This window comes from Rhodopseudomonas sp. RCAM05734, from assembly GCF_052658035.1.
Genome location: NZ_CP199742.1, coordinates 4,531,591 through 4,587,442 on the forward strand (window position 1 = coordinate 4,531,591; position 55,852 = coordinate 4,587,442).

The window sequence follows — 55,852 nt, forward strand, 5'->3', positions numbered from 1 at the left end:
AGGCCATTCGAGGAGCCAGGCTGCATCTGGAAACCAAGGCATTGTTGCCGGCCAACGTGGGCAATGCTCTGAATTGCACCAGCTGCCATCTCAATGCAGGCACCGTCGCTGACGGATCGCCCTTCATCGGCGTCTCCGCCTTTTTCCCCAGCTATGCGCCTCGAGCGGGGCGTATCATCACACTCGCGGATCGGATCAACGGCTGCTTCGTGCGCTCCATGAACGGCAAGCCGTTGCCGACCGATTCCGCAGACATGGCGGCCATGGTGGCCTACTTCGACTGGATGAAGCGCGAGACCAAACCGGACGACAAGGTTGCCGGCCGCGGCGTCGGTAAGATCGACGCGTCTCTCAAGCCTAATATGGAGAGCGGCAAACAGGTCTACGCTGCTCAATGTGCTGTCTGTCATGGCGAAAACGGCGAAGGGCTGAAGAAGGCTGATGGCCGCTACGTCTATCCGCCGCTTTGGGGCGAGGAGTCTTTCAACATCGGCGCTGGCATGGCTCGTACCTACACTGCTGCGGCCTTTGTCAAACGCAACATGCCAGTCGGCTTCCATGAGAATTTTCCGTTGGGGCAGGGCGGGCTTTCCGATCAGGAAGCTCTCGACGTCGCGGAGTATTTCACCCACCAGCCGCGTCCCGATTTCGCACCGAAGCTGAACGACTGGCCGAAAGACAAGAAGCCGGCGGATGCGCGCTACTGAGCGGAAGTCGACCCGGACACATATTCATTGAGCCTGAGTGGCCAGCCAAGTCGCGTCTGGACGCGGCTCGGCTGGTCAATGGTCAGGAGCAATTGCAACCGCATCCGCCTTCTTCGCCATGTTCGTGGGGTGCCGACGGAGCAAGCGTACCAGCCAGGAAACGCTCGACGGCGATAGTCGGGTCGGTCTCTGCGGTAGTGACCGCCTGAACGCCGCGCGCGGCCATGCGGTTGATGAAGCCGGCGCCGGCGCTGCCTGCGATCACGACCTTGACGGCATCGAGCGCGTGAGGACCATCTCCGCGGAATTCGTGAATGGACTGCTCTTTCGGCAGGTCGAACCGGTCAATTTCGCGGGGCGCGCTGCCCGGAGCGGCGTCGAACACCAGGAAGCGGCGGCTCTTGCCGGCATGGCCGGTAACGGTGCGAAAATTCTGGCTGGCAACGGCGATCAGCATGAGGAAAGTCTTCCAGAGAGTGCGAAAGGGAAGGTGATCAGAATGGCTGCTTCGTCGAAGCCGGTCCGGATCGAATAGAGGTGCCTTACGGTTCGTCGATCGCTGCGATAGCTCTTCGAAATCGAGCGTGTGCGGATCAGGACTGACGTTGGACTTGCGTTCATCGACGGCCGCTTAAGGTGTCGGCATCGGAGGGGGCACCACTTCTGCCTTCTCCCTGACGGTGCGCAACTCATACCAAAGCGCATTGAGAATGCCGACGGTGGCCGCAAGGCCGAGGCCGAGGATCCAGGCGAAATACCACATCTTGTCGTCTCCGTTGTTTTTCGCTCAGTAGGCCGCCGTGCCGGCGCTCTCGACAGTCGTGGCGCTGACCTTGCCCCACAGCACTTTGTATACCCAGGCGGTGTAGGCGAGGATGATCGGCAGGAAGATCACGACCACGATCAGCATGTTGCGCAATGTCGTCTGGCTCGATGAAGCATCGAACACGGTCAATGAATCGCCGGGATGCGTGCTGGAAGGGAGGATGACGGGAAACATCGCTAAGCCGACGGTCGAGATTATGCAGGCAATTCCCAGTTTTGAAGCCAGCAAAGTCAGTCCCGAACGCCGCGCGCGGAAACCGATCGCAGCGAACAGTGGCGCAATGATCCCGAGAAACGGTACGATGGCCAGCCATGGCGTGGCCCGGAAGTTGTTCAGCCAAGCCCCCGAATCCAGTGTCACCGTCTTGCCGAGCGGATTGGAGGGGCCGTCCCAGGCAATCGCACTGGTCACATGATATCCGCCGAACGCCCCGAGCCAGATCAGAACTCCGCCGAAGGCGAACAGCACTGCCGTGATCATTGCTACCTTCTGTCCCGTCGAGGCGGCCCGGTCGGCGACATTGCCCTCTGCCTTGAAGGCCAGCCATGCCGCGCCGTGCATCACCAGCATGGCGAGCGAGGCAAGACCGCAGTACAGCCCGAGCGGATTCAGCAACCCGAACAGCGTACCTTCGTAGATCGGGCGCAGATCGTCAGTGAAGTGAAACGGGACGCCTTTCAGCGCATTGCCGACGGCGACGCCGAATATCAACGCCGGGACGGCGCCCCCCACGAACAGCGCCCAGTCCCAATTACGGCGCCACGCCACGCTGTCTCGCTTGGATCGGTATTTGAACGCGACAGGTCGCAGGATCAGCGCGAACAGAACCAGAAACATGGCAAGGTAGAAACCGGAGAAACTCAGCGCGTAGAGTGCTGGCCATGCCGCGAAGATCGCGCCACCGCCGAGCACGAACCAGACCTGGTTGCCTTCCCAAACCGGGCCGATGGTGTTGATGGCGACGCGCCGCTCGATGTCGGTCTTGGCCACGAAAGGCAGCAACGCGCCGACCCCCATGTCGAAGCCATCGGTGACGGCGAAGCCGATCAGAATAACGCCGAGCAACACCCACCAGATCAGGCGCAGCGTCGTGTAGTCCAAGAGAGTGTCAATCATGACTGTATTTCCTTGATCGTTGACCGGGGCTCACTCGGCCGGCCGAAAGCCGAAGCTTGTGACCGCGCCAAAGTCGCCGAGCGGGCTGGCATTGCCGGTGATCGCATCGGGCCCCTTCTTGATCGCCTGCAACATCAACCTGACCTCGATGACCGCCAGCACGCCGTAGACCGCCGTGAAGCCGGCGATCGTCAGCAACAGGTCGGAGATTCCGAGCTCCGATGTCGCAAGAAAGGTCGGCAGGACCCCATCGATGATCCATGGCTGGCGACCGAATTCGGCTACGAACCAGCCCAGTTCTGCTGCGAGCCAAGGCAGCGGCATGGCGCACAGCGCGAGCTGGAACAACCAGCGGGGCGCCGCTGCTTCCCGCATCGTGTACCAGAGCGAAGTCGCGAACACCGCCAGCAACGCGAAGCTGAACAGAACCATGAAGCGGAACGCGAAGAACAGCGACGGAACGCTCGGCACCGTTGACCAGGCTGCCTGGCTGATCTGCTCAGTCGTCGCCTGCCTTGGATCGGCGATGTAGCGCTTCAACAACAGGGCATAACCGAGGTCGCCGCGGGTCTTCTCGAAGATGGCGCGGGCGACGGGGTCCGCATGGTTCTTTTTGAGCGTCTCAAGGGCGTCGTAGGCGACAAGGCCTTCGCGAATATTTCCCTCGGTCTTTGTAACCAGTTCGAAGATGCCCGGAATTTGCTGATCGACCGAACGGGTCCCGATCAGGCCCATCAGCCACGGGACCTGGATGGCGTAGTCGGTCGTTCGTGTCTTCATATCTGGAATGCCGAATGCAGTAATCGCCGCCGGCGCTGGCTCGGTGTGCCACATCGCCTCCATCGCGGCGAGCTTCATCTTCTGGTTATCGGTCAGGGTGTAACCGCTTTCGTCACCCAGCACGATCACCGACAGGGAAGCTGCGACGCCGAACGCCGCCGCGATCACGAACGACCTCTTGGCAAGCTGCACGTGACGGCCGCGGAGAAGGTAGAAAGCCGAAATGCCGAGCACGAAGGCGGCGCCGCAGACGTAGCCAGCCGACACAGTGTGAACGAACTTCGCTTGCGCCGTCGGGTTGAAGAGGACCGCCGCGAAGTCGATGACCTCCATGCGCATGGTGTCGGGATTGAAAGCGGCGCCCACCGGATTCTGCATCCAGCCGTTGGCGATCAGGATCCAAAGCGCCGAGAGATTGCTACCCAGCGCCACCAGCCAGGTGACGGCGAGATGCGCGCGCGACGAGAGTTTGTCCCATCCGAAGAAGAACAGGCCGATGAACGTCGCCTCCAGAAAGAACGCCATAAGAGCTTCGATTGCCAGCGGCGCACCAAAGATGTCGCCGACATAGTGCGAATAGAAAGCCCAGTTCATGCCGAACTCGAACTCCATCGTAATGCCGGTGGCGACACCCAGGGCGAAGTTGATGCCGAACAGCAGACCCCAGAACTTCGTCATGTCTCGCCAAATCGTCCGGCGCGTCATGACGAAGACGGTCTCCATCATCGCGACGAGCACCGACAGCCCGAGCGTCAGCGGCACAAACAAGAAGTGATACATGGCGGTCAGCGCAAATTGGGCCCGCGAGAGTTCCACAAGCAGAGGATTCGTCATTTCAGAAGTTTCCAGTCGAGTATAAAAATTCTGACGATTGGCTCGCGTACCGACTTCGCCGCTACGGCCATTCGCCTGAAAAAAACGCCGGGCTGCCACGACCACCCCGTTTCTTGAAGATCATGGCCCTTTTTTCTGAACCCGATTGATCAGGCTCAAATTCCCGCCGTGCGCCGGTTGGTCAAAGTTCCGGATTCCGATGGACCCGCGGACGCGCCCTTGAGACCATTGACCGCATATTCGATAAGCCGTATATACGCAATTATGAATATCACCGTTGAAGTTATGAAAGCCGCGGCCGACAGCGCGGTCGATCTTTTGAAGGCGCTGGCAAACCGGCATCGACTGCTGATCATCTGTCAACTGGTTGAAGGAGAGCGCTCGGTCGGTGACCTCGCTGCATTCCTAGACCTTCGCGACTCCACAGTGTCCCAGCACCTTGCGTTGCTGCGCAAGGACGGTCTGGTCGCGGCTCGCCGCGATGGTCAAACCATCTATTATTCGATCGCGAGCGAGCCAGCGCGCGAGGTGTTGACAACGCTTTATAACGTTTATTGCATGCCACCCAAGACCAAGGCGGCTCGTAAGAAGTGATTCTGGTATTCGAAGCGCGAATGACGCCGCGGCTTACCCGGCACGCTTAGAGCTTTCGCCTTTCGTGACGAATTGGCCGATGTCCCCCCCGGCAAAGAAGAGTCCGCTAAGTCAAAGGATGGCGGATGAAGTAACCCAACTTGGCAAAGCCAGAATAGTCACTGACCCAAGCCAGCCTTGCAGGGGCGACGAACTGAAAAATTGCAATCGAGATGCTGTGGAATGCTCAGAAGCCTTTCCACGATAAAATAGGCTCCGATGAAAAAAACAAAGACGAATGCGAAAGCAATGACATTTACCACCATCCGGTGATGGTGATCGTCCTCGCGCTCGCCTTTCAATTTCATGGAAGGCTTGCGTGGAAACAGGAGGACCTTTCCTTGCTTCGTCATAGGATCGTTGTCCGGACAAGATTGACCTACAGTAACCTGGTTTTGTGATATCCGGCTAGTGACGGTGCGTTGTGAAGACGGGATGATCCCCGATGGATTTCGCGAGCATCGATCTAGACTAAGTCGATGCTCGGCATCTTTATGGGACCACCTGGGCGGCCCCCAGTGGGACTGCCCGGCGTCCTCCCTCGTGTGAGGCGACGGTCCGGTACCCACTCCTTGGCGAGCTAAGTCTTGGCGGCAAACTGGTCGAATGCCTCGATCGCTTGCGCGGCGTACATGACGCTGGGACCGGCGCCCATGTAGATCGCCATGCCCATCGTTTCCATCAACTCATCGCGGCTGGCGCCATGGCGCACCGCTGCCTCAGCATGAAAGCCGATGCAGCCGTCGCAACGGGTCGCGACCGAGATCGCGAGCGCGATGAGCTCCTTGGTTTTGGTGTCGAGAGCGTTGGCTTTCAACGCTGCCTGCGCGATCGCTGAAAACCCCTTCATCACGTCCGGCGCACCGCTGCGGACCTCCTTCAGTGCGATTGAAAGGTCGCCTGTCATGGCAGGCCAGTTCTTATACATCTGATAAATCCTGTGAGTGAGGTGGCAAGTTCTCGCGAGCGCAATACCGAATTAGATTGGACCGTAGCTCGGTGCTTCGAGAACTCCGCCCCGTAGTGAATTGATGAGCCTGAATCTCACCCGATATCTGAAATGACTTGCTGCAGCAGATCCCGGACCTGACCGGCGACGCTGCCGAGTTTCGGATTGTCGATGGCGCCCATCGATGCCACCGGATCGACCGCCGAGATTTCCACGGCATTTGCCTCGCGCTGCTGGACGACGACGTTGCAGGGCAACATCGTGCCGACCTTGTCCTCGAGCGTCAGCGCCTCATAGGCCAGCTTCGGATTGCAGGCGCCCAGAATGAGGTATGGCCGAAAATCGACGCCGATCTTCTTCTGCAGCGTGTCTTTGACATCGATCTGCGTCAGGACACCGAAACCATGCTTCTTCAAGGCTTCCGTTGTGGCGACAACGGCAGCTTCAAACGGCATCTTGACCGTCTTCGAGAAATGGTAGGTCATGTGTTTTCCTTTGAATCATGGGAGCCGCAGTACTGTCGGCGATTGAATGCCGAGCGCAATAGCTAGGAGAAGGCGCAGCCGCTGCGGACGCCAAGCTTCTTGAAGATGATCGCGGCCGGACAGAAGCCGGTGATTCCCGCCTGAACCATGTTCAATCCCGCGAAAGCGGTGAGCAGAAACCAGTACGGGTTGACCAGCCAGCCGAGGGTGAGGCCGAGCAACACAACAAATCCGGCGAATGTGAGCACTGCTTTATCGATATTCATGACGTGTCCCTTTGCTTGGGTTTGAGAATGATCAGGCCTGTCTTAGCCCGGCCTGTGTCCAGCTAACGATGGTCCGGGTATCCATTGCTCCCGATGTCCGCGCAATTTCGCGGCCGCCGTGCATCAGCAGCAGTGTCGGTATGCCGCTGATCCCCAGACGCGCGGACACCGACGGCGCGGTGTCGGAATTCAGCTTGAGCAGGCGGACATTCGGTTCAAGTTCCCTGGCGGCGCGCTCGAACATCGGCGCCATGGAGCGACATGGACCGCACCAGGGAGCCCATACATCGACAAGGAGGGGAACGCTGCTCTGCGCCAGGTGGCGATTGAAGTCCGCCTCGTCGACCTCGACGGGGTGCCCATCAAAGATGGGCTGATGACAGGATCCGCATCGCGCTGCGGTCGCGGTCCGATCGGTGGGGAGCCGGTTGATCTTCCCGCAATGTCCGCAGACGATCTGCATGGTCGTGCTCATGTTCCTGTCTTAAGCTCTTTGATCTTTGCGATGTTCAGCTTGTCGAGCAGGAACCGTTCGTAAAACGGTTCGCTTTCGCCGCGGCGAATTTTGCGGAGGAAGTATTTCTCGAACGCAACCTTGGCAAGATGGACCCATTCGCCTTTGGAAGACCAGTTGACGTTGCGGGGTGGAATTTGCGGCTGCGCCAGGAATGCGACGCCTGAGTCGCCGAAATCCGCCAGACAGATCGCATTCCACGTCGGCTGTGCCGTCGGCGTCTGGCCCCTTAGCAAAGCCCCGATATTCATGGCTGTCGCGGTCACCATTGACTCGATCATGAAGCCTGTTTTAGGGACGCCGACAGGGACGGGAGTTGCCCCCGTCGGAGCAATCGCCACGCACACGCCCACCGCAAACACATTGGGAAATTCCGGATTACGCTGGTGCTTGTCGACGATGACAAAACCGCGGGGATTGGTGAGCTTGTCGATGCCGCGGACGGCATCCACACCCCGGAATGCCGGAAGCATCATTGAATATGAGAACGGCAGATCGTGGGTCTTGCGGACCGATCCGTCATCCGCGAGTTCTTCCACGGCCATACGTCCCTGTTCAACGGAGGTCACGCGGGCACTGGTGATCCACTTGATATGCTTTTCTCGCATTTCGCTCTCGAGCAAGCCCTTGGTGTCGCCGACGCCGTCCAGTCCGAGGTGTCCGATATAGGGTTCCGAGGTGACGAAGGTCATGGGCACGCGATCCCGCAGCTTCCTCCGGCGCAGCTCAGTTTCCAGAATGAACAGAAACTCGTAGGCAGGACCGAAGCACGACGCGCCCTGGACGGCGCCGATCACCACGGGTCCCGGGTTTGCGGCCAGCAGTTCAAAGGCGGCGTTGGCGTCGGCCGCGTGATCGACGTGGCAGATCGATTGCGTGTGGCCGTCCGGGCCAAGACCCGGGATCTCGTCGAACGCAAGCTGTGGCCCGGTGGCCACGATGAGATAGTCGTAGCTCACCGACGTGCCGTCTGCGAGATCGACCCGGTTTTCAACCGGATGCACGCGCTGGGCGCCCTGCGTCAACAGTCGGATGCCTTTGCGCTTCATGATGTCGACGAGGTCGATTTCGATGTCGCTACGCTTGCGCCAGCCGATCGCCACCCAGGGGTTCGAGGGGACGAAGTGATAGACCGGCCCCTGGGAAATGACGGTTAGCCGATCGCCCGGCCGCAGGTTCGGCAAAACTTCATAGGCCATCAGCGTCCCGCTAAGACCTGCTCCAATAACAACGATATCCATGGTCGCCTCCGTTTGCTGCGCTTTCTGCGTGCGGCCGAGCCGGTTGATCCCAGCTTCTTGGGCTGCAATGGTTGACTGTATATTCGAAACATCGTATATACGCAACCATGAATATGGAAATCGAATTGATGGAAGCTGCCGCGGATGGCGCGGTCGACCTCCTCAAGGCCTTGGGCAATCGACACCGGCTGCTGATCATTTGTCAGCTGATCGATGGCGAGCGCTCGGTCGGAGACCTTGCCGGGTTCCTCGGCCTCCGCGATTCGACTGTGTCCCAGCACCTCGCGCTCCTTCGCAAGGATGGGCTGGTTTCGGCTCGGCGCGATGCTCAGTCGATCCACTATTCCATCGCGAGCGATCCCGCGCGCGAGATTCTAACGACGCTGTATCGCGCATATTGCCCGTCGCAAAAGGCGCTAAAAGCAAAGCCGCAGCATCGAAAGTCTACGCAGACGTAGGCCGTCGTGTGTTGAGGCAGGTCAATGACTGCGTTTCCAAGCCTGCAACCGTGCATCTGCAGATGCACCGTCCTTTAAAGCATTTATACAGGATTGCGAGTATCCCAATGTGGCTGTTGATAAGGACTGCGGCTGTGGCCGCGACGATCCTCGGTGTCCCGATCGCGGGCGCGGAGACGCTCACGGTAGCCACTCGCGCTGTCTCCGATGAGAAGGCTGTCTTCGCTACTGTCGAGAGTGTGAGCGTCGTTCCAGCGCGCGGGCGAATTGGCGGCACGATTGTTCAGCTCAATGTGCGGGAGGGCGATCCGGTAACGCGTGGTCAGGTGATCGCGGTAATTGGCGATGAAAAGCTGGCGCTGCAGATGAAGTCGCTCGATGCGCAGATCGACGCGCTGCAGGCGCAGTCAACCCAGGCGCAGACCGACTATTCGCGAACCGAAGGCCTCGTGGAGCGCGGTACGCTTCCACGTGTCAAGCTGGATGAGGCGAGGACGGCTCTCAACGTCGCCGAAAACGGCCTGCGTGCGCGAACGGCAGAGCGGGCCGTCGTCCAGCAGCAATTCAACGAAGGGCAGGTCCTGGCCCCCGCCGACGGCCGCGTCTTGAAGAAGCAGGTCGCCGTGGGCTCGGTGGTCCTGCCCGGCGACGCGGTGGCCATGATCGCGCAACAGAATTTCAAGTTGCGTTTACGCGTTCCCGAGCGCCACGCACGTGGTCTGAAGGCCGGTGACAAAATCCGTGTTGACGGAGCCGAGTTCGGCGACCATGCGCCGAAGTCGGGTACGATCGAACTTGTCTACCCCCAGATCGAGGACGGACGCGTGGTCGCTGACGCGACGGTAGATGGTCTCGGTGAGTATTTTGTCGGCGACCGATTGCGGGTGTGGATTGCGGGGGGCGAGCGGACGGCCTTCGTAATTCCGTCCACCTATGTCACGACGCGCTTCGGCATCGACTATGTCCTGGTGCGGCAGGCGGACCGCCCCATCAGCGCGCCTGTGCAGCGCGGCCGCGATCTGCCGACGTCCGATTTTTCGAACGGCCTTGAAATCCTGTCCGGCATTCGCGCCGGCGATGTACTGGTGCAACCGTGAATCTTGGCCTGTCCGGGCGACTAACAAGGGCGACGATCAATTCGCCGCTTACGCCGCTGTTTCTGCTCGCCGCACTGATCGTCGGCGTTATGGCCGTCGTGGTCATTCCGCGCGAGGAAGAGCCCCAGATCAGCGTCCCGATGGTCGATATTCGGGTCAATGCCGACGGCCTGCATGGACCGGATGCCGTCGAACTGGTCACAAAGCCGCTCGAGGCGATCGTCAAGGGCATCGATGGCGTGGAGCATGTCTACAGCCAGACCGAAGACGACCGTGTCCTGGTCACTGCGCGTTTTCTGGTCGGTACAAAGTCGGAAGACGCGATCCTTCGCGTGCACGACAAGATCCGCGCCAATCTCGACAAGATCCCCGTCGGTATTCCGGAGCCCCTGATCGTCGGTCGCGGCATCAACGATGTCGCTGTGACCGTCCTCACGCTTTCACCGAAGCCCGAGGCTGCCGACCGCTGGTCGGACAAGGATCTCTACGAACTCGCCGACAAGCTTCGCTCCGAACTGATGAAGGTCGACAGCATCGGCCTGACCTACATCGCCGGCGGCGGCGCCCAGCAGATCAGGGTCGAGCCGGATCCGGAAAAACTGTCGCTGTTCGGGGTGACACTCCAGCAACTCGTTGCCAAGGTAAAGGACGCCAACCGCTCGTTCATGGCGGGACAGGTCCGGGATGCCGGGATCGTGCGCACCGTGTCGGCTGGCCAGACTCTGGCCGGCATTCCCGATATCGGCTTGCTGCTGATCTCGACACGCGACGGACGTCCGGTCTACGTCAAGGACGTCGCCGCGGTGGTGATCGGGCCGAATGCGGCTGAGCACCGCGTCTGGAACGATGCGCGCGATAACAAGGGCAGACTGGCAGCGTGTGCCCGCCGTGAGTCTGGCGCTTGCCAAGCGGGCAGGCGCCAATGCGGTGGTTGTTTCCGAGGCCATTGCGCAGCGACTGGAGGGGCTGAAGTCTCGCCTGATCCCCGATGACGTCCAGGTCACAGTGACCCGCGACTATGGCGAGACCGCCAACGAAAAGGCGAACGAACTCCTGTTTCACCTCGGGCTGGCGACGATCTCGATCGTCATTCTGATCGCCATCGCGATCGGCTGGCGCGAGGCGCTGGTCACCCTCGTGGTGATTCCGACGACAATCCTGCTGACGCTGTTTGCCGCCAATCTGATGGGCTACACGATCAATCGCGTCAGCCTGTTTGCCTTGATCTTCTCGATCGGTATTCTCGTCGACGATGCCATCGTGGTGGTCGAGAACATTGCCCGCCATTGGGCTATGCGCGACGGGCGCCCGCGTCTGCAGGCAACGATCGAGGCTGTGGCGGAGGTCGGTAACCCGACGGTCGTGGCGACCCTGACGGTCGTTGCCGCCCTGTTGCCCATGCTGTTCGTGTCGGGGCTGATGGGCCCGTACATGGCGCCGATCCCGGCCAATGCCTCCGCGGCGATGCTGTTCTCGTTCTTCGTCGCCATGGTCGTAGCGCCGTGGCTGATGCTGCGGCTGGCGCCGAAGGGCGATGCCGCGGTTGCGGCGCACGTCGCGCATGACGAAGGCGCGCTGGGGAGGATCTACCGGCGCATCGCTGCTCCGATCGTCCGCAGCAAGCGCAACTCCTGGATCTTCCTGATCGGCGTCGGCATTGCCACCTTGTTGTCGATGACGCTGTTTGCGACAAAATCCGTGACGGTCAAGTTACTGCCGTTCGACAACAAGTCCGAGATCGCGGTCGTGGTCGATCTGCCGGAAGGCGCCAGCCTTGAGGATACCGAGCGGACGCTGTTTGCAGCGGGCCTCATCGCGCGCGCTCTACCCGAAATCACCTCGGTACAATCCTATGCCGGCACGCCGGCGCCGTTCAATTTCAACGGCCTCGTTCGCCACTATTACCTACGGGAGCGGCCCGAACTCGGCGAATTGCAGGTCAACCTCGCGGCGCGCTCCGACCGCAAGCGGGCGAGCCACGACATCGCGCTGGATCTGCGTCAGCGCCTGAAGGCGGTCAACGCGCCGGCAGGTACCAGCGTCAAGGTGGTCGAGGTGCCGCCGGGACCGCCCGTGCTTGCAACTCTTCTGGCCGAAATCTACGGGCCGGATTCGGCGACGCGCCGGGCCGTCACGGCCGAAATGAAGAAGATCTTCGCCGAGGTGCCGTTCATTGTCGATATCGACGATCTCGATCGGCGAGAAGCGACCGCGGCTGCGGCTGTCCATTGACCAGGATCGGCTTGAATTTTTCGGGGTCGAGCAGCGTGACGTCTACGACACCATCCAGACTCTGTTCGGCGGCGTATCGGTGGGCTATTCGCACCGTGGCGAAGACCGCAATCCGATCGAGATCGCCGTGCGGCTGCCGAAGCGCGACTTGGCGTGGACCGAGGCGCTGGCTTCAACGCCGGTGCCCGCCAACACATTGCCGGGAAGCAAGACGGTCGTTGAACTCGGCCAGGTCGTGAAAGCGACCACGGAGGAGGGATCACCGACCATCTTCCGCCGCGACGGACGATTTGCCGACATGGTGATGGCCGAACTGGCAGGCCGCTTCGAGGCGCCGCTCTACGGTATGCTCGAGGTTGCCAGCCGCGTCGACGCTCATGACTGGGGCGCGCTACCAAAGCCGGTGATCAGCCTACATGGACAGCCGGCGGACGAGTCGCGGCCCTCCATCCTGTGGGACGGCGAATGGGAAATCACTTACGTGACTTTCCGGGACATGGGCGCTGCCTTCGGGGCCGCCATCCTGGGAATCTACGTGCTGGTGGTGGCGCAATTCCGCAGCTTCCGGCTGCCGCTAGTGATTCTCACGCCGATCCCTCTGACATTGATCGGAATTCTCATCGGTCACTGGCTTCTTGGGGCAGCGTTCACTGCGACTTCGATGATCGGGTTCATCGCGCTGGCCGGCATCATCGTCCGCAATTCGATTCTGCTTGTCGATTTCATTCGCCACAGCGGCGGAGATGGCAGGCCGTTGCGCGAGGTCGTGCTGGAAGCGGGCGCGGTCCGCTTCAAGCCTATCCTTCTCACCGCCCTGGCGGCGATGATCGGCGCAGCGACGATTCTCGTCGATCCGATCTTCCAGGGGCTGGCGATTTCGCTATTGTTCGGGCTGGCGTCGTCGACGCTGCTCACCGTTCTCGTCATCCCGGCGATCTACATCGCGCTGAGGGGCGGGAAATCCGTTGGTTGAGATGTGGGTTCGCGATGACGTTCATTTCGTCAGGGTTCAGCGAATTTGAAGCGAAGGAGATCGCCGCTGTTCTCCGCGAAGTCGGCAACAGGCGGCGGCTTCTCATTCTGTTAAAGCTCATCGAACAGGGCGAGTGCAGCCTCGGTCTTCTTGCCGATGCCGCCGGTTTGAGCCGAGCGGCTCTGTCTCAGCATCTTGGACGGATGCGTGATGCCGGTCTCGTTTCGTGCCGAAGGGAAAAGCAAAAGCGCTGGTACCGCATCAAGGACTCCCGCGTGGAGCAGCTCATCAGGACCCTGATGAAAATTCTTCCGTCGCCGCGGCTTTTTTCGGTCAATGCGGTTGACCCAAATCAATGACACTTCCGTCTCAGGCAGTATGATATTCTTGCGAACGGATTTGCTCGATTCTGCAAGGATCGGAAGGAAGATTTGCTATAATCAAGATTGCCGTTGTCGTCTGGATTGTTCTCGGTACTACCTTGGCGGGGTGCGGTTTGCTGACCGTCCTCAGCATCGGAACTCTCGCAGACCAGGCTATGAAGCTTATTCCAATGGTGGTGCTGGGCGGGTTCGTGGTTGCGATGCCACTGTCGTTCTGGATTGCGCGAAAGATTGACCGCCGGTTGGTTTCATAACGGGCGATCGGTGACGCGGATGCCGGATGACACGAGCGGTGGGGCCGCCCCGCACGCCCCGCATGAGCACCTGTCCCTATGTCGTTGATCGCTGATCCGACCGAAACAAACTCGCAATCTCGCAGTGACGCGTGCAATCTTCTAGGCCGCCCTTCGTTCGTAGCGACGATGCCAATCTACTTTTGCAATCCAATCGGTGGAGAGTGATGCAGATCGTGGTGAGGGGCGAACTCTTCAGGATCGGGTTGCCGCTCAACTCCAAGGAAGTTGGCGCGATCGCGATTCCTGAAGCCATCGCGCTTTCCCTCGAACTCCCGCTCGGCGCGATGGCCTCTCTCCCTGTCGGGTCCAAATCGTTGCTCGAGAGACTCGGCTGCCGCCACGTTCAGGGTGGCCAGCACGATCATCGGACAAATAACGGAATGTGGTTTCATTCGCCCGGTCTCCCTTCGCTCTGGTCGGGGCGCAGGTTGCTTCCGACTACGTCGAACTAGCGCAGAAACCGAGCAAAACTGCGACCGGTGTGAAAGTGCCGACTGGTCGGGCGAGGAAAGCGGATCCCTGCTAGCGAGAGATCGGACCGGTTCCGATTTGGCGTTTGACCTGCGGTGGCCAGACTTATCCCCGAACCTGACCGCGAGAGCCCTTCGCTTATCCCAAGGGCCAGGTCGCGCCGGGCATGCGGCCTGGTATTGATTCACAGAAGGGATGGCATCTCATTCGGCAGGCGCCACACGCTGCTTAGTCGGGTGGTAAATATGCGCGGCATCACCATCGGCGTCTGAACCGAGATCCTTGCGCCAAGACCTGACCCGTTCCATTAGCGCCAGAACGACGACGATCACGAGGGCCAAGCCGATGGCCCCCTGCCAATAGGGAATGCCGACCATGTCGGTGAAGATCAGTTTCGGGCCAGTGCCGATCAGGGCTTTGTCGAGCCAGGGCTGTGCGTAGGAAAATGCCACGGCTCCGGACAGTCCTCCCACGAGTGTGAAGATGGCGTCGCGGTACCCGACGCCGATCTGGGCTAGCGTCGTTCCAGGGCAGGCACCCGCAAGCGCGATGCCGGCCCCCAGCAACAGCCCGCCTACGACGTCAGCCGCATAAAGGGTCGCCTTCGGCTGCAGTTTGACGTAGCCCAAGCCATTGAGCACCGCGAGAACGACCGCCCCGGTGGCCACCGCCGTCAGAAAGACCTTGAGCATGATGAAGTTGCGCAACTGCATCTGGCCGACGATCATGCCGGGTTCGAACACGCGCGATTTCTCCAGCGCAAAACCGAATACGATTCCCATGGCGACGCCGGTGAGGATGGCAAAACCGACAGAACTGGACATGATTGATCTCCCAAGTCAGATTCGACGAAGCAGGAGCGAAGCCGTGACGATGCCGCCGGCGAACATGGCGGCAACCGCGACGGTAGAGCCGACTGAGTGCTGCGCCATGCCGGACAGGCCGTGGCCGCTGGTGCAGCCATCGGCGATGCGCGCGCCGAACAGCATCAGAAATCCCGCGCCGAACGCGACGGCATAGCGCAATGTACATGATGAAGAGCCGAGCGCGCGTGCCCAGATTGGAGAGATGGGCTGTCGCCGCGCGCCGGAAATTTTCATCGAGACGAACGCGCCAATCGCAACGCCGATGACCAGCGCCACCTGCCAGAGGTTCTTGGGATTGATCGCCAGATGCCGGCTGACGTAGTCGATCTTGAGCAATGACGGATCGAACCAGCTTGCGATCGCGTCGCCAACCGTGACGTAGGATGACGACGCCCCCAGTGCCGTCTCGATCATCAGAAAGGCCGGGATCTGCAGCAGACCAATCACGATGCCTGCGACGTATGGCGACCACGCTTTGTCAAAAAGTGACGGCATGTGCAGTCTCCTAAATATTCAAATGTATGCAAGTGTTGTCCGGCAGGAACGAGGCGGCCTTGATCTGCATCAACGCCTTGACCGCCTATGTCCTCAACATGAATGACATTATCAAGGACGAGAATTTCGAGCTCAACCGGAACACTTTCTCATCGATCAAGATGCCGAATGCCGCGGCCTTCTACGAGGACGATCGAGATACCGCGGAGAGATCATTCTGGAAAAAGGAGCCGTGCATGAAGGACTGTCGCGCTGCGCCGAAATTGACTGGACGGGCCATGTCGGTCGACGTGATGCCGGACAGCAAAGCCGGCCCGAAAGTGGACTGATGGGTCGATCGCCGCACCCGGCGGTTCTTATGGCCGGGTTGCTGGCGCAACGGCATGCGTCGATTCGTTAGCAGCAGACGGCAAGCTGGGCCCGCATCTGTAGGTGGAATGCGTGACCGGCCACCATGTCTCCGGGCATGTCTCCGGCGGCGTGCCGCAGATCATCGGCTGGCCCGAGGATCAGTTCGTTGCCGTGATGAATTCCTACAATCAAAGCCATCGCGACAACCCGGTCATGCGGACCATTGCCGGACACTATGCGGAAGATGATATCGCCGCCTTCGCCGCCAATTCTCGCACACTGGCGCCGCAGCCGGGTTCAAAATTGATTTCGCACAGCCGAGATGATGATCGGGGCCGGACTTCTCATCGCCTGGAGGTTCCCTGCGTGCCAGAACATGTTAGAAACCTCCGACAGCGTAGAGATCGGCGGCGCCTGCGAGGAAGGACAGCAGGACTGCACGTTTGTTTCACAGTCAGGTGAGACACGGAAGGCGTTTGCGGGCTGATTTTCTTGATCCTGCTCAATGCGCCGGCACCAGAGCGAGGTACTTACAATTTAAGATGTGGCTGCGCCGCCGCAGCACGCGAAAATGTGAAGCTTTGCTCATAGCAGTCCGAGACAGCGTGTCTGCTCCCTGGGTAGCGGCCGTGGTGTCCGTCCGGCACTCAGTGGGGATGCGGCATGAGCATTCATACAATCGACAACCATGTGCCCGGCCGAAGTCCGTCCGCCGTGATATGGATTGGCGTGACGGTACTTGCGCTCCTGAGTTGGGGACTTGTCTACAACCAACTGGTGCCGTTCTCCGACTGGGTGGTGGCGTCACTTGCCGTCGATCGGAGCAGCCATCTGGGCGAGGCCATCGGCTTCTTCGTTTACGACACTCCGAAGGTCTTGATGCTGCTTACGCTGGTGGTGTTCGCCATGGGCTTCGTGCGCAGCTTCTTCTCGCCGGAGAAGACGAGGGCGCTGCTGGCCGGAAAGCGCGAAGGCGTCGGCAACGTGCTGGCGGCCGGCCTCGGCATCGTGACGCCATTCTGCTCCTGTTCGGCGGTCCCGATGTTTATCGGCTTTGTCAGCGCGGGTGTGCCGCTCGGTGTGACGTTCTCGTTCCTCATTTCGGCGCCCATGGTGAACGAGGTGGCGCTCGGCCTGCTGTTTGGGCTGGTAGGCTGGAAAGTAGCGCTCACCTATCTCGTATTCGGTCTTTCCGTTGCCATCGTCTCCGGCTGGGTCATCGGGCGGTTGCATCTGGAAACCTGGCTCCAGGAGTGGGTCCGCAATATTAGATCGAGTACGGTGGACCTCCCGCCCGAAAACGTTGCCATCGTCGACCGCATCAAGGCGGGGATCGATGCGATCCATGAAATCGTCGGCAAGGTCTGGCCCTGGATCATCGCGGGCATCGCCGCCGGTGCGTTCATCCATGGATATGTGCCGGCGGATTTGCTGGCCTCGATCATGGGAAGGGACGCCTGGTGGTCGGTGCCTGCTGTCGTGCTGATCGGCATCCCGATGTATTCCAACGCCGCCGGTATCATCCCGGTGGTCACGGCGCTGCTCGCAAAGGGCGCCGCACTCGGCACGGTGCTCGCCTTCATGATGTCGGTCATTGCGCTGTCGCTGCCGGAAATGATCATCCTGCGCAAGGTACTGACGACCCGGCTGATTGCGGTCTTCATCGGCGTTGTCGGAATGGGAATCCTCGCGGTCGGTTTCCTGTTCAATTTTCTGTTTCCATGAGCGAGGGATTTCAGGTGAGGGATGTGAAGGTTCTGGGTTCGGGCTGTGCCCGCTGCGTTGCGACCGCGGAGATGGTCCAGAAAGAGGCCGACAGGCTCGGCGTTCCCGTCACCATTGAAAAGGTGACGGACTACGCCGCCATTGCCGGCTACGGCATCGTCTCGACGCCCGGCGTCGTCATCGACGGAAAAGTCGTGCATGCGGGCGGTTTGCCGAAAGCCGATGCCGTCGCACGCTGGCTTGCTGTCTGACATGGCGCCGATGCTCGAATATCGCGTTAGCGCCAGGCGGATCGATTCCCACGGCAGCATTGCATCCACGAAAGATGCCGAAATCGTCCTCGACACGGACATTGGCGGCCGGCCTGATGCATTCAACCCGGCGGAGTTGTTCCTGGCCGCGATCGCCGCTTGCATGATCAAGGGCATCGAGCGGGTGACGCCGATGCTCCGGTTCAATCTGAGGGGCGTGGAGGTGAAGCTTCACGGGGTCAGGCAGGACAGTCCGCCGAAGATGATTTCGGTCGACTACGAACTGATCGTGGATACCGATGAAAGCGATCAGCGTCTTGAACTCCTTCACACCAATGTCCGCAAATACGGCACGATTTCAAATACCGTGGCTGCAGTGACAAAACTCGGAGGCGTGATCCGGCGACGAGAATCAGAATAATCCGTTAGCGCCTAGTGGTGCTAAACTGCCCCGGACGGTGAATGGCATTCGCATGGGAGAAGAGGAGAGGCGCTGCTCTCCTCTTCTGGCCGCAGCAGCCATCGCTCCGCTAATGCCGGTCGTGCATGCGTCCCATGCCCATGCCCATACCTGCGCTGCGCATGGTGCCGGGACCGAACGCGAGTCCGGGCAGCGTCTCCTGCGCCTTGACTTTCTGCTTGTCATCGAGGGTTGACAGGAGTTCTTTCGCCGCAGCCTGGACCTGTTCGAACTGGGCTACGCGTTGCTCCCGCATCGCGGTCATGAAGGCGATGCGGTCCTGCTGGCTGAGCTTGGCGATCGCACTGTGATCGATGCCCTCCCTGTTGGCCTTCATGGTTGCCGCCGCATCCTGGGCCGTCTTGGCATACTTCGCCCAAGCCGGCTCTTGTGCCGCAGTGATATTGAGATCCTTCTTGAGAGTCTCGATTTGCGCAGGGTTAGCGAGGGCAGAGCCGGCTGCTCCACCCATCATGCTCGCTCCCTTGCCCTCGTGCATGCCGGGCCCCATGTGCTGCATCATCATGCCATGTCCCGTGCCGCCAGATCCCATGCCCCCATGGCCCATACCTCCGGGGCCCATGCCTCCCATGAACGGCGGGCCGAAGCTGCCGGGACCCGCTGCCTGTGCCAAAGCCCATCCGCCAGCAAATAGCGTGACAGCAGCAATACCACCGATCAACAATGCCTTCGTCTTCATGACGGTCTCCCAATGTCTGGCAACAGAAATGCCCGTTGCTCGAAGGCATGAAGGGCCGCGCATTCCACCCAAGTATTACAGCAGTGCGGAAATGTGTGACAAAGTGTGCCAGTCGCAGCGGTTGCGGCAATTGGTGACAATTTCCGTGAAGCGGCTTCGAAGACGTCGTCTATAGTCCGATGATGCAAAACGGGGCACACATCCTTGTTGTTGATGACCATCGTGAGATCCGCGACCTCGTTTCGCGCGCGCTGGCCAAAGAGGGATTCCGGGTCAGCGTTGCCGCCGATGGCCGGGCCATGCACAAGGTTCTCGCCAATGGTCGCATCGACCTGATCCTCCTCGATCTGATGCTGCCGGGTGAGGACGGCCTATCGCTCTGCCGTAACCTGCGTGCGGGGTCCAATATCCCGATCATCATGCTGACCGCAAAGGGAGAGGAGGTGGACAGGGTCATCGGGCTGGAGATGGGCGCTGACGACTATTTGCCAAAGCCGTTCGGCAGCCGGGAGCTGGTCGCACGCATCCGGGCCGTGTTGAGACGCAGCCGGAGCAAGTTAAATGAGCTGGACATCGCTTCCCGTCCCAAACGCTATCGGTTCGATCGCTGGCAATTGGACGTCAGCACAAGAGAGCTGCTGAACGACGATGGGATCACGGTGCCGCTCTCCACTGGAGAATACGATCTGTTGATCGCCTTGGTGGAGCGCCCGCAGCACGTGCTGAACCGCGATCAGCTTCTCGATCTGGCGCGCGGGCGCTCCGCCAATGCGATCGATCGCAGTATCGATACTCAGGTCAGCCGGCTGCGCAAGAAGCTCGAACGTGACCCGGCCGATCCCAAAATCGTCAAGACGGTCTGGGGAGGCGGTTATATGTTTGCACCAGCGGTGAAGCAGGAATGACCCGAGTATTTCCCGCCAGTCTCTTCGGACAGACGTTGCTTGCACTTCTTGTTGGCCTGGTTATCTCACATGCAGCAGGATCGTGGATCTATTCGCTGGACCGCGAACAGGCGGTGCGCGCGGTTGGCGGGTTTGCTGCAGCGCAGCGCATGGCGAACCTCGTCCGGCTCGTTCAGGACACGCCACCCGAGGCGCGCCCTCGGATCGTTACGGCGCTCAGTGACCCGACGTTTCGCGTTGCATTGTCGGCACAGGCTCCAGCAATGACATCAGCCGATGGTAATGCAGACGTTGCCGACGCCATTGCCGGATTTCTCGCCGATCAACTGTCTATCGGCGGCGCACAGCGGCCGCTTGTGTCTGCATCCCCGGGCGGTCCGATGTCCGCTTTCGGAGGCTTGCGCCCGATGATGGGGCGCGGGCCGATGATGCACGGCTTTGGCAGCTTCGGTCCCTTTGGCGGATTTCGCGATCTGCAGGTCGCGGTTCCGCTGACGGACGGGCAATGGCTCTCGTTCACCACTGCGCTACCCCAGGGCGGACCGGCCGTTTCGAGGCAGTTTCTTCTATCGATGGCGCTTATGGCCATCATTCTTCTCGCCGTCTCCGTATGGGTCGTCAGGCGTGTCACGGCGCCACTCGCCTCGCTGTCGGCCGCAGCCGAGAAACTCGGCAATGATCTGAATGCGCTGCCGATGCCCGAGGCGGGCACGGTGGAGATGCAGCAGGCGTCACGGGCCTTCAATAACATGCAGGCGCGCCTGCGTGCGCTTGTGGAGAATCGCACACGGATACTGGCTGCAATATCCCACGATCTACGCACGCCACTGACGCTGCTGCGGTTGCGCACGGAAACGGTCGAGGATGTGCCCGAGCGTGATAGGATGCTGGCGACGATAGCCGAGATGGATGCCATGATCGCCGCAACGCTGGAATACGCCCGCGACGAGTCGATTGCGGAGCCGCGTCGTCGAACCGATGTGACGGCACTTCTCGCCTCGGTGGTCGATGACATGGCCGACCTCGGGCTTCCTGTGGTCATGGAGCCGGCGCAGCCCATCATCTGCGACTGCCAGCCGGCCGCGCTGAAGCGCGCGCTCATCAACCTAATCGACAATGCCGTGAAGTATGGCAAGCGGGCGAGAACGACAATCTCCTCAGCAAACCACTTGGTCGAGATCACTATCGACGATGACGGGCCGGGAATTCCGGAAGCTGAACTGGAGCGGGTCTTCCAGCCGTTCTACCGCGTCGAAAGCTCGAGAAGCCGCGAGACGGGCGGGATCGGCTTGGGCTTGGCGATCGCCCTGTCGACGATACAGGCGCATCGGGGACAACTCACGATTTCAAATCGCGCTGAAGGTGGATTACGTGCGTGTGTCTCGCTTGAGGGGTAACGCGGGATGTGAGAATGACGAACGTCGGCCATATCAGCCCAGCTGAAGGTCATGGGCGGAGCCTCGAACAAGTTATCCGAGTGGACGGTAAGAGGAGATCAACGAATAGTGGCACTGGCAATAGTCGTCCATCCCATTTTAACTGAATAGGGTGCTGCATCCGTTCACCAGCAAAAAATCTTTGACAGGCGGAGTTAGGGTAAAATGTCAGGACACACGCCATCTCCCCTTTGGCCCGGCGTCCCGATGGCGCTCGCATCCGCTTTCCTTTTTGGAGCCGCCGCCCCGCTTGCGAAGGAGATGTTGGGCAGCATAGAGCCTCAACTCTTGGCGGGCCTACTTTATCTTGGCGCGGGGGTGGGGTTGGCGGCTGTGCACGCCGCCCGCAATGTATTCGGGATTCCAGCACCGGAAGCCCCGCTTCGCTCAAAAGACTTCCCGTGGCTCGCAGCCATCATCGTCTTTAAGAGTGGCGGTCGACCCGCCGGCCGTAGCCGACGGGCGCTGACTCAGCGGTCTACGTCGTCTTCGGCTCGTATGTGTGAAGGGCTCCCTTCATGATGTCGCTGGCCAGCGACCTTGCGATCGCAGCGACCGCCTCGTCGTCGTCTTTCAGATTTCGGATCGCAGAAGCTTTGTCCTGGAGCCCGAATATCGATCTTGCCGGGTGGTCGCTGAGGACATCAATCGATTGTTGGTAGCTTTCGAAGATTTCGTCGTATTGAGGATCCTCGGCGGGAAGAGACGTCCCAGTCGAAAATGCTCCTGCATCCCGCGCACGATCTCTTCGTCCTCGAAACCGTTGACACGCAGGGCATTCGCCAAGCCGGCCAATTCGCATACACGCTGATCCCATGCTGGCCGATATCGCCCTGCGTAGATTTCCTGGACCATCTCTCTCTGACTCGGCGGCAACTCAAGACATGATATTGAGGGGATCGATCGGCCGAAGGATTCTGAACAATTCCTGGCGAATCTTACAGCCTTTCCACCGCCTTGAAGCTGCCGTCGGGCTGGATAACGGTTAGAAAGATTCGAGCGGGGATATTGTAAGCCGCGGTACCGAACGTCATGATGTTTCCACTAATGTCAAATCTGCCGTCATTGATAAGTCGCAACAGATCTGCCCGCGTCGGATTCGGTCCAGACATTTCGAGCGCGGCAGCCACGAGACGGCCGGAGAGATATCCCTCGAGCGAAACAAACCCTGGCTCTAGAGAGCTATCGAGCAATTTTTGCGCAGCTTGGTAATCGGCCACGACTTTCACTGAGGCGTCCCAGGGAAACGGCACCACCTGAGAAACGACAACCCCTGCGCCATCCGCACCGAGTTCTTTCGCCAAGGCATCAGCACCGACGAAGGATACGTTGACGAAAGTCGGACTAAAGCCGCTCTTGTGCGAAAGCTTGATAAATTCCGCGCACGGTTTGTAGGTTCCGACCATCACAACCGCTTCCGGCTCGGCGCGCTTAAGAGTGCGCAGCGCAGAACTGACAGCTTTCGTGTTGCGCTCGAACGTGCCTTCAGCAGTTAGCTCCAGGCCGCGGCGTTCGAGAGCGCGCTTCACGCCGGCCAAGCCATCGCGCCCGAAGGAATCGTCCTGATAGAATATCGGTATTCTTGTAAAATGAAGATCTTCGGTCAGATGCTTGATCCAGGCCTCGGCTTCAGCGCCGTAGCTCGCACGAATATTGACGACGTTATGTAGCTCCGTTGCCCGCAGAAAGTCCGCTCCAGTGAACGGACCGATGAACGGCACATTCCTGGAGGCTGCAATTGGAACTGTTACGGTTGCGGTTGGCGTACCAACCGCGCCAATCAAAGCAAACACCCTGTCATCGTCAATCAGCTTTATGGTCTCAGCGATCGACCGGTCGGGGTCATAACCATCATCGCGACTGATGAGCTTGAGCTTGCGGCCGTGCACCCCGCCCTTAGCGTTTATCTCCGTGAATGCGGCTCGGATACCTTGCCGCATGCCTTGACCCAGCGCCGATGAAGGCCCCTCAAGCACAGCCGCTTGACCGAACAGGATAGCATCGGAGCTGACCCCGAACTCGTCAGCACTGACACGAAGCGGACTCGTCGTGAGGAAGGCGGTCATTAGACCGGTAAAAATCGCTCGCCGCACTTGGTACATGGGATATCTCTGAGAGATGAAACGTATCGTCCACTAACGCAAGATATCCACACGGTATGAAGAGCTGGCTAATCCACCGTCATCGGTCCGGATTTCGATGAACCGCGCGATCTTTATTAGCGAAACGGGGCGTATTATACCTACGGAACCAATCATTAACTTAAGTGAACATACTAGGCACGATTGGTCTGCAGACTTGTGACTTTGTTGAAGGTCCATCCTCGATCATCCGCCGACGACGGCGCCGGGATCGGTCGTATGACCCAGACGAGGAGCAAAGATGAGCGACAAGGACCGGCATAGCCCTCGCCAGGGAGACGTGATCGAGTGGCGACGCCTCTCGACATCACGGTCATCACCGTGGCGGCCGGCGCTGGTTGCCGCGATCATTGGCCTTCTGCTGTCTTTGGCCGGTGCATATGCCGTCGGGAAATGGGAGGAGCGGGTCGCAAAACTGGAGTTCGAGGCCGTTGCCGAAACCCAGACCATCATCATGCAAAATGGCATAAGCGAATACACCAGCCGACTACTCGCGCTTCGCACCCTGTTCGAATCTGCCAATGAGGAAATCAGCCGCAGCGAATTTGAGGCGTTTAGCGATCGCTTGTTCGAACATCGTCCGGGCATCCTCCGTGTGGGCTGGATACCGAGGATTAACCGGAAGGAACGCACGGAATACGAAGCCGCGGCAGTTAGCGACGGTATCTCGGGGTATCAGATCAAATCTCTGGCCGCCAATGACGCAGTTACAACGGCGCCGCAAAGCGACGAGTATTTCCCTATCTTTTTTTCCACCGAGCCAAAGACCTCGAGAGTTTACGGACTGGACTATTCGACAGTTCCTGAGCGCTGGGTCACACTAGAGCGCGCACGCGACAACAATCTCATCACGGCGCTACGTGCAAAGCTTTACGAGACAAACGATGGTATCCACCCTCTCGGCGTGCTGGTTTGCGTGCCGGTTTACGTAAAGGGAACGTCCCGTACACTAGTCATCGACCGGCGGCGCAATCTGGCTGGCTTTGTCGTCGGGATATTGTCTCTGCCACAATTGCTTCAGTCAGTCCGTGACACAATGGCGGCAACTGCGGCTGTCAGCATTAGCGTATATTCGCCCGAGGCCTACCGCAAAGTGAAGGCAGGAGATCAAGCTGCTCCAGATTTCTCATCAGATCACCAGAGTCCTCAGTCGAGGCTGGCTATCGCAAGCAGCCTTACTTGGTCTGGCACTCTCACGATAGGCGATATCAGTTGGAAGGTACTGGCCACCCCAGCGACCAATGGTCGACTGATCACACATTACGATCGCGCCCTTACCGTCCTTGCAGCCGGAATTGTCATCACTACCTTTTTGGCCATATATCTCAGCCTCGCTGGGCGTAACTCACGCCGTCTCGCGGATGCCAACCGGCGCGTTCTGGAGCTCGCGCAGACCGATATTTTGACAGGGCTTCCGAACAGGGCGTCTTTTCTCGACCGATTGGAGAACGTTAACGCGCGAGAGCGCATGTATGGGGAGAGCTTCTCTATCCTCATGCTTGATCTCGATCGCTTTAAGAACATCAATGACTCGCTGGGACACGCGGCCGGCGACACCCTTCTTCAGCAGGTCGCGCGTCGCCTGAGGTCCGCATTGCGGGAAACCGACTTTCTCGCGAGGTTGGGAGGCGACGAATTTGCGATTATCCAGATGGGTTCTGACGATCAGCAGAGCGCTTCCATCAACCTAGCGGCTCGCATTTCAAAACTCATAGGCGAACCATTCTCGTTGCCCGGCCACCGGGTGGAGATCGGAACCAGTATCGGCGTTTCGATGGCACCGTTGCACGGCAGTGACCAAGAGCAGTTACTCAAGAAGGCCGACCTTGCGCTATATCGATCGAAGTCGGCTGGCCGCAACTGCTTTACGCTTTATGATGAAGCCATGTCCACGGAATTGGAAGCCCGATTCACACTTGAAAGCGACCTGAGGGATGCCATCGCACTCTGTCAGTTCGAGCTGCACTATCAACCATTCTTTGACATTCTGTCCGGCCATCGACGGGGTTTCGAAGCACTTGTTCGCTGGCGCCACCCAACTAGAGGGCTCATACCACCCGACCAATTCATCCCCCTCGCGGAGGAGAGCGGCCTCATCCTGCCTCTCGGAGAATGGGTTATCAGGAGGGCCTGCAACGATGCCGCATCGTGGCCGTCCGACACCAAGGTCGCCGTAAACGTGTCCCCTGTGCAATTCAAACAAGCAGAACTATTCGACATCGTCCAATCGGCATTGCACAATTCAGGACTGCCTGCGCAGCGGCTGGAAATCGAGCTTACTGAATCGGTCCTATTGGAAAGAGCGGCAGAAACTCACACCTTAATGGAGAAATTCAAACGCATTGGGATTTCTCTTGCCCTTGACGACTTCGGTACCGGATATTCATCTCTGAGTTGCCTGACAGCATTTCCCTTCGATAAAATCAAAATAGACAAGTCGTTCATTGGTCGTTTGACAGCGCATCAAAACAGTTCGGCGATCATATCGTCAATCGTGACACTTGCCACCGGGCTCGACATGTCTGTAACCGCCGAAGGTGTGGAGACGATCGAACAACTCGAAATACTGAGGGTGCTCGGTGCTAATTTTGCTCAAGGCTACTTGCTTGGCCGACCAGTTCCATTCGATGATGTTGACGACCAGTCCTATTCATCTCGCTCCCGAACAAATGTTGCCTAGCACTGCCGGTCGATTTTTTCGGTTGGATGCCGTTCGCGGCGCGACCGATCAAAGCGCCCTGCTGGCCTACGATCCGAAGAAGGCCGAGAAGCTGCTCGACGATGCCGGCTGGAAGAAGGGCGCAGGCGGCTTCCGCAGCAAGGACGGCAAGCCGCTGTCGCTGACGCTGTACTCCAACCCTTACCTCGCGACGGCGCGGCGCGCTTAGTATTTATAGATTCTCTGCAGTTGATCGAAGCGGCCGAAGCGTATCGGACGCAGCTTCGCAACCTGGCTCAGGAGCGACGAAAACCTCGCCAGCCAAATTGACCTTTCGGTCGTGTGCAGGCAACGTCATGCCACGCTTATTGGTTATGTGCGCAAAGGGTGCGGCCGTCACGAGGTGCCCGTCTGCGGCCAGCCGAACGTAGCAACATAGAGACAGCCCAAGAGAAGCAGTAGTTCTAGTCCCATGGATATCCAAAATCGTATCGGTGTGGCGTCGCGATGGACAGTCAGTGCGGCCTTGTCCCTAAATGAATCTAGAATCCAGTTCATCGCATCGGATTCAAAGGGCACGTATCTTCCATCGATAAGCCCGCGGTGAATCGTACGATAGGTGTCGAAACACAAGTAAGCAGCAATAGTGCGGGCGACAATTTCATATAAGAAAAACTGCATGGAGTCGGCTCATCAATCTCTGAAGAGTTATCAACGGGATTGGCCATCGACGTGTCTCTAGTTCGCTCACACGATCGTGCTTGACGATCGTTCACCGGATAGCCGCGAACACACCGCGGCCGGTATCCCTCCGACAAGCCCAACCATCAGGACCGGCCACAACTCGTCTGTTCCTCCCGACATGAAGCGCACGATCAACACTGCAGCTAGTGCTGCCGTGACCGCCGTTCCCATAACTCGGAGTGGCTTGGCGGAAAGCGCCCAATCGACCCAAGCCAGCAGCAAGGCCGGGATAATCGCGATCGCGTAGGCCTCAACCAACCAATTGAGAAGATTCTTAAACCCATCAGGCGCAGTGAACACGACCAGCGCGAGAGGCGGGAAGAGTGCCGAAAAAATCACAATTCGTTTCATGCCACTTCAGTCGGTCTTAGTGGCGATCTTGTTCAACTTCTAAGTCTCATAGTTTTGTCAGCGACGTAGCCGGTGCGTGCCTAAAACCAGTGTGCCGTCATTGTACGTCAGCGTAGCGTCCTCAACGCAACAGGTGCAGCACCGAAGCCGGGCTTGCGGCGACAACGGCACCGGAAGCGAAGCCGACAAAGCCTGGGCGAGAGCGCCAACAAATCCGTTTTCAGGTGAACCTACGCAGGGCCTTCGATGACCAAGGCTGCATGGATCACCTATTGGTCGAAATCTCACAATTCAGGTCAAGGCGGATTCAAAGATATTGATTAAAGAGGGCGTAGCCGAAGCCGCATATCCTCACCTCTCCTCTTCCCACTCGCCGTCCGGGCCTTCCGCCACACCCGACGGTCGATCGTCTCGCTGAGCTTCATTGCTCGCGGTGTCATTGCGTTCCATATTTTCGACGCACCGAACGGAGATCTCCAATGAAGCTCAAACTTGCCGCCGCGTTGCTCGCCGCAGGCCTCCCGCTCGCATCGATGGCTTTCGCCCAAGGCACCGGGCCAGCCGACGCTGCAGTGATCGATACCTGCCTGAAGACCGCGGAGGAGACCGGCGGTTTCGGCGGCGCGTGCGTCGGGCTCGTCGCCGACCCCTGCATCAAAGGTAAGCGTCGTCCCGGCCCCACCTTTCGGTTGACGTGCTGATCTGCGACGTTTCGGTTCGTTCGAACCGCTAGGCTTAGAATGGACACAGTGGATAGTGCTATCACCAAGCCGGTTCGGCGGCTGGAGGTGTTCACCGGTGCGGGGCGCCGGCGGACGTGGAGCGACGAGGACAAGGCGCGGGTCGTCGCGGAGATCGAAGCCAGTGGCGACTCTGTTTCTGGCGTGGCACGGCGGCACGGATTGTCGCCGCAGCAATTGTTTGGCTGGCGCCGGCGAGTCAGGGAAGCTCAGGCGGTCGTTTCCAAGGATGATGAACCACGGTTCGTCCCGGCGGTGGTTACCGCGGCACTGTGCGAGACTGCGGGATCTCGACAGCGCAAGGCGCGGCGGCAGCAGCGGGACGAACCGCTTGGCGGAACGATCGAGGTTGCGATCGACGGCGTGACGGTGCGCATCGGCGCGGGCGCTCCGTCGGACACCATCGCCGCGGTGTTGCGGGCGCTGAAAGCCGGAGCGTGATCGGCCCGACGGGCGCGGTCCGGGTGATGGTGGCGACCAGGCCTGTGGACTTCCGCAAGGGCGCCGATGGGTTGGCGGCCCTGGTGCGGGAGAGCATGGCGGCGGATCCGTTCTCGGGCGCAGTCTACGTGTTCCGCGCCAAGCGCGCGGATCGGATCAAGCTGGTGTATTGGGATGGCACGGGTCTGTGCCTGTTCGCCAAGCGGCTGGAGGACGGCATCTTCCGCTGGCCGAAGATCGAAGATGGCGTGATCCATTTGTCGGCCGCGCAATTGTCGGCGCTGCTCGAAGGGTTGGATTGGCGGCGTGTCCACGCGGCGCGCGAGACGGTGACGCCGGCACAGCCCGGCTAACGCCTGGACGTTTGTTGCTGTGGCAAAGTGAATCAGCAGCATCGAGCACGTCGCAAAATGCTGGTAAACATGATCTGATTTGATCATGCCGCGCGACGCATTGCCCGATGATTCCGAGACCTTGAAAGCGATGCTGCTCGCCGAGCGGGTGCAGAACGAACGGCTGCGTCAGATCATCAGGGACCTGCAGCGCCACCAGTTTGGCCGCCGGGCGGAGACGCTGCCCGAGGACCAGATGCAGCTCGGTTTGGAAGACGTCGAGCAGGCGGCGGCGCGTGACGCCGCGGAAGCTGAGCAGGCGACACCGGCAGCACGACAGGCCGGAGCTGCGAAGCGTCGGGCCAATCGCGGCGCGCTGCCGGCGCATCTGCCGCGGATCGAGACCACCATCGATATCGACGACAAGACCTGCCGCTGCTGCCAGGGCGCGTTGCACCGGATCGGCGAAGACAAGAGCGAGCGGCTGGATATCGTGCCGGCGCAGTTCCGGGTGCTGGTCACGATCCGGCCGAAATACGCTTGTCGCCAATGTGAGGATGGCGTCGTGCAGGCCCCAGCGCCGGCGCGGCTGATCGAGGGTGGGCTGCCGACCGAAGCCACCATCGCCCAGGTGCTGGTGTCCAAATATGCCGACCATCTGCCACTCTATCGGCAGGCCCAGATCTATGGCCGCCAGGGCGTCAACCTAGACCGCTCGACGCTGGCAGACTGGGTGGGCCATGCCGCCTGGCATCTGCGTCCGCTGCACCAACGCCTGCTCGACAAGCTCAGAGAGCGGCCAAAACTGTTTGCCGATGAGACGACGTTGCCGGTGCTGGATCCTGGTCGTGGTCGCACCAAAACCGGCCAGTTGTGGGCCTATGCCGCCGACGACCGGCCATGGAACGGATCCGATCCGCCAGGCGTGGCCTATGTCTACGCCCCGGACCGCAAGGCCGAGCGGCCGATCGCCCATCTCGACAGCTTCAGGGGCATCTTGCAGGTCGATGGCTATGCCGGCTACCGCCGGCTGGCCGAGCGCGGCGACGTGCGGCTGGCGTTCTGCTGGGTCCATGTGCGGCGCAACTTCTACAAGCTCGCCACACCCGGACCTGCGCCGATCGCCAGCGAAGCGCTGCAGCGCATCGCCGCGCTCTATGCGATCGAGAACGACATCCGCGGCCGCACCGCCGAGGAGCGTCGGACCGTGCGGCAGCAGAAAAGCCGCTCGCTGGTCGACGCATTGGAGAGTTGGCTGCGCGCAAAACTCGGGCTGATCAGCCAGAAGGGCAAGCTCGCCGAGGCAATCCGCTATGCGCTGTCGCGCTGGGAGGGCCTCACCCGCTTCCTCGACGATGGCCGCATCGAACTCGACAACAACGCCGTCGAGCGTTCTATCCGACCGATCACACTGAACCGGAAAAATGCCTTGTTCGCGGGCTCCGACGGAGGTGCCGAGCACTGGGCCACCATCGCCTCGCTGATCGAGACCTGTAAACTCAATGATATCGATCCGCTCGGCTACCTGACAGACGTCCTTACCAGGATCGCCAGCGGTCATCCCAACCGCGACATCGACGCGCTCTTGCCGTGGGCCTACCAAAAGCAAGACCTCAGAGCCGTGGCCTGAGAACGACGCTTACCATCAAAGCGGCAGAGGGCACGAATGACGACGTCGCCAAATGGAGAGCCTGCGCGGCGCGCGAACTCGCCATTTGGACGCAGAAAACCAATGAGGCGCTGAAGAAGGTTGAGGCCGGCGGGTTCGCCGACGTGATCAAGGCGGTCAAGGACTCGCAGAAAACTTTCGCCGCGTCGCGTGATCGCTTCTGCGTGGTCTTCGACAAAATCGAGCCCGGCATGTACAAGGGCGACGCGAGCTACTGCCGCCTGCGCGAGACCGCGAACCGCTCGCTGAGCCTGATCAAGCTCGGCGCTGCAGTCAACGAGCACTGAGGCTTCTTAGCCCCACTCTCAATTGTCTCCCGCATAGGGGTATCCTCGATGTGGGGCAGAGCGCGAGAGCTTTCCGCTATTTTGGTGAGTGGCCACCTTTCGTTCAGGCGGCTGGGCTGAATGAAGATGCGATGCAGTGTCAGTCGCCGAGGCGAGTGCATTGCGAAACTCGATAAGCGGTGAATGAGCCGGCTAAGGGAACTGTTCCGTAAACGTAAATCCTTGCAAACGACGTGACAGCCCTTCAAACGAAACCTGAAGTATTCCTCTTCCGTCATGATTGTATTATTTGGTTCGGCCATCCTTGTTAAATAAGCGAAGCTATTGCAGATGCGCTCAATCTCCAATGTAAGGCAACTCAGAGTTGATGGTCGAAAGACGCTCTTCTTGCTCCTGCTCTTTTCGCGATCCACACGGATGACTGCTCCGCGCGGACAGCGCCGCCTTAAAGTGGTCTTGTCGCGCCGTTCGGTCCAATGAAGCTGCGTAGTTGATAAGGCATGACATCCAAGCTCATGTCGCGCGCCGCGACTTGCGCTATTCAGCCAGCGTTTTGCCGACCGCGCTCTCGATGCGGTGATGATCCCGGCGGACATCGCGCCGGAGCAATTCGCCGACTTCCTGCGAAAGCTGAGAGGATGGAAAAATGCGTACAGTTGCGCGTGACGCTTCCTCAAAAGCGCCATATGTCGGCCGTCTCGATCAATTCGCCGACCGTGCCCGTCGACTCCAGGCCGTCAATGTCATCCGGCGCATGCCCGACGGGACGTTCAGTGGTGATAACGTCGACGGGGTTGGCTTCCTCATTGCCACCGCAAGCCTCCGCTTTGACGCGAAGGGACGGCAGGCACTGATCATCGGTTGCGGCGGGGCTGGTGCGATCGCCGATGCCCTGTGCCAGAGCGGGGTTGCGCACCGCGGGTTGCACCGGCCAATTTCGTTCCCATGGAGCGAGAGCGCCATCATGCGCGGGAGCGTTCAGCGCATGCCGCGAACCGAGGCGAAGCGCCCCAGGGAAGCTCCATGTGCGTGCGGCGGCAGGTTTGACGGGGATGCCGACCTTTGCCCGCTGGATCCGTAGTCGGCCCGCCGGGGAACGGGAGATGCTGTCGCCGTCCCGTCGCTGCGGCGTTCCGAAAGTCGGCTGACGAGCGCCTTGAGGCGCTGATTTTCGAGCTGCAGCTCCTTCATGTGCAGCAAGGCCGCCGGCGTCAGGCTGCCGTAGCGCTTGCGCCAGCGATAGAAGGTGCGCAGTGAGACGTGCGCCGTGCTGCAAATTTCGGCAATCGGAATGCCCGTCTCGGCTTCATGGAGAAGGTGAATAATCTCGCTGTCAGTGTGCTGAGAGTGTCGCATCGGCGTCTACTTTCATCTGCCACATTATGCGTTGACCGGATTAGTCGTCTGGCGAGCCGGTCCCATGCACCAGCTTTTGCGTTCGTTGGCGAACACGGCCGTCATTAAGCATCTGCGACCGTGCTATAGCAGATCCGCCCCGCCAAAATGGCAAAATTGACATCAAGGTCGGTAGACGGGTGTCGCTGCTTGCTCGTTGAGCAGGGCTGTATGATATTTGGCGTTGTCTGTTCGTCAATGACGGCGTGAACTCCGGCCACCTTGCACGACTATAAGGGGTCAGATTCATGAGCTTGCTGTCTCGCCGTTCGTTCCTTCATGCGACCGGGGCCGTCACGGCTGCACTGGCCGCGCCCACTCTCATTCGCCCCGGCCATGCCGCCGGCGGCACGGTCAAGCTCGGTTGCCTGTTTTCGTCCTCTGGCACCATGGCCAATCTCGAAGGACGCCTGAACCATGTGGTTCGGATGGCCGCCGAAGAAATCAACGCCAAGGGCGGCGTCAACGGCCGCACCATCGAGGTGGCCGTGTCCGATCCGGCCTCCGATGCGCCGATCTATGCGCAGGTCGCCAAGCAGATGCTGGAGCAGGATAAAGTCGCAGCACTGTTCGGCTGCTGGACCTCGGTGTCGCGCAAATCTGTGCTGCCTGTGGTCGAACAGTCCAAGGGGCTGCTGTTTTATCCGCTGCATTTCGAAGGCGACGAGAACTCCAAGAACGTCGTCTATGTGAATTCGCCGCCGGCGAGCTCGGTTCTTCCCGCCGTCGACTATCTGATGAGCGAGGACGGCGTCAGCGCCAAGCGCTTCTTCATGATCGGATCGGACTATGTCTGGCCGCGGACCATCAACAAGCAGTTGAAAGGCTATTGGAAGTCGAAGGGCATTCCAGAGACCGCCTGGAAGGAAGAATACGTCCCGTTCGGCTTCTCGAATTTCCAGACCCTCGTCAATCAGATCCGCGCCTTTGCCGATCAAGGCGGCGGCAAGCCGGTCGTCGTGCTGACGGTCGTGGGATCGTCGATCCCCGACTTCCTGCGCGAATTCGCCAACCAGGGCATCAAGGCGACCGACATCCCGGTGCTCGGCCTCGACATGGTCGAGGCCGATCTCGAAGGCCTCAACACCGAGCCTTTGGTCGGCCATCTGAATTGCTGGGCCTATCTGCAGAACGCACCGGGCGCCGCCAATACAACCTTCCTAAAGCAGTGGGCGGACTACGTTGTCGCCAAGAAAGTGCCGTTCAAGGGCGACGTTGTGATTGATCCGATGGTTTCGGCCTATGATTCGGTTCACCTGTGGGCAATGGCGGCGGCAAAGGCCAATTCTTTCGATGTGCCCGAGGTGCAGAAGGCGTTCGCCGGCCTGAGTTTCGACTGCCCGTCCGGCTACAAGATCTCGATGACCGCCGAGAACAACTACGTGTCGCGCGGCGTCTTCATCGGATCGGTCAATGCGAAGCAGGGTTTCGACATCCTTTGGCAGTCCAAGGACGCGCCGAAACCCGTACCGTTCAGCCCGTATAGCTGAGTGGCGATCGGGCGGGGCGGCCGCCGGGCCGAACGGGCCGGCGGCCATTGGTGGATTTGATGCGAAACTGCTGGACTATTGCCGCGATCCTGATCGCGGCCTGGAATCCGTCCGCGCTGGTCGCAGCGGAGGCGCCACGTGCCGAACTGGTCGCGAAGCTGTGCGGCGACACGACAGCGATGGGCGAGGCCGGCCGTGCCTTGACGGGGCTGGCGCAGGACGGCTCGCCAGACGATCGCAGATGGGCCGCGCCTCTGGCCCGCGCGATGATCGACCGCAAGCTGACCTGCGATGCTGGCGGTGCCGTCCTTATCACCGGCGAGGGACCGCAGGATGCCGTCACGCGCGCGCCGCGCACCGGCGGCGAGCGTGACCGCCAGCCCTTTCTCAGCCTGCGAAACCGGGCGCTGTTCGAGACCGCCGCCGCGACGCTCCAACTGCGTACAGCGACGGATGTCGGCCAACGCGCCGCGGCGCTGCGCGCGCTCGAGCGGCAGACCAACGGCCTGCCGGACCGCCTGTTCGAGATCGCCGCCGAGGAGGAGAGCGATGCCGGGCTGAAAGCGCAGATCCTGGCCACCGCCCAGGCCGCCGCGCTGAATTCGACCGATCCGGCCAAGCGGATCGGCGCGCTCAAGCGTATCGCGGCGACGCCGGATCGCCGGGCTCTGGCGCAGATCCGGCCGATGACCGCCGATCCCGCTTACGCCGCCAATCCGGAATTCAAGAGCGCCGTCGATGCCGCCGTTACCACGATCAATCGCGGCATCCTGACCGGCGATGTGCTGGCGGCGCTCTACAACGGATTGAGCTTTGCCAGCATCCTGTTCATGGCGGCGATCGGACTCGCCGTGATCTTCGGCCTGATGGGCGTCATCAACCTCGCGCAGGGAGAGATGATCATGATCGGCGCCTACGTCACCTGGCTGGTGCAGGAAGGCCTGCGCCACGCCGCGCCGGCGCTGCTCGACTGGTATCTGGTCATCGCCATCCCGATCGCGTTTCTCGTGACGGCCGGGATCGGCATTGCGCTGGAGGCGATCCTGCTACGGCATCTCTACAAGCGACCGTTGATGAGCTTGCTGGCCACCTGGGCTGTCAGCCTGTTCCTGATCAATCTGGTGCGGGTGACGTTCGGCACCCAGAATCTCAACTTCGTGACGCCGTTCTATGTTACCGGCGGCGTGCCGGTGATCGGCGATTTTATCTTCACCTGGAACAGGATGTTCGCGATCGCTTTCGCGATCGTGACGCTGGCGATCACCTGGGGGCTGATGCGGCTGACGCCGCTCGGCCTCAACATCCGCGCCGTCACCCAAAACCGCAGCATGGCAGCCTGCATCGGCATTCCGGTGCGGCGGATCGACAGGCTGGCCTTCGGGCTGGGCTCAGGCCTCGCAGGTCTGGCGGGCCTGGCGCTGGCACCGATCTACAGCGTCAATCCGCAGATGGGGCAGAACTTCATCATCGACAGCTTCATGGTCGTCGTGCTCGGCGGCGTCGGCACCATCATCGGTACCGTTGTGGCGGCGCTCGGCATCGGCCAGATCAACGTGCTGATCGAACCGCTGTGGGGCGCGGTGGCCGCCAAGGTCATCGTGCTCTTGATGATCATCACCTTCCTGCAATGGCGCCCGGACGGCCTGTTCGCGATCAAGGGGCGGCGCAAATGAAGCCGCTGGCGTCGGATCGCCCCTTCCTCTGTCTGCTGCTGATCGTGCTTGCGGTTGCCGTGCTGCTGGCGGGGTCGGCCTTCACGTCTGCCGGGCTGTCACCCTATCTCGCCAATGCCGTCGGTCAGCTGGCGGCGTTCGCGGTGCTCGCGATCTCGCTCGATCTGATCTGGGGCTACCTCGGCATCCTGTCGCTCGGCCACGGCCTGTTCTTCGGTATCGGCGGCTATGTCGTGGCGATGTATCTGCTGAAGCACTCCTACGAGGTGACGGGGAGGGCGCCGGACTTCATGCAGTTCATGGGCTGGACCGATCTGCCGTTTTACTGGGCCGGCTTCGGCTTCTTCCCTTACGCGCTGCTGGTGGCCGCCGTCGTCACGCTGCTGGTCTCCGGCGTGTTCGGTTACGTGTCGTTTCGCTCGCGGGTCGGTGGCGTCTATTTCGCGATCATCACGCAGGCGCTGGTCTACGTTGCGATGCTGCTGATGTATCGCAACGATACCGGCTTCGGCGGCAATAACGGCATGACGGGTTTCACGGTCGCGTTCGGCTGGCCGGTCGGCGCTCCGGGCGTCGTGATCGCCATGGCCGCGCTCTCGGTTGTGGTGCTCGGCCTGACGCTGCTCGGGTGCCGCCGGCTGTTGGCGAGCCGCTTTGGGGTGATGATCGTCGCGGCGGGGGACGATGAGGTGCGGCTGCGCACGCTGGGCTACGATACGCTGCGGCTGAAGCTCGCGGTGTGGTGCCTGTCGGCGGTGATTGCGGCGGTAGCCGGCATGCTCTACGTGCCGCAGGTCGGCATCATCAACCCGCGTCTACTGTCGCCTGAACTGTCGCTGGAGATCGCGGTCTGGGTGGCAATCGGCGGGCGCGGCAATCTGATCGGCGCCGTGATCGGCGCGGTGCTCGTCAATGCGATCAAGTTCTGGCTGTCGGCGGCGGCGCCGGAGCTTTGGCCGTTCATCCTGTCGGGCCTGATCGTGATGATCGTGCTGGTATTTCCCAACGGGCTGATCGACCTCGCGAAGATGAAGCTGGTGCGTCCGATGGGCGTCAAGCGCATCGCCGCCGAAGCGCCGGAGTTGCCGTGATGGCGGTGGCGTTGCTGGTCGACAACATCACCGTGGAATTCGGCAGCTTCCGCGCCATCGACGCGCTGTCGCTGGCGGTGGATTTCGGCGAGGTGCGCGCCGTGATCGGCCCCAACGGCGCTGGTAAGACGACGCTGCTGGATGTGGTCTCCGGCATTGCTCACCCGAAGCGCGGGCGGGTGATCTTCGACGACACCACGGACGTCACGCGCAGCAGCGAATCGGACATCGCTCGGGCCGGCATCCGGCGAAAGTTCCAGAAGCCGAGCGTCTTCGAGGGCCTCAACGTACACCAGCACATCGCCATCGGCGCGCAGGGCGGAGTACGGCGTTCGCTCTCGCCCGGCGAACTGGCGACGCGCATCGACGAGGTACTCGAAGCCATCGGCCTGCGCGACCTCGCGCAGCGTTCCGCGGCGGAACTGGGCCACGGCCAGAAGCAGTGGCTGGAGATCGGCATGGTGCTGGCGTCGAACCCCAAGGTGCTGATGCTCGACGAGCCCGTGGCCGGCCTCACCGACGACGAGACCGAGCGCACCGTGGCGCTCGTCCGCAGTCTGAAGCGTGCCGACCGGGCGATCGTCATCGTCGAGCACGACATGGAATTCGTCGAAAAGGTCGCCGACCGAGTCACCGTGCTGCACGAGGGCCGCACGCTGTTCGAGGGATCGATGGCCCATGCGCGCGCCGACGAACGCGTCATCGACGTCTATCTGGGGCGATGATTATGCATTTCCGCGTCGAAGGACTAGACCAGCATTACGGCAGCGCGCAGGTGCTGCGCCAGGTCAAGTTCGACATCGTTCCCGGCGAATGCGTCGCGGTGCTTGGCCGCAACGGCGCCGGCAAGACGACGCTGCTGAAATGTCTGATGGGCGTGCTGCCCGTCACCCGGGGCAGGGTGCTGATCGACGACACCGAGATCACCGGCTGGTCACCGAACCGGCGGTCGGCCCACGGCGTGGCCTATGTGCCGCAGGGCCGTGAGATATTTGCCGAGCTGACGGTGGCTGAAAATATCGAAGCCGCCGCGCGGGCGCACGGCACCTTTGGCACCGCGCTGGTTGACGACACGATTGCGCTGTTTCCGGTGCTGACCCAGATGTGGCGGCGCCCCGGTGGCGCACTATCGGGCGGCCAGCAACAGCAGCTCGCGATCGCGCGCGCTTTGGTCACTAATCCCTCGCTGCTGATCCTGGATGAACCGACCGAAGGCATCCAGCCCAATGTGGTCGCGGCCATTCGCGACGTGCTGGCGTCGTTCAAAGGAAAAATCTCGCTGCTGCTGGTCGAGCAATATCTCGATTTCGCGATCAGCCTTGCGGACGCCTTCGTCGTGCTGTCGCGCGGCAGCGTCGTCGAATCCGGCCGCATGGAATCCTCCAGCCGCGAACTTCTGCAGCGCCACATCGCCATCTGACCATTGTCACCTAAGGAGTTATTCATGTCCCGCCGCCACGAAATCTCGTCCGCCCCCGAAAACATGGTGTGGGGTTACATCGACAGCACGACTAAGCCGGTGCTTGAAATTGCCTCCGGCGACACCGTCACGCTGCATTCCTTTCCCGCAGGCGGCAAGGAATCACTGCCGGCGGACCTCAGTATCGTGCCCGCAGATTATCTGGCCGCGCTCGATCAGCTTGTTCAGGGCGCCGGACCGCATTTCATCACCGGCCCGGTCTACGTGAAGGGCGCTATGCCCGGCGATGTACTGCAAATCGATATCCTCGACGTGAAGGTGCGTCAGGACTGGGGCTTTGTCGCGATCCTGCCGCTGCTCGGTACGCTGCCAGACGAGTTCACCGAATACGAGACCATTCATCCGGTCGTCGATCACAAGAAGAACGTCTGCGTGATGCCATGGGGTACTGAAATTCCGCTCGACCCGTTCTTCGGAATTATCGCCACCGCGCCGCCGCCGGCCTGGGGCCGTTGCGGTTCGCCGGTGCCACGCAGCTTCGGCGGCAATATGGACAACAAGGAGCTGCGTGCCGGCACAACGCTCTATCTGCCGGTGTTCAACGAAGGCGCTTTGTTCTTCGCCGGTGACGGCCACGGCGTGCAGGGCGACGGCGAGGTTTGCATCACCGCACTCGAGACCGGCGTGACCGGCACGTTCCGTCTTACCGTCCGCAAGGACATGGATCTGAAATGGCCATTTGCGGAGAGTACCACGCATCTGATCTCGATCGGTCTTGACGAGGATCTCGACGATGCCGCCAAGCAGGCGGTGCGCGAGATGGTGAAGCAGGTCTGCGACCGCACCAACCTGTCGCGCAATCAGGCCTACATGCTGTGCTCGCTCGCCGGAAATCTGCGCGTGACACAGCTCGTCGACGGCAACAAGGGCATCCATATGCTGTTGCCGAAGGCCCTTCTGTAGGAACGTTTATCGAGGGGCCTGGTACCGGACATGTTAGCTTGCCTTGAAGGAAGTTATTTCGCTTTCGACGATACATGATCGGTAATCGCAGTCAGCGAATGCGTGCGTCCGATGTCACGGCTCCGAACCGCGATGACATCGAGGCGCCCGGTCCTATTGGCAAGGTTATCCAGACGGACTCGATGCGGAAGTTCGCCGGCAATTGCGGTCGTATCGAAAACGTATCCCGATGTCCAGGAATCTATGGGGCGCTGGACCCGCGGCAGCCCCTCGACGATTTATCGCCGAGGGGCCTTTGATCGATGGCGCCAACAGGGCCACGCATGACCCGATTCCGGAAGTAAAGGTCAAATTGTAGCGGCTGCCGCCGCAGCTGTAGGCAGCCAGGCGGACCATTAGCAGCCCTTATACTTCGCATTTCGACTTCCGATTTTACAAAGCAGCCACTTACATCGCACCTTCGCCGCGATCGATGCGGTTGCGAGCACGCGCCATCTCGCCGCCCTCTGCCCCATCCCAGCGCGACGGAGAGAGCCATGTTGGACGAGGATAATGCTGACGCGAAGCGAGCCGTGAAAAAGGGACTTTCGCGACGCGCCGTGCTGAAAGGCAGCGCCGCGATCGCCGGCGCCGCGATCGGCTCCGAGGTGATCGGCGCGCCGACCATCTGGGCGCAGGAGATCAAGGACATCGAGCTGCGCCACGTCGGCGTGTCGTATTCGGTGGTCAAGGCGATCGGCGACCAGGCGGCCAAGGACCTCGGCTTCAAGGTCACGATGCAGAACCTCGACACGTCGGCCGCGATCAACCGCTTCATCAGCCAACCTGACTCGGTGGATATCGCCGATCTCGAGGGATGGCAGGCCAAGCTGGCCGCCAAGCGCTCGGTGATCCAGGGCATCGAGGTCAAGAAGATCAAGGAATTCGACAACATCCTGCCGATCTTCACCAAAGGCGAGATCGACGGCCACAAGATCCCGCGCCAGGGTATCTCGCCCTATGAGGCGATGTATATCGCCAAGGCCAATTCCACCGATCTGCACGACGGTGTCACCGAGTGGGCCACGTTCCTGCCGCAGGTCTACAATGCCGACTCGATCGGCTACCGCCCCGACCTGGTCGGCCACGAGGTGACGCAGTGGAAGGACCTGATCGATCCCAAATTCAAGGGCAAGGCCGCGATCCTCGATGTTCCCGCGATCGGCATCATGGACGCCGCGCTGTGCTTCGAGAGCGCCGGGCTGATCACGTACAAGAACAAGGGCAACATGACCAAGGAGGAGATCGACTTCACCTGCAACAAGCTGATCGAGCTGAAGAAGGCCGGCCAGTTCCGCGCGACATGGACCACTTTCGACCAGTCGGTTCAGCTGATGGCCGCGGGCGAGGTGGTGATCCAGTCGATGTGGTCGCCCGCGGTGGCTGCGGTGCGCGTGAAGGAAATCCCCTGTGTCTATGCCGCGGTCAATATCAAGGACGGCAAGGAAGGCTATCGCGGCTGGTGCAACGGCATGGGCCTGATGAAGCACCTGTCTGGCAAGAAGCTGGATGCGGCCTACGAATATCTCAACTGGTACCTGTCGGGCTGGCAGGGTGGCTTTGTCGGTCGCTATGGCTACTACAGCCCGGTGCCGTCCACCGCGAAAAAATTCCTGACGCCCGCGGAATGGGACTTCTGGTACGACGGCAAGCCCGCGCCCACGGTCATCAACGACCCCTACGGCGTGCCGATGGAGAAGGCCGGCACCAAGCGCGACGGCGGCTCGTTCCTCGACCGCGTCAAGAACATCTCGTGCTGGAACACGCTGATGGACGAGGCGGCCTACATGAACAAGCGCTGGAACGACTTCAAGATTGCATGATGCCATCCTCCGTCGCGGCGACATGCGCTGCGGCGGAGGCCCTTCGGTCAACTGAAATGATTCAGGCTTCCACGATGTTGCGAAAAAATCTGTCGGCCTGGCTGTATGTGACGCCGCTGATGCTGGTGCTGATTCCGTTCTTCCTGCTGCCGATTTTAGTGGTGCTGGTGGCGAGCGTGTTCGAGACCGACGGCTTTGGCGGTCTGATCCCGACCTTCACGCTGGCCAATTACGTGGACGTGCTGACCTCGGCGCAGACCTTCCACCTCTATGTCGCAACACTGAAGTTCACCGTGTTCACTTGGTTCTTTACGCTGATCATCGGCTTCCTGGTGGCGTATTTCCTGGTCTTCCATGTCCGCAACCAGTTGCTGGCGATAGGGCTGTTTCTGGTTTGTACCGTGCCGTTCTGGACTTCGAACATCATCCGGATGATTTCCTGGATCCCGCTGCTCGGCAAGGAAGGCCTGGTCAATTCCTCACTGCAGGGCGTGGGTATCATCAACGCGCCGCTGGAAGTTTTGCTGTATTCCGGTCTCGCGGTGGTGATCGCCTATGTGCACCAGCTCACCATCTTCATGGTGGTGCCGATCTTCAATTCGATGGCGCGGATCGACAAGCGGGTGATCGAGGCCGCGCTCGATGCCGGCGCCAGCCGGCTCGACATCATGCGCTATATCGTGATCCCGATGTCGAAGAGCGGCATTGGCCTCGGCTCGATCTTCGTGGTGTCGATCGTGATGGGCGACTTCTTCGTCGTCAAGGTGATGTCGGGCGGCAGCTCGGCCTCCGTCGTCAGCGCGTTCTATGAGAATGTCGGCGTGCTGCAGTACCCGATCGCCGCCGCCAGTGCCGTGCTGCTCACCGTGGTACTGGTGGTGGTGATCTCGCTGATCCTGAGCGCGGTCGATATTCGCCGGGAGATCACGCAATGACCGTGGCGCTCGACAAGCTGGCCGTGCCCGCGGCGAAAGCCCGCCGTGGCGCGCTTTCGCCGCGCAGCGGGCGGCCGTGGACCTTCTACGCGCTGGCCACCGTGTTCACGCTCTACGTCATCGCGCTTTATGGGCCGATGATCTGCATCTACATCCTGTCGTTCCAGGATATCCGCGGCGGCCTCGTGTTCCCGATGAAGGGTCATTCGCTGCACTGGTTTGTCGACCTGATCACCCAGGCGCGCACCGGCGACGTCAAGGGATCGTTCGACCGCTCCATCAAGCTGGCGGCAATGGTCACCGTGATCACGCTGGTGTTCTCCTTCATGGCCGGGCTGGCGTTCCGCCGCCGCTTCTTCGGTGACACCTTCGTGTTCTACCTGATGATCGGCAGCCTGGTCGCACCCGGTCTGGTGCTCGGCATCGGCATCGGCCTGCTGTTCCAGTGGGTTGGCATCAATGCCAACTGGTACTCCTCGGCGATGGGCGCGCAACTGTCGTGGACGCTGCCGTTCGGCGTGCTGGTCATGTTTGCGGTGATGTCGCGCTTCAACAATTCATGGGAAGAGGCCGCGCGCGATCTCGGCGCCAGCCGCTGGCAGACCATTCGCATGGTGGTGATCCCGATCCTCGCTCCCGGCCTTGTCGCGGTCGCTCTGTTCGGTTTCACGCTGTCATACGACGAGTTCGCTCGCTCGCTGCAGACTGCGGGCTCACTCAATACCCTGCCGTTGGAGATCTGGAGCATGACGCTGAACGTCACCTCGCCGTCGCTCTATGCGCTGGGCACGGTGACCACGGTTGTCTCCTTCCTTACGATCGGCATCAGCATCGGCGCCATCGTTCTGATCAACAAGCGTCGCGGTATTCGCGCGACCCCGACCCATTGAGGAATTCGATCATGCGATCCGGCGGCGGCGATATCGAACTGGCGGGGCTCTGCAAAAGCTACGACGGCCGGACCAATGTGGTGGACGGCGTCAACCTGAAGATTCCGGACGGTGCCTATTGCTGCTTCCTCGGGCCCTCCGGCTGCGGCAAGACCACGATCCTGCGCATGATCGCCGGCCACGAGGACCCGACGGCCGGCGAGATCGTGATCGGCGGCGACAATGTCGTCGGACTGGCGCCGATCGAGCGCCGCACCGCCATGATGTTTCAGTCTTACGCGCTGTTTCCGCATCTCTCCGTGCGCGACAACATCGCCTTCGCGCTGCGGGTCCGCGGCCAGTCGAAGGCCGAGCGCTACCGCGCCGTCGACAGCATGATGGAGAAAGTGCGTCTCACCGAGCTGGCCGACCGGCTGCCGGCCAACCTGTCCGGCGGCCAGCAGCAGCGCGTTGCACTGGCGCGCGCGGCGATTACCGAGCCGCGGGTGCTGCTGCTGGACGAACCGCTGTCGGCGCTCGACGAACAGTTGCGGGTGCAGATGCGGCAGGAACTGCGCCGCATGCAGCGCGAACTCGGCATTACCTTCGTTCACGTCACCCACACCCAGTTGGAGGCCATCGCGCTGGCCGATATCGTGGTGGTCATGGAAAAGGGCAAGATCAAGCAGTCCGGTCCCGCCCGCGACGTCTACGCCAATCCGCGCGACCGTTATGTCGCGGAGTTTCTCGGCGGACAGAACGTGCTGTCCGGCAAGGTCGAGGCTGTGGGCGCGGACCACCTCGTGCTGTCGCAGCCCAGCCGTAGCGGCATTCATATCGGCCTGCAGCCCGGCAACAGGATTGCCGCTGGCGACCGCATTGACCTCGCCGTGCGTCGCGATGATATTGAACTGATGCGCGCCAGTTCCGCCGGCCCGGGGGAGGGGGCGACCGCGCTGCCAAGCCGCGTGCTGGCGATCGAATATCAGGGATCTTTCGTCAAGGTGATGCTCGACACCGTCCCTAATGAAGAATTTATCGCCTACATCCCGGAGCGCACGTTCTTCCGCGACCCGTTCGATATCGGCGATCTGCTGCTGGCCACCTGGCCCGCAGGCCGCGCCCGCATTCTCGCCTGATGCCAGCCCACCGGAGGTCCACCATGATCGTCAACTTCACTCTCAACGGCCGCGCGCGAACGGTCGATGTCGTGCCGGCCGCGCTGGTATCCGAACTGCTGCGCGAGAACCTTAACCTCACCGGCACCCATGTCGGCTGCGATACCAGCCAGTGCGGCGCCTGCGTGGTGCTATTCAACGGCGATGCGGTGAAAAGCTGCACGCTGCTGGCGCCCGCGCTGGAGGGTGGCACGCTGATGACCATCGAGGGGCTGGCGGCCAAGGGCGGTTCCAACCAGTTGCATCCGATGCAGCAAGCGTTTCACCAGAACCACGGCCTGCAATGCGGCTTCTGCACGCCGGGCATGGTGATGACCGCAATGGCGATGGTCGGCAAGAACCCGAATCCGACCGAGGCCGAGGTGCGTCACGGCCTCGAAGGCAACATCTGCCGCTGCACAGGCTACCAGAATATCGTCACATCGATCATCGCCGGCGCCGCCGCGATGAACGCCCCCGCGATCGGAGACTGAGCCATGTCGAACATCATCGGAATTGGTGAATCGCCGCGCCGCAAGGAAGACTTCCGTTTCCTCACCGGTCGCGGAAACTATGTCGCCGACATGAAGCGGCCGGACGCCACCGTCGGCGTCTTCATCCGCTCGCAGCACGCCCATGCGGTGATCCGCAGCATCGACACCAAAGCGGCGCTGGCGCTGCCGGGCGTCGAGGCGATCCTGACCGGCGATGACGTCGCCGCCGACGGTCTCGGCGGCATGCCATGCGGCTGGGGCATCAGCAACGCCGAAGGCTTGCCGATGAAGGAGCCGAAATTCCCGATGTTGGCGCAGGGCAAAGTCCGCTTCGTCGGCGACATGGTGGCGTTCGTGGTTGCCGACACGCTGGCGCAGGCGCGCGCCGCGGCCGAACTGGTGGTGATCGATTACGAGGTACTGCCGGCAGTGGTCGGCGTGCTGGAAGCCGTGCGTCCCGGCGCACCGCAATTGTTCGACGACGTGCCGAACAATTTGTGCTGCGACTGGGAGATGGGCGACAAGGCAGCCGTTGCGGTCGCGTTCCGCAAGGCAGCGCATGTGGCAAGGCTCAGCCTGGTCAACAACCGCCTGATCGGCAATCCCATGGAGCCGCGCTCGGCGATCGCCGAATACAACGCCGGCACCGGTCACTACACGTTGTGGACCACAAGCCAGTTTCCGCATGTGGTGCGCTTCCTGATGGCAGCCTTGGTGCTCAACATTCCCGAGCAGAAGCTGCGCGTCGTCGCCCCCGATGTCGGCGGCGGTTTTGGTGTCAAGCAGTTCCACTACGGCGAGGAAGCCGTGATCACCTGGGCGGCGAAGCGCGTCGGTCGGCCGATCAAGTGGGTCGCGGATCGCTCGGAAGGTTTTGTCTCCGACCGCCACGGCCGCGACCACGTCACCGAAGCCGAACTGGCGCTTGACGAGAACGGCAAGTTTTTGGCGTTGAAGGTCAACACGCTGGCCAACATGGGCGCCTATCTCTCGACCTTCGGGCCGAACATCCCGACCAACCTATACGCGCCGCTGCTCGGCGGCGTCTATACGACTCCGGTGATCTACTGCAACGTCAAGGTGGTATTCACAAACACGGTGCCGGTCGACGCCTATCGCGGCGCGGGCAGGCCGGAAGCCACCTTCGTGGTCGAGCGCATCGTCGATGTCGCCGCCGCCGAAATGGGCATCGACCGCGTCGAGATCCGCCGCCGCAATATCATTCCGAAGGAAGCCTATCCCTACCAGACGCCGATGCTGGTCGAATATGATTCCGGCGACCCGATGGGTTGTCTGGAAGGCGCGCTGGTGGCCGCCGACGTCGCCGGCTTCGCCGAACGCAAGGCGGCGTCCGAACGCGAAGGCAAGTTCCGCGGGCTTGGCTACTCCACCTATGTGGAAGCCTGCGGCCTGGCGCCATCGCGCTTTGCCGGCCGGCTCGGTGCGCGCGGCGGTCTTTATGAGAGCGCCACGGTCCGTGTGCATCCGACCGGGCAGGTCACGGTGCTGATCGGCACCCACAATCACGGCCAGGGCCATGAGACGACCTTCGCCCAGATCATCTCGGAAAAGCTCGGCGTCAATTTCGAGAATGTCGACATCGTGTTCGGCGATACCGACCGCGTACAGTTCGGCATGGGCACCTATGGCTCGCGCTCTTTGGTGGTCGGCGGCGCTGCGCTGTCGAAGGCCGGTGACAAGGTGGTGGTCAAGGGCAAGAAGATCGCAGCGCATCTGCTGGAAGCCGGCGAGCAGGACATCGAGTTCAAGGAAGGCGTGTTCTCGGTCGCAGGCACCGACCGCAGCAAGACATTCCAGGAGATCGCCGGGGCGGCCTACGTGCCGCACAATTATCCGCTCGAAGTACTCGAGCCCGGGCTTGAAGAGCAGGCTTACTACGACCCCATCAACTTCACCTATCCGGGCGGCTGCCACATCGCCGAGGTGGAGATCGACCCCGAGACCGGCATTGTCACGCTGGCGCGCTACACCGCGGTGGATGACGTCGGCACCGTGATCAATCCGATGATTGTCGAGGGCCAGCCGCATGGCGGTATCGTGCAGGGCGTCGGGCAGGCTCTGTTCGAGGGTGCGGTCTATGATGAGGTGTCCGGGCAGCCGCTGTCCGGCTCGTTCATGGACTACACCATGCCGCGCGCCGACCACGTGCCGAACATGAACGTTCAGACCCACTCGACACTGTGCACGCATACGCCGATGGGCGTCAAAGGCTGTGGCGAGGTCGGTACGATCGGCTCGCCCGCCGCCGTGATCAACTCGGTCGTCGATGCGCTGTCGCATCTCGGCGTACAGCATGTCGACATGCCGGCGACGCCGAACCGGATCTGGCGGATCATCCAGAACGCGACCATGCCGCAAGCGGCGGAATAGGAACACGCCATGACCTTCGCATTCCACCAACCCGCCACATCGCCCGAAGCCGTCGCACTGCTCGGCAGCATCCCCGACAGCACGCCATTGGCCGGCGGTATGACGCTGCTGCCGACCATCAAGCAGCGCCTCGCCACGCCGGCCGCGCTGATCGACCTGTCAAAAATTCCCGCGATGTCGTCGATTTCAGTCGAAGGCGACACGCTGGTGATCGGCGCGATGACGCGTCATGTCGACGTCGCGGAATCCGCGATCGTGGCAACGGCCATCCCGCTGCTGGCGAAGCTCGCGGTCGGGATCGGCGATCCCGCCGTCCGCAACCGCGGCACCATCGGCGGCTCCGTCGCCAACAACGACCCCTCCGCGGATTATCCGGCGGCTGTGCTGGGGCTGGGCGCGACGATCGTCACCGACCGCCGCGAGATCGCCGCGGCGGATTTCTTCACCGGCCTGTTCGAGACGGCGTTAGAGCCCGGTGAAGTCATCACGTCGCTGCGCTTCCCGGTGCCCGTGCGGGGCGGCTACGCCAAGTTCAAGTCGCCGGCCTCGCGCTATGCGGTGGTCGGTGTCTGCGTGGTTCAATCGCCTGGCGGTGTCTGCGTGGCCGTCACCGGTGCTGGTCCCGGCGTATTCCGGGTGCCGGAAATGGAGGCGGCGCTGGCCGAGTCCTTCACGCCCGCCGCGGTCGCCTCGATCAAGGTCTCGGCGGACAATATGAGTTCGGACATTCATGCCGATTCCGAGTACCGCGCGCATCTCATCACCGTGATGGCGAAGAAGGCGGTGGCCGCGGCGATCGGCTAGACCGGCCGCCTGGCGCGGGGGCGGTAGACCTGGTCGGGCGGGCGGATGCGTCGCGTGCCCGGGATTTCTGCGGCGGCGCCGTCCTGCCCGTCACCGGCGTGCATAAATGTGCAGGCGCTCGAGGATGCCTTCAGGGCGGGTTGCTCGGACAGGCCCGCCGAGCCAGGGTGATGTCCGACCGTGAGCGGCAATTCGGTGCCAAGCAGAAGTTCGTCGTCGAGGTTCAGGTAGTGCGCCAGATAATCATGAAGGGCGCTTGCCGCTTTCGAAGTCGCGGTTGCCGATTTGTAGAGCAGCAGGTCGACCTTCGGTAGCGGCGGCAGGCCTTCGGCGGCGCCGATCTCACGCATGTTGCGAACCAGCGCGCTGCGCCCCAGCACCGTGACCGCGATGCCGGCGAAAGCAGCGGCCTGCAGTCCGCCGACGCTGTCGCTGACGCAGGCGAGGCGCCATCGCAGCCGCTGCGATTCCAGCCGCTCGATCGCATGGTCGCGGTAGATGTTGCCGGGCGGCAGCAGCGCCAGCGGGATCGGGCTTTCATTGTAGGCCGTCGATTGCTCGCCGGTCATCCAGATCAGTTGCTCCTGGCGCACCACCTGGCCGCCCGTAAAATCGTTCATCCGCGTCACCAGCGCGATATCGACCTCGCCGCGCCGGACACAGCCGACCAGCGGCGTCGACAGCGAGCAGTTCAGGTCGACCTGCACGCGCGGAAACGTCTTGCGAAACAGCTTCAAGATCGAGGGTAGCAGGAATGCGGCATAGAGATCCGGCGTGCCAAGCACGACGTGGCCCTCGATATCCGGCGAGGCCAGCCGCGACAGTAGCTCGTCGTGAAAGCCGAGGATCGACTTGGCGTAGGACAGCACGATCTCGCCGTCGGTCGTCAAATACAGCTTGCGCCCCTCGTGGACGAAGATCGGCTTGCCGGTGAGTTCCTCAAGCCGTTGCAATTGCAACGTGATCGCCGGCTGCGTGCGGCCCAGCCGCCGCGCCGTCTCGGTGATGCTGCCGGTCTCCACGACCGACGTGAGCGAGCGCAGCATCCGAATATCCAGGTTGATGAGATTCATGTATTGGCTCCGGACTCGACCTTCCTGTCCATGCAATTCTTGTGCTTGCGAACCATACGCCATCGCCTCCAGTCGAAAATGGCTTGCAAGCTGCTGGAACGGCTTCTGTTCAGATAGCCGGAACGCCTGGAACGGAGCTCTGGCTGGCGCCGCCCTACTGAACGTTCGTTGAGCTTGCGCAATCCGAAGCTATTTATGGATCCTTGCAGGTCGTGTCGCTCTGACCGGCCGCCCGTGGCGCAAAGCGCACGTCTGGATCCGGCGATGGCCGAGGTTACGCGATCTTGACGACGGTGCGACCGCGCACTTGCCCAGCCAGCAGCCCGGCGCCGGCGTCGATCACTTGGTCGAGCGTGATCTCCTGGGTTATTTCAGCCAGCTTGGTGGCATCCAGATCGGTGGACAGGCGTGCCCAGGCCTGCCTGCGCAGTTCGATCGGGCACATCACGGAATCGATCCCGAGCAGGCAGACGCCGCGCAAGATGAACGGCGCAACCGACGAGGGCAGGTCCATCCCGCCGGCCAGGCCGCACGCCGCGATGGCGCCGCGATACTTGGTCATCGCCAGCAAATTCGCCAGCGTGGTCGAGCCGACACTGTCGATGCCACCCGCCCAGCGCTCCCTCGCGAGCGGCTTGCCGGGCGCCGAGAGCTCGTTGCGGTCGATGATCTCGGCGGCGCCGAGGCCTTTCAGATAGCCTTCCTCCGAGGTCCGGCCGGTGGAAGCGATGACGTGGTAGCCAAGCTTTGATAGCAGGGCGATCGCAACCGAGCCGACGCCGCCGGCCGCGCCGGTGACGACCACAGGGCCATCGGCCGGCTTGAGCCCGTGATTTTCCAGCGCCAGCACTGACAGCATGGCGGTGTAGCCGGCGGTGCCAATCGCCATGGCATCGCGTGTGTTCATGCTCTCCGGCAGGCGGACCAGCCAGTCGCCCTTGACGCGCGCCTTTTCGGCAAAGGCGCCGAGATGGGTCTCGCCCATGCCCCACCCGTTGCCGATCACCTTGTCGCCGGCCTTCCAATTCGGATTGGTGGAGGACTCGACCGTGCCGGCGAAGTCGATGCCGGCGATCATCGGGAAACGTCGCACCACCGGCGATTTCCCGGTCAGCGCCAGGCCGTCCTTGTAATTCAGCGTCGACCACTCGACGCGGACGGTGACATCACCATCCATCAATTCCGCCTCGTCGAACTGTACGAGCGCAGCGGTGGTGCCCTTTTCCGCCTTGTCGATTCTGATGGCCTTGAAGGTCGCCATGGGTCATTCCTATCCGTTGTTGCTGCAAGCCTAGCTGTAGAAGATGCCGCCATCGACATTGAGCGCCTGTCCCGTGACGAAGGCGGAATCGTCTGAGGCGAAGAAGGCGACCGGGCCAACCACGTCCTCCGGCTCGCCGAGGCGATGCAGGTCGGTGATCTTCTCGAAATAGGCGACGCGCTCCGGATCGCGCAGATTGTTGCGGCCCATCTCGGTCAGGATGATGCCGGGGCAAACGGCATTCACCGTGATTCCATGGCCGCCGAATTCCATCGAGGAAACGCGCGTGAAGCCGACCACGGCCGATTTCGACGCTGCGTAGTGTGACTGGCCGGGACCACCGGTGCGCGCGGCCAGCGAGGCGATGTTGACGATGCGGCCATACTTGCGCTCCTTCATGTGAGCGACCATGGCCTGGGTCATCTGGAATACGCCGCGGACGTTGACGGCAAAGGTCTGGTCCCAGTGCTCCGGCGTGGTCTCCTCGATGCTGGCGAGGCGCAGAATGCCCGCGTTGTTGACGAGAACATCGACATGGCCGAGGCCGGCCACGGCCTCCGCCACGGAACGCCGGCAGTCCTCGAGCTTGCTGACATCGGCGAGCACCGGAACGCACTCCTGGCCGAGCGTCTTCACTTCGGCGACGGTTTCCATCAGCACGCCTTCCTGTGCCGCGATGTCGGTGAGGGCGAGGTTGTAGCCGCGCTGCGCAAGGCCTAGCGCGATGGCGCGTCCGATGCCGCGGCTCGCGCCGGTCACGATGGCATGTCTAGTCATGACAGTTTCCTTGAGACGTTTATGATTCCGGGAAGGCAGTCGCTGAAAGTCGATCAGGCGCGCGAACCGCGAACGGGCAGGGTGTTCATCGCCTTCACTGTTTCCTCGAAGGACACGAGGTTGGCGCCGGAGCCCAGTCCCGTCGCGACGATGGCTGCCGTGGCTGTCGCCAGTCGGGCGCAGTCCAGCAGGTCCCAGTCGCGCACCAGTCCGGCGATGAATCCGCCGGTATAGGAGTCGCCGCAGCCCGAGGTGTCGCGCACCTTCACCTCGAAGGCCGGCACGGTGAATTGTCGTCCATCGCGCGTCATGACGAAGGAGCCGTGCTCGCCGAGCGAGATGGCGCAGGCACCGGCGCCCTTGCCGATGAAATATTGCGCGCAGGCGGCGGGGTCGTCGGTGCCGACCAGCGCGTGGGTCTCGTCGATGCTTGGCATGAAGAAGTCGGTATAGGGCATCAAGGGTTCGACCAGCTTCAGCGTTTCGGCGCGCGCCTGGATCAGATCGACGGTGGTGATGCAGCCGGCCGCCTTGGCATCGCGCAGCAGCGCCACAGTCGGCTCGCCGTCCATCGCCAGCAGCGATCCGACGCCGCCGAGATGCAGCACCTTGCTGCCGCATGCGGCCTTCTGCGCCTCGGGTGAAATCTTCCAGCGCGCCGAAGCGCCGCGCGCATGCAGCACCGGGCGCGAGCCGTCCGGCCGGATCGGCAGGATGGTGGCGGAGGTCGGCGCGCCGACCATCCGCTCCATCACCGAAATGTCGATGCCGACGCGCGTCATCGCCTGCAGGACCCAGTCGGCCTTCTCGTCGTCGCCGACGGCGCCGACGGCCAGCGCCTTCAGGCCGAGGCGCGCACAGGGCACGACGGTGCCGCCCGCGGTGCCGGCGACCGTGAGCTTGATCTCATCGATCAGCGCACGGCCGCCGCCGGCCGGGATTTCCGTGACGGGAACGCCGAGGATGTCGAGGATGTAGGTGCCGCAGACGCTGACGTCGTGGGGATGGGCCATCTGGCAAGTCTCACAAATTGTTGGGCAGGTTGGTTAGGTCGAGGTCTTCGGCGTGTTGTCGCTGTCGCGCAGGCCGTATTGTCCCCATCGCTTCAGGATGCTGTCGATCTCGGCATCCGGCAGCAGCGGCGGCGTGCCGAGCTGCAGGCAGCCGTGATACTGCTTGGCCAGGACCTCGACCTCGACCGCAAGCCACATCGCCTTGCGCAGGTTGGGGCCGATGGCGATCAGTCCGTGATGCGCCAGCAGGCAGGCGCGCCGGTAACGCAGCGCGTCGAGCGCCGCTTGCGACAGCTCCGCGGTGCCATACTGCGCATAGGGGGCGCAGGGGATGTCGTTGCCGCCGCCCGCGGCGATCATGTAGTGGATCGCCGGAATCGCGCGGTTCATGATCGCGATGATGGTGCAAAAAACTGGATGCGCATGTACCACGGCGTTCGTCTCGGGCTTCGCCCTGAGAATGTCGAGATGAAAGCGCCATTCCGTCGAGGGCACGCGGCCTTCCGGCGCGGTCCACGAACCGTCCCATTTCATCGCGACAATATCTTCCGGGCGCATCGTGTCGTAGGGCACGCCCGACGGCGTCAGCAGGATGCCGTCGCCGGTGCGCACGCTGATATTGCCCGACGTGCCCTGATTGATGCCCACCGCCGACATCTCGCGGCAGGCATCGATGATGGCCTGCCGCGTGGCGATGTCTGAGGCGCTTGGATGGCTCATGGACCGTTTCCCTGAAATTCGTCGCTGCGGCTCTTGCCGGCCGCTGTGGTGATGGGGCTCAGCGCCCCATGGCATAGAACTCGTCGTTCGGCCGCATGCTGGTGACGTTGGCAAGCCGGTTCGACATGCCGAAGAAGGCGGCAATGGCGGCGATATCCCAGACGTCCTCTTCGCTGAAGCCGTGGCCGTTCAGCGTCTCGATATCGCTATCGCCGACCTCATAGGCCTGCATCGAGACCTTCATGGCGAAGTCGAGCATGGCGCGCTGGCGCGGCGTGATGTCGGCCTTGCGGTAATTCACCGCGATCTGGTCGGCGATGAGAGGGTTCTTGGCGCGGATGCGCAGGATAGCGCCATGCGCGATCACGCAATACTGGCACTGGTTGGCGTTGCTGGTGGCCACCACGATCATCTCGCGTTCGGCCTTGGTGATCGGACCCGGCTTGTCCATCAGCGCGTCGTGATAGGCGAAGAACGCGCGGAATTCCTCCGGGCGGTGCGCCAGCGTCAGGAACACGTTGGGCACGAAGCCGGACTTCTCCTGCACCGCGAGGATGCGGGTGCGGATGTCGTCCGGCAGGCTGGAGATCTCGGGAACGGGGAAGCGGCTGATGGCTGGCTTGGTCATGTTCTCTGTGTCCTCTCAGGCGGTCGCGAGTGCGACCAGTCTTTCCTGGTATTCTTCGAAAGCGTCGCGTTGATCGGCAATGTGCGGCTCGGCGCGGACAAGGCAAGTGTGTGCCGAACAGCCCTGGCCGAATTGAGAGGTGCCGATATCGAGCGTCAGCACGTTTGGATTGCCGGCGGCCTCGATACCCATGCCGTCGCGCGGAGTGAACCAGGCGCCGGTGGGCAGCACCAATACGCCCGGCCGCACGCTGTCGGTGACATCGGCGGTGGCGAGGCAGGCGCCTCGCGCGTTCCAGATGCGGATGGTCTGGCCATCTCTAATGCCGCGCGCGGCGGCGTCGTCGGGATGCAGCCGGGCCTGTTCGCGGCCGTTGCGTTTGGTGGATGCGCTGGCGATGCCGGTTTCGATCTGGCTGTGCAGACGGCCGGCAGGCTGATGCGAGATCATGTGCAGATCGCCCACGTCGTGGCGATTGCCGAGCCACTCCGCCGGCTCGACCCAGGCAGGATGCGCCGGGCAATCGGCATAACCGAGACGGGCGAGGGTCTCGCTGCCAAGCACGATCCTGCCGCTCTCGGTGTTAAGCGCATGCGCCGCGGGATCGGCGCGGAAGTCCGCCAGAAAGGTGTGGTCGGCGCGCACCGGGCAACGCGCATAGCCGTCGCGCCAGAACGTGTCGAAGTCAGGCATCTCGAAGGCCAGCCGCTCGGCGGCATCGGCGCGACTCTGGTCGTAGAGATGGCGCACCCAGCCCATTTCGTCGCGGCCTTCGTTGAAGCGGTCGGCAACGCCGAGCTTGGCGGCGATCCGATCGAAAATCTCGAAGTCGGGCAGCGAGTCGCCGACCGGCTTGATGGCCTGCTTCATGGCGATAATGAAGTCGGAGCGCCTGTTGCCGGCCAGGTCGTTGCGTTCGATCGAGGTCGTCGCCGGCAGCACGATATCGGCGCGCTGGGCCGTGGCGGTGAACATCGGATCCTGCACGATGATGGTTTCCGGCCGCGTCCAGGCTTCGGAAAGCCGGTTCAGATCCTGATGGTGATGGTACGGATTGCCGCCGGCCCAGTAAACCAGTCGCGTGTCCGGATAGGTCCGCGTCTCGCCTTCATAGGTGAAGGTCGCGCCGGGGTTGAGCAGCATGTCGCTGATGCGCGCCACCGGGATGAAGCTGTCGATCGGCCGTGTCGGCTGCGAGATGGCCGGCGATTTGCCGAGATTGAACGGCGAGCCGACGCCGCCGAGCGATCCATAGCCATAGCCGACTCCGCCGCCGGGCAGCCCGATCTGCCCGATCACCGAGGCGAGGCCGAGCGCGGCCCAGAACGGCTGCTCGCCGTGGTGCGCGCGCTGCAGACTCCAGCTCACGGTGAGCATGCTGCGCGTATCGACGAGGCGTCGCGCCAACTGACGGATCGCCTCGGCATCGAGCCCGCAAATCTCCGCGGCCCACGCGGCGTTCTTGCGGATGCCGTCGGATGAGCCGTTCAGATAGTTCAGCAACTGGTCGGCGCCGCTGGTGCAGCGGGCGAGGAAGTCCTGCGCATGGCGGCCCGCGTGCAGGATCTCGCCGGCGAGGCCGAGCATCAGCGCCGTATCGGTATTCGGGCGGATCGGCCACCATTCGGCGCCGACCCAGTCGGGCAGGTCGTCCTTCAGCGGCGAGACGTGGATGATGCGGACACCGCGGGCGGCAATCTTCCTGAGATAGGTTTCGAGCCGATGCACGCCGATGCCGCCGGCTTCGGTCTGGGCCGTGCGCGGCGACATCGCGCCGAACACCACCAGCGTGTCCGTATGTTCGGCGATGGTGTCGAGCGTGTTCGCTCGGCCGTCGCAGGCGTCCGAGCTTCCCAGCGTATGGCGCAGGATCACGGGGCCGGCGGCGATCGAATAGGTATCGACGTGGCGAGTGAAACCTCCGACCAGGTTGAGCATGCGCTTGAGCAGCGACGAGGCGTGATGCAGACGGCCGGCATTGGTCCAGCCATAGGAGCCGGCGAAGATCGCCGCGTTACCATGCGTTCCGGCGACGCGGCGGATTTCATCCGCCACCAGCGTTGTCGCCTCATCCCAGCTCACCGGGATGAACTTGTCCGTGCCACGCTGGCGCCGATCGCTGTGTTCGCGCTTCTCGAGCCATCCCTTGCGCACCATCGGGCGCAGGATGCGCCGCTTCGGATTGGCCCATTCCGGCACTGAATGGATGATCGGCGAGGGGGCCGGATCATGGGCGAACGGTTCGACGCCGACGATCCGGCCGTCCTGAACCAGCAGCGTGTAGGCGCCCCAGTGGCTGCAATGCTGGATGCGCTGGACATTACTCATCGCTCGGCTCCCCGGCTGCGATCGGATGAATGCGGATCACAGCGCATGCGCCAACGTCTGCCCGGCCTCGGCAAGATCATGCCGCATCTGCTTGGCGAAATCGGGATAGGTCTCCGCGACTTCGTCGAGCACGCGGCCGCGCAGCAGGTCCAGCGTGGTGCGATCCGGCAGGGCAGTTTCACCCGGCCTGTCGTCATGCAGGAAGCTGAACCCCGTGGCCTGCATGATTTCGGCAAGGTTGTGTCCGGGATGGATGCTTTCGAGTTCGAAGCCCGGGCGCGACTTGTCGAATCGGAAAAGTCCCTTGCTGGTGAGGAGGGCAATCGGGCCGCCGGTTCTGAACACGCCGGGGTCGCTGACGCCGGGCGCGCTGATGAAATCGACCTTCTCGACCATGACTCGCGGCGTGTGTTCTTCTCGGAACAGGATCACCCGCGGCACGACGTAATACAGATAGGCCGAGCCGAACGAGCCGGGCCATCGCACGCTCGATTGCGGATAGTCGCCGGCGCCGACCAGATTGACGTTGCCCTTGCCGTCGATCTGTCCGCCGCCCAGGAAGAAAGCGTCGATGCGGCCTTGGCCGGCACAGTCGAACAATTCGGCGGAGCCATTGGTGAAGAAATTGTGCTCGACGGAGCCGAGGATCGACAGACGCGGGCCGCGGCCGCCGTCCGCTTCCTTCAAGGCGCGC

57 protein-coding genes and 3 pseudogenes (2 of these 60 running past the window's edge) are annotated in these 55,852 nt (G+C 61.7%); 33 read left to right on the plus strand and 27 right to left on the minus strand.

Annotated features, from left to right (window positions below; translation table 11 throughout):
• Positions 1–707: the 3' end of a c-type cytochrome gene (locus ACUXVA_RS21315; RefSeq protein ID WP_265078474.1), read on the plus strand. Its footprint begins 1,369 nt before the window's first position; only the last 707 of its 2,076 coding nucleotides appear in the window; its start codon lies beyond the left edge, outside the window; its stop codon occupies positions 705–707.
• An 82-nt stretch (positions 708–789) separates the two neighbouring features.
• Here the strand turns inward: ACUXVA_RS21315 and ACUXVA_RS21320 are convergent, their stop codons facing one another.
• From ACUXVA_RS21320 to ACUXVA_RS21335, 4 genes are all read right to left on the minus strand, one after another.
• On the minus strand, positions 790–1,164 hold the full coding sequence (locus ACUXVA_RS21320) for a NifB/NifX family molybdenum-iron cluster-binding protein (RefSeq protein ID WP_265078473.1): 375 nt from the start codon (positions 1,162–1,164) through the stop codon (positions 790–792).
• 174 nt (positions 1,165–1,338) lie between these two features.
• Entirely contained in the window at positions 1,339–1,470 is a 132-nt protein-coding gene (cydX, locus tag ACUXVA_RS21325) for a cytochrome bd-I oxidase subunit CydX (RefSeq protein WP_265078472.1), read from the minus strand.
• Positions 1,471–1,494: 24 nt separating this feature from the next.
• On the minus strand, positions 1,495–2,649 hold the full coding sequence (cydB, locus tag ACUXVA_RS21330) for a cytochrome d ubiquinol oxidase subunit II (RefSeq protein ID WP_445487975.1): 1,155 nt from the start codon (positions 2,647–2,649) through the stop codon (positions 1,495–1,497).
• A gap of 30 nt (positions 2,650–2,679) precedes the next feature.
• Entirely contained in the window at positions 2,680–4,263 is a 1,584-nt protein-coding gene (locus ACUXVA_RS21335) for a cytochrome ubiquinol oxidase subunit I (protein ID WP_445493328.1), read from the minus strand.
• A 285-nt stretch (positions 4,264–4,548) separates the two neighbouring features.
• Here ACUXVA_RS21335 and ACUXVA_RS21340 point away from each other — a divergent pair, with 285 nt between their 5' ends.
• Positions 4,549–4,857: an ArsR/SmtB family transcription factor gene (locus tag ACUXVA_RS21340; protein WP_265083715.1), complete on the plus strand. Its 309-nt coding sequence runs from the start codon at positions 4,549–4,551 to the stop codon at positions 4,855–4,857.
• Positions 4,858–5,015: 158 nt separating this feature from the next.
• On the opposite strand, the gene ACUXVA_RS21345 is transcribed toward ACUXVA_RS21340, so the two are convergent.
• The 6 genes from ACUXVA_RS21345 to ACUXVA_RS21370 all read right to left on the minus strand — a co-directional run bounded on the left by ACUXVA_RS21345 (position 5,016) and on the right by ACUXVA_RS21370 (position 8,351).
• On the minus strand, positions 5,016–5,249 hold the full coding sequence (locus ACUXVA_RS21345) for a hypothetical protein (protein WP_265078471.1): 234 nt from the start codon (positions 5,247–5,249) through the stop codon (positions 5,016–5,018).
• 227 nt (positions 5,250–5,476) lie between these two features.
• Positions 5,477–5,824, minus strand: a complete 348-nt coding sequence (locus ACUXVA_RS21350; RefSeq protein ID WP_265078470.1) for a carboxymuconolactone decarboxylase family protein — start codon at positions 5,822–5,824, stop codon at positions 5,477–5,479.
• A 116-nt stretch (positions 5,825–5,940) separates the two neighbouring features.
• Positions 5,941–6,330, minus strand: coding sequence for a DUF302 domain-containing protein (locus ACUXVA_RS21355; RefSeq protein ID WP_265078469.1), 390 nt, complete (start codon positions 6,328–6,330; stop codon positions 5,941–5,943).
• Between the two features lie 62 nt (positions 6,331–6,392).
• A complete protein-coding gene (locus ACUXVA_RS21360) occupies positions 6,393–6,596 on the minus strand; it encodes a YgaP family membrane protein (RefSeq protein ID WP_265078468.1) in 204 nt (67 codons plus the stop codon).
• A gap of 31 nt (positions 6,597–6,627) precedes the next feature.
• The gene (trxC, locus tag ACUXVA_RS21365; protein ID WP_265078467.1) at positions 6,628–7,071 is read right to left on the minus strand and encodes a thioredoxin TrxC; all 444 of its coding nucleotides are present in this window, start codon (positions 7,069–7,071) and stop codon (positions 6,628–6,630) included.
• Positions 7,068–8,351, minus strand: coding sequence for an NAD(P)/FAD-dependent oxidoreductase (locus ACUXVA_RS21370; RefSeq protein ID WP_265078466.1), 1,284 nt, complete (start codon positions 8,349–8,351; stop codon positions 7,068–7,070). The genes trxC and ACUXVA_RS21370 overlap by 4 nt, the downstream gene beginning before the upstream one ends.
• A gap of 128 nt (positions 8,352–8,479) precedes the next feature.
• Between ACUXVA_RS21370 and ACUXVA_RS21375 the strand changes: the two genes are divergently transcribed.
• The 4 genes and pseudogenes from ACUXVA_RS21375 to ACUXVA_RS21390 all read left to right on the plus strand — a co-directional run bounded on the left by ACUXVA_RS21375 (position 8,480) and on the right by ACUXVA_RS21390 (position 13,470).
• Positions 8,480–8,809, plus strand: a complete 330-nt coding sequence (locus ACUXVA_RS21375; RefSeq protein WP_265083714.1) for an ArsR/SmtB family transcription factor — start codon at positions 8,480–8,482, stop codon at positions 8,807–8,809.
• A 107-nt stretch (positions 8,810–8,916) separates the two neighbouring features.
• Positions 8,917–9,906, plus strand: coding sequence for an efflux RND transporter periplasmic adaptor subunit (locus ACUXVA_RS21380; protein WP_445487979.1), 990 nt, complete (start codon positions 8,917–8,919; stop codon positions 9,904–9,906).
• Positions 9,903–13,111 (plus strand): annotated as a pseudogene (locus ACUXVA_RS21385) (efflux RND transporter permease subunit). Before ACUXVA_RS21380 ends, ACUXVA_RS21385 begins: the two are co-directional and overlap by 4 nt.
• A gap of 14 nt (positions 13,112–13,125) precedes the next feature.
• Positions 13,126–13,470: an ArsR/SmtB family transcription factor gene (locus tag ACUXVA_RS21390; RefSeq protein ID WP_265078464.1), complete on the plus strand. Its 345-nt coding sequence runs from the start codon at positions 13,126–13,128 to the stop codon at positions 13,468–13,470.
• 454 nt (positions 13,471–13,924) lie between these two features.
• Here the strand turns inward: ACUXVA_RS21390 and ACUXVA_RS21395 are convergent, their stop codons facing one another.
• The 3 genes from ACUXVA_RS21395 to ACUXVA_RS21405 all read right to left on the minus strand — a co-directional run bounded on the left by ACUXVA_RS21395 (position 13,925) and on the right by ACUXVA_RS21405 (position 15,622).
• Positions 13,925–14,182 (minus strand): hypothetical protein, encoded by a 258-nt coding sequence (locus ACUXVA_RS21395; protein ID WP_265078463.1) that lies wholly within the window; start codon positions 14,180–14,182, stop codon positions 13,925–13,927.
• 282 nt (positions 14,183–14,464) lie between these two features.
• On the minus strand, positions 14,465–15,085 hold the full coding sequence (locus tag ACUXVA_RS21400) for a YeeE/YedE thiosulfate transporter family protein (RefSeq protein WP_445487982.1): 621 nt from the start codon (positions 15,083–15,085) through the stop codon (positions 14,465–14,467).
• A 15-nt stretch (positions 15,086–15,100) separates the two neighbouring features.
• Complete coding sequence (locus ACUXVA_RS21405; RefSeq protein ID WP_445487984.1) at positions 15,101–15,622, minus strand: YeeE/YedE thiosulfate transporter family protein; 522 nt, start codon at positions 15,620–15,622, stop codon at positions 15,101–15,103.
• A gap of 68 nt (positions 15,623–15,690) precedes the next feature.
• Here ACUXVA_RS21405 and ACUXVA_RS21410 point away from each other — a divergent pair.
• The 5 genes and pseudogenes from ACUXVA_RS21410 to ACUXVA_RS21430 all read left to right on the plus strand — a co-directional run.
• A pseudogene (locus ACUXVA_RS21410) lies at positions 15,691–15,951 on the plus strand (c-type cytochrome); the annotation flags it as partial.
• 112 nt (positions 15,952–16,063) lie between these two features.
• Entirely contained in the window at positions 16,064–16,435 is a 372-nt protein-coding gene (locus ACUXVA_RS21415) for a c-type cytochrome (protein WP_265078460.1), read from the plus strand.
• Positions 16,436–16,642: 207 nt separating this feature from the next.
• A complete protein-coding gene (locus ACUXVA_RS21420; RefSeq protein WP_445493329.1) occupies positions 16,643–17,698 on the plus strand; it encodes a permease in 1,056 nt (351 codons plus the stop codon).
• Between the two features lie 14 nt (positions 17,699–17,712).
• Positions 17,713–17,949: a thioredoxin family protein gene (locus ACUXVA_RS21425; protein WP_265078458.1), complete on the plus strand. Its 237-nt coding sequence runs from the start codon at positions 17,713–17,715 to the stop codon at positions 17,947–17,949.
• Positions 17,950–17,959: 10 nt separating this feature from the next.
• Positions 17,960–18,370 carry an OsmC family protein gene (locus ACUXVA_RS21430; protein ID WP_265083712.1) on the plus strand — a complete coding sequence of 137 codons (411 nt, stop codon included), beginning with the start codon at positions 17,960–17,962 and terminating at the stop codon, positions 18,368–18,370.
• 109 nt (positions 18,371–18,479) lie between these two features.
• Here ACUXVA_RS21430 and ACUXVA_RS21435 read toward each other — a convergent pair whose 3' ends face one another.
• Positions 18,480–19,109 carry a Spy/CpxP family protein refolding chaperone gene (locus ACUXVA_RS21435; protein WP_265078457.1) on the minus strand — a complete coding sequence of 210 codons (630 nt, stop codon included), beginning with the start codon at positions 19,107–19,109 and terminating at the stop codon, positions 18,480–18,482.
• Positions 19,110–19,288: 179 nt separating this feature from the next.
• Here ACUXVA_RS21435 and ACUXVA_RS21440 point away from each other — a divergent pair, with 179 nt between their 5' ends.
• Together ACUXVA_RS21440 and ACUXVA_RS21445 are read left to right on the plus strand one after the other, a co-directional pair.
• The gene (locus tag ACUXVA_RS21440) at positions 19,289–20,014 is read left to right on the plus strand and encodes a response regulator (RefSeq protein ID WP_320109627.1); all 726 of its coding nucleotides are present in this window, start codon (positions 19,289–19,291) and stop codon (positions 20,012–20,014) included.
• Positions 20,011–21,411: an ATP-binding protein gene (locus ACUXVA_RS21445; RefSeq protein ID WP_445487987.1), complete on the plus strand. Its 1,401-nt coding sequence runs from the start codon at positions 20,011–20,013 to the stop codon at positions 21,409–21,411. Before ACUXVA_RS21440 ends, ACUXVA_RS21445 begins: the two co-directional genes overlap by 4 nt.
• 977 nt (positions 21,412–22,388) lie before the next feature.
• Here the strand turns inward: ACUXVA_RS21445 and ACUXVA_RS21450 are convergent.
• Entirely contained in the window at positions 22,389–23,516 is a 1,128-nt protein-coding gene (locus ACUXVA_RS21450; RefSeq protein ID WP_445493330.1) for an ABC transporter substrate-binding protein, read from the minus strand.
• 316 nt (positions 23,517–23,832) lie between these two features.
• Between ACUXVA_RS21450 and ACUXVA_RS21455 the strand changes: the two genes are divergently transcribed.
• Positions 23,833–26,271, plus strand: a complete 2,439-nt coding sequence (locus tag ACUXVA_RS21455; RefSeq protein ID WP_445487989.1) for a bifunctional diguanylate cyclase/phosphodiesterase — start codon at positions 23,833–23,835, stop codon at positions 26,269–26,271.
• A 31-nt stretch (positions 26,272–26,302) separates the two neighbouring features.
• Positions 26,303–26,470: pseudogene (locus tag ACUXVA_RS21460) on the plus strand (ABC transporter substrate-binding protein); the annotation flags it as partial.
• A gap of 176 nt (positions 26,471–26,646) precedes the next feature.
• Here ACUXVA_RS21460 and ACUXVA_RS21465 read toward each other — a convergent pair.
• A complete protein-coding gene (locus ACUXVA_RS21465; protein ID WP_445487991.1) occupies positions 26,647–26,931 on the minus strand; it encodes a hypothetical protein in 285 nt (94 codons plus the stop codon).
• A 66-nt stretch (positions 26,932–26,997) separates the two neighbouring features.
• Positions 26,998–27,345, minus strand: coding sequence for a hypothetical protein (locus tag ACUXVA_RS21470; RefSeq protein WP_265078455.1), 348 nt, complete (start codon positions 27,343–27,345; stop codon positions 26,998–27,000).
• A gap of 479 nt (positions 27,346–27,824) precedes the next feature.
• On the opposite strand from ACUXVA_RS21470, the gene ACUXVA_RS21475 reads away from it, so the two are divergent.
• From ACUXVA_RS21475 to ACUXVA_RS21495, 5 genes are all read left to right on the plus strand, one after another.
• The gene (locus ACUXVA_RS21475) at positions 27,825–28,046 is read left to right on the plus strand and encodes a hypothetical protein (RefSeq protein ID WP_445487993.1); all 222 of its coding nucleotides are present in this window, start codon (positions 27,825–27,827) and stop codon (positions 28,044–28,046) included.
• 39 nt (positions 28,047–28,085) lie between these two features.
• Complete coding sequence (gene tnpA, locus ACUXVA_RS21480; RefSeq protein WP_265082600.1) at positions 28,086–28,526, plus strand: IS66-like element accessory protein TnpA; 441 nt, start codon at positions 28,086–28,088, stop codon at positions 28,524–28,526.
• On the plus strand, positions 28,523–28,879 hold the full coding sequence (gene tnpB, locus ACUXVA_RS21485; RefSeq protein WP_265079591.1) for an IS66 family insertion sequence element accessory protein TnpB: 357 nt from the start codon (positions 28,523–28,525) through the stop codon (positions 28,877–28,879). The genes tnpA and tnpB overlap by 4 nt, the downstream gene beginning before the upstream one ends.
• Positions 28,880–28,964: 85 nt before the next feature.
• Positions 28,965–30,488 carry an IS66 family transposase gene (tnpC, locus tag ACUXVA_RS21490; RefSeq protein ID WP_445487996.1) on the plus strand — a complete coding sequence of 508 codons (1,524 nt, stop codon included), beginning with the start codon at positions 28,965–28,967 and terminating at the stop codon, positions 30,486–30,488.
• The gene (locus tag ACUXVA_RS21495) at positions 30,449–30,814 is read left to right on the plus strand and encodes a lysozyme inhibitor LprI family protein (RefSeq protein ID WP_445487998.1); all 366 of its coding nucleotides are present in this window, start codon (positions 30,449–30,451) and stop codon (positions 30,812–30,814) included. The genes tnpC and ACUXVA_RS21495 overlap by 40 nt, the downstream gene beginning before the upstream one ends.
• 673 nt (positions 30,815–31,487) lie before the next feature.
• Here ACUXVA_RS21495 and ACUXVA_RS21500 read toward each other — a convergent pair.
• On the minus strand, positions 31,488–31,742 hold the full coding sequence (locus ACUXVA_RS21500) for a hypothetical protein (protein WP_265078453.1): 255 nt from the start codon (positions 31,740–31,742) through the stop codon (positions 31,488–31,490).
• Between the two features lie 50 nt (positions 31,743–31,792).
• Entirely contained in the window at positions 31,793–32,170 is a 378-nt protein-coding gene (locus tag ACUXVA_RS21505; protein WP_265078452.1) for a transposase, read from the minus strand.
• A 287-nt stretch (positions 32,171–32,457) separates the two neighbouring features.
• On the opposite strand from ACUXVA_RS21505, the gene ACUXVA_RS21510 reads away from it, so the two are divergent.
• The 13 genes from ACUXVA_RS21510 (at position 32,458) to ACUXVA_RS21570 (ending at position 47,358) form a co-directional block, all read left to right on the plus strand.
• Positions 32,458–33,699, plus strand: coding sequence for a substrate-binding domain-containing protein (locus ACUXVA_RS21510; RefSeq protein WP_445488001.1), 1,242 nt, complete (start codon positions 32,458–32,460; stop codon positions 33,697–33,699).
• A gap of 59 nt (positions 33,700–33,758) precedes the next feature.
• A complete protein-coding gene (gene urtB, locus ACUXVA_RS21515; protein WP_265083709.1) occupies positions 33,759–35,372 on the plus strand; it encodes an urea ABC transporter permease subunit UrtB in 1,614 nt (537 codons plus the stop codon).
• The gene (gene urtC / locus ACUXVA_RS21520) at positions 35,369–36,463 is read left to right on the plus strand and encodes an urea ABC transporter permease subunit UrtC (protein ID WP_445488004.1); all 1,095 of its coding nucleotides are present in this window, start codon (positions 35,369–35,371) and stop codon (positions 36,461–36,463) included. The genes urtB and urtC overlap by 4 nt, the downstream gene beginning before the upstream one ends.
• On the plus strand, positions 36,463–37,188 hold the full coding sequence (locus ACUXVA_RS21525) for an ABC transporter ATP-binding protein (protein WP_265078449.1): 726 nt from the start codon (positions 36,463–36,465) through the stop codon (positions 37,186–37,188). Before urtC ends, ACUXVA_RS21525 begins: the two co-directional genes overlap by 1 nt.
• A 2-nt stretch (positions 37,189–37,190) precedes the next feature.
• Positions 37,191–37,883: an urea ABC transporter ATP-binding subunit UrtE gene (gene urtE, locus ACUXVA_RS21530; protein WP_413776360.1), complete on the plus strand. Its 693-nt coding sequence runs from the start codon at positions 37,191–37,193 to the stop codon at positions 37,881–37,883.
• 24 nt (positions 37,884–37,907) lie between these two features.
• A complete protein-coding gene (locus ACUXVA_RS21535) occupies positions 37,908–38,846 on the plus strand; it encodes an acetamidase/formamidase family protein (protein ID WP_265078447.1) in 939 nt (312 codons plus the stop codon).
• A 536-nt stretch (positions 38,847–39,382) separates the two neighbouring features.
• Positions 39,383–40,708 (plus strand): ABC transporter substrate-binding protein, encoded by a 1,326-nt coding sequence (locus ACUXVA_RS21540; protein WP_265078446.1) that lies wholly within the window; start codon positions 39,383–39,385, stop codon positions 40,706–40,708.
• 56 nt (positions 40,709–40,764) lie between these two features.
• On the plus strand, positions 40,765–41,643 hold the full coding sequence (locus ACUXVA_RS21545) for an ABC transporter permease (protein ID WP_445488008.1): 879 nt from the start codon (positions 40,765–40,767) through the stop codon (positions 41,641–41,643).
• Entirely contained in the window at positions 41,640–42,533 is an 894-nt protein-coding gene (locus ACUXVA_RS21550) for an ABC transporter permease (protein WP_265078445.1), read from the plus strand. Before ACUXVA_RS21545 ends, ACUXVA_RS21550 begins: the two co-directional genes overlap by 4 nt.
• Before the next feature lie 11 nt (positions 42,534–42,544).
• On the plus strand, positions 42,545–43,651 hold the full coding sequence (locus tag ACUXVA_RS21555; RefSeq protein WP_445488010.1) for an ABC transporter ATP-binding protein: 1,107 nt from the start codon (positions 42,545–42,547) through the stop codon (positions 43,649–43,651).
• Between the two features lie 23 nt (positions 43,652–43,674).
• Positions 43,675–44,163 carry a (2Fe-2S)-binding protein gene (locus ACUXVA_RS21560; RefSeq protein WP_265078442.1) on the plus strand — a complete coding sequence of 163 codons (489 nt, stop codon included), beginning with the start codon at positions 43,675–43,677 and terminating at the stop codon, positions 44,161–44,163.
• A gap of 3 nt (positions 44,164–44,166) precedes the next feature.
• Positions 44,167–46,554, plus strand: a complete 2,388-nt coding sequence (locus ACUXVA_RS21565) for a xanthine dehydrogenase family protein molybdopterin-binding subunit (protein ID WP_445488013.1) — start codon at positions 44,167–44,169, stop codon at positions 46,552–46,554.
• A 9-nt stretch (positions 46,555–46,563) separates the two neighbouring features.
• Entirely contained in the window at positions 46,564–47,358 is a 795-nt protein-coding gene (locus tag ACUXVA_RS21570) for an FAD binding domain-containing protein (protein ID WP_445488015.1), read from the plus strand.
• On the opposite strand, the gene ACUXVA_RS21575 is transcribed toward ACUXVA_RS21570, so the two are convergent.
• From ACUXVA_RS21575 to ACUXVA_RS21610, 8 genes are all read right to left on the minus strand, one after another.
• Positions 47,355–48,431 (minus strand): LysR substrate-binding domain-containing protein, encoded by a 1,077-nt coding sequence (locus tag ACUXVA_RS21575; protein WP_445488017.1) that lies wholly within the window; start codon positions 48,429–48,431, stop codon positions 47,355–47,357. The two genes, ACUXVA_RS21570 and ACUXVA_RS21575, sit on opposite strands and share 4 nt — an antisense overlap.
• 274 nt (positions 48,432–48,705) lie before the next feature.
• Positions 48,706–49,692: an acrylyl-CoA reductase (NADPH) gene (gene acuI, locus ACUXVA_RS21580; RefSeq protein WP_265078438.1), complete on the minus strand. Its 987-nt coding sequence runs from the start codon at positions 49,690–49,692 to the stop codon at positions 48,706–48,708.
• Between the two features lie 30 nt (positions 49,693–49,722).
• A complete protein-coding gene (locus ACUXVA_RS21585; protein ID WP_265078437.1) occupies positions 49,723–50,469 on the minus strand; it encodes an SDR family NAD(P)-dependent oxidoreductase in 747 nt (248 codons plus the stop codon).
• Between the two features lie 53 nt (positions 50,470–50,522).
• Positions 50,523–51,482: a sugar kinase gene (locus tag ACUXVA_RS21590; RefSeq protein ID WP_265078436.1), complete on the minus strand. Its 960-nt coding sequence runs from the start codon at positions 51,480–51,482 to the stop codon at positions 50,523–50,525.
• A 33-nt stretch (positions 51,483–51,515) separates the two neighbouring features.
• Positions 51,516–52,202 carry a class II aldolase/adducin family protein gene (locus tag ACUXVA_RS21595; protein WP_265078435.1) on the minus strand — a complete coding sequence of 229 codons (687 nt, stop codon included), beginning with the start codon at positions 52,200–52,202 and terminating at the stop codon, positions 51,516–51,518.
• Between the two features lie 58 nt (positions 52,203–52,260).
• A complete protein-coding gene (locus ACUXVA_RS21600; protein ID WP_265078434.1) occupies positions 52,261–52,830 on the minus strand; it encodes a peroxidase-related enzyme in 570 nt (189 codons plus the stop codon).
• A 15-nt stretch (positions 52,831–52,845) separates the two neighbouring features.
• Positions 52,846–55,158 (minus strand): molybdopterin guanine dinucleotide-containing S/N-oxide reductase, encoded by a 2,313-nt coding sequence (locus tag ACUXVA_RS21605; protein WP_445488021.1) that lies wholly within the window; start codon positions 55,156–55,158, stop codon positions 52,846–52,848.
• Between the two features lie 36 nt (positions 55,159–55,194).
• Positions 55,195–55,852 carry the 3' portion of a CoA transferase gene (locus tag ACUXVA_RS21610; RefSeq protein WP_265078432.1) on the minus strand. The gene runs 119 nt beyond the window's last position, so only the last 658 of its 777 coding nucleotides appear in the window; its start codon lies off the right edge, out of view; the stop codon is at positions 55,195–55,197.

Coding starts and splice junctions, on each gene's coding strand:
- ACUXVA_RS21565 (WP_445488013.1), top strand. CDS start 44,167: ATGTCGAACATCATCGGAATTGGTGAATCGCCGCGCCGCAAGGAAGAC.
- ACUXVA_RS21600 (WP_265078434.1), bottom strand. CDS start 52,830: ATGACCAAGCCAGCCATCAGCCGCTTCCCCGTTCCCGAGATCTCCAGC.
- ACUXVA_RS21575 (WP_445488017.1), bottom strand. CDS start 48,431: ATGAATCTCATCAACCTGGATATTCGGATGCTGCGCTCGCTCACGTCG.
- ACUXVA_RS21550 (WP_265078445.1), top strand. CDS start 41,640: ATGACCGTGGCGCTCGACAAGCTGGCCGTGCCCGCGGCGAAAGCCCGC.
- ACUXVA_RS21535 (WP_265078447.1), top strand. CDS start 37,908: ATGTCCCGCCGCCACGAAATCTCGTCCGCCCCCGAAAACATGGTGTGG.
- ACUXVA_RS21585 (WP_265078437.1), bottom strand. CDS start 50,469: ATGACTAGACATGCCATCGTGACCGGCGCGAGCCGCGGCATCGGACGC.
- acuI (WP_265078438.1), bottom strand. CDS start 49,692: ATGGCGACCTTCAAGGCCATCAGAATCGACAAGGCGGAAAAGGGCACC.
- ACUXVA_RS21370 (WP_265078466.1), bottom strand. CDS start 8,351: ATGGATATCGTTGTTATTGGAGCAGGTCTTAGCGGGACGCTGATGGCC.
- ACUXVA_RS21390 (WP_265078464.1), top strand. CDS start 13,126: ATGACGTTCATTTCGTCAGGGTTCAGCGAATTTGAAGCGAAGGAGATC.
- ACUXVA_RS21560 (WP_265078442.1), top strand. CDS start 43,675: ATGATCGTCAACTTCACTCTCAACGGCCGCGCGCGAACGGTCGATGTC.
- ACUXVA_RS21595 (WP_265078435.1), bottom strand. CDS start 52,202: ATGAGCCATCCAAGCGCCTCAGACATCGCCACGCGGCAGGCCATCATC.
- cydX (WP_265078472.1), bottom strand. CDS start 1,470: ATGTGGTATTTCGCCTGGATCCTCGGCCTCGGCCTTGCGGCCACCGTC.
- ACUXVA_RS21430 (WP_265083712.1), top strand. CDS start 17,960: ATGCTCGAATATCGCGTTAGCGCCAGGCGGATCGATTCCCACGGCAGC.
- ACUXVA_RS21340 (WP_265083715.1), top strand. CDS start 4,549: ATGAAAGCCGCGGCCGACAGCGCGGTCGATCTTTTGAAGGCGCTGGCA.
- ACUXVA_RS21510 (WP_445488001.1), top strand. CDS start 32,458: ATGAGCTTGCTGTCTCGCCGTTCGTTCCTTCATGCGACCGGGGCCGTC.
- tnpC (WP_445487996.1), top strand. CDS start 28,965: ATGCCGCGCGACGCATTGCCCGATGATTCCGAGACCTTGAAAGCGATG.
- ACUXVA_RS21555 (WP_445488010.1), top strand. CDS start 42,545: ATGCGATCCGGCGGCGGCGATATCGAACTGGCGGGGCTCTGCAAAAGC.
- ACUXVA_RS21320 (WP_265078473.1), bottom strand. CDS start 1,164: ATGCTGATCGCCGTTGCCAGCCAGAATTTTCGCACCGTTACCGGCCAT.
- ACUXVA_RS21380 (WP_445487979.1), top strand. CDS start 8,917: ATGTGGCTGTTGATAAGGACTGCGGCTGTGGCCGCGACGATCCTCGGT.
- ACUXVA_RS21465 (WP_445487991.1), bottom strand. CDS start 26,931: ATGCAGTTTTTCTTATATGAAATTGTCGCCCGCACTATTGCTGCTTAC.
- ACUXVA_RS21355 (WP_265078469.1), bottom strand. CDS start 6,330: ATGACCTACCATTTCTCGAAGACGGTCAAGATGCCGTTTGAAGCTGCC.
- ACUXVA_RS21350 (WP_265078470.1), bottom strand. CDS start 5,824: ATGTATAAGAACTGGCCTGCCATGACAGGCGACCTTTCAATCGCACTG.
- ACUXVA_RS21470 (WP_265078455.1), bottom strand. CDS start 27,345: ATGAAACGAATTGTGATTTTTTCGGCACTCTTCCCGCCTCTCGCGCTG.
- ACUXVA_RS21405 (WP_445487984.1), bottom strand. CDS start 15,622: ATGCCGTCACTTTTTGACAAAGCGTGGTCGCCATACGTCGCAGGCATC.
- ACUXVA_RS21445 (WP_445487987.1), top strand. CDS start 20,011: ATGACCCGAGTATTTCCCGCCAGTCTCTTCGGACAGACGTTGCTTGCA.
- urtE (WP_413776360.1), top strand. CDS start 37,191: ATGCATTTCCGCGTCGAAGGACTAGACCAGCATTACGGCAGCGCGCAG.
- cydB (WP_445487975.1), bottom strand. CDS start 2,649: ATGATTGACACTCTCTTGGACTACACGACGCTGCGCCTGATCTGGTGG.
- ACUXVA_RS21395 (WP_265078463.1), bottom strand. CDS start 14,182: ATGAAACCACATTCCGTTATTTGTCCGATGATCGTGCTGGCCACCCTG.
- ACUXVA_RS21525 (WP_265078449.1), top strand. CDS start 36,463: ATGGCGGTGGCGTTGCTGGTCGACAACATCACCGTGGAATTCGGCAGC.
- ACUXVA_RS21505 (WP_265078452.1), bottom strand. CDS start 32,170: ATGCGACACTCTCAGCACACTGACAGCGAGATTATTCACCTTCTCCAT.
- trxC (WP_265078467.1), bottom strand. CDS start 7,071: ATGAGCACGACCATGCAGATCGTCTGCGGACATTGCGGGAAGATCAAC.
- urtC (WP_445488004.1), top strand. CDS start 35,369: ATGAAGCCGCTGGCGTCGGATCGCCCCTTCCTCTGTCTGCTGCTGATC.
- ACUXVA_RS21450 (WP_445493330.1), bottom strand. CDS start 23,516: ATGACCGCCTTCCTCACGACGAGTCCGCTTCGTGTCAGTGCTGACGAG.
- ACUXVA_RS21335 (WP_445493328.1), bottom strand. CDS start 4,263: ATGACGAATCCTCTGCTTGTGGAACTCTCGCGGGCCCAATTTGCGCTG.
- ACUXVA_RS21375 (WP_265083714.1), top strand. CDS start 8,480: ATGGAAGCTGCCGCGGATGGCGCGGTCGACCTCCTCAAGGCCTTGGGC.
- ACUXVA_RS21605 (WP_445488021.1), bottom strand. CDS start 55,158: ATGAGTAATGTCCAGCGCATCCAGCATTGCAGCCACTGGGGCGCCTAC.
- ACUXVA_RS21345 (WP_265078471.1), bottom strand. CDS start 5,249: ATGACGAAGCAAGGAAAGGTCCTCCTGTTTCCACGCAAGCCTTCCATG.
- ACUXVA_RS21455 (WP_445487989.1), top strand. CDS start 23,833: ATGAGCGACAAGGACCGGCATAGCCCTCGCCAGGGAGACGTGATCGAG.
- urtB (WP_265083709.1), top strand. CDS start 33,759: ATGCGAAACTGCTGGACTATTGCCGCGATCCTGATCGCGGCCTGGAAT.
- tnpA (WP_265082600.1), top strand. CDS start 28,086: ATGGACACAGTGGATAGTGCTATCACCAAGCCGGTTCGGCGGCTGGAG.
- ACUXVA_RS21590 (WP_265078436.1), bottom strand. CDS start 51,482: ATGGCCCATCCCCACGACGTCAGCGTCTGCGGCACCTACATCCTCGAC.
- ACUXVA_RS21545 (WP_445488008.1), top strand. CDS start 40,765: ATGATTCAGGCTTCCACGATGTTGCGAAAAAATCTGTCGGCCTGGCTG.
- ACUXVA_RS21360 (WP_265078468.1), bottom strand. CDS start 6,596: ATGAATATCGATAAAGCAGTGCTCACATTCGCCGGATTTGTTGTGTTG.
- ACUXVA_RS21475 (WP_445487993.1), top strand. CDS start 27,825: ATGAAGCTCAAACTTGCCGCCGCGTTGCTCGCCGCAGGCCTCCCGCTC.
- ACUXVA_RS21435 (WP_265078457.1), bottom strand. CDS start 19,109: ATGAAGACGAAGGCATTGTTGATCGGTGGTATTGCTGCTGTCACGCTA.
- ACUXVA_RS21440 (WP_320109627.1), top strand. CDS start 19,289: ATGATGCAAAACGGGGCACACATCCTTGTTGTTGATGACCATCGTGAG.
- ACUXVA_RS21400 (WP_445487982.1), bottom strand. CDS start 15,085: ATGTCCAGTTCTGTCGGTTTTGCCATCCTCACCGGCGTCGCCATGGGA.
- ACUXVA_RS21540 (WP_265078446.1), top strand. CDS start 39,383: ATGTTGGACGAGGATAATGCTGACGCGAAGCGAGCCGTGAAAAAGGGA.
- ACUXVA_RS21570 (WP_445488015.1), top strand. CDS start 46,564: ATGACCTTCGCATTCCACCAACCCGCCACATCGCCCGAAGCCGTCGCA.